Below are 57384 nucleotides of genomic sequence, written 5' to 3'. Positions count from 1 at the left end.
CGAGCGCTTTTACCAGGCTGTCTGCCTTTTCATTGTTGAACACCGCACGGAATGCGGCAAGTTCCGCTGCGTTCATGATCATGATCCCTTTCTTTTTCATCGGGAGGCCGTTTTCACCGAGAGGGTTAATATCGATCGCAAGGGATGCCGGGCGGTTTTTTGTTGCGGGAAGCCGAATGATGGAGACCCCGGCAAGCGTGGTCTGCTTGCGCTCCCAGTCCGCGCCTTCCTCGATAAAGGCCTTGAGGGTTTCTGTTAATTCCATGAAAAGAACTGTTAGCCGATATATTAAAAGACTATCCGTCCACTGCGAAAATAAAAACGGGCACCCGCCATCATCTGCCGGTGCCCTGATAAGTCCTTCCCATCCCCCGGTATAGTCTAAAAAGGTTAAACACAGATATCTTACAAGGAGGAGTCCCCCATGCCACGGATCGCGCTTCACCCGGACCAGCCGTTCTCCCTTGACCAGACGCTCGGGTGCGGGCAGGTCTTCCGCTGGAACCACATGCCGGATGGAAGCTGGACCGGGGTCGTGGAAGGACAGGTTATCCGATGCCGGCAGGAAGGAAGGACGCTCTCCTTTACCGGTGCAGGCGAAACGTTTGTGAGGCACTATTTCTCCCTCGATCTCGATCTTCTGGCCATTCTCGACTCAGTCGATCGCGACCCGTTTATCCATGAGGCGATCGGAGAATGCCAGGGCCTGCGCCTTATACGGCAGCCTCCGTGGGAGTGCCTCTGTTCCTATATCTGCGCAACCAATACAAACATCCCTGCGATCCGGCGCCGGGTTGCAACCATTGCACAGCAGTTCGGCGACGCAATTGAAGATGGGGATACGACATTCTATTCGTTCCCCGATCCGTTACGGATCTCCTGCACCGGAACCGTTTCCTCTCTTGCAGAGTGCAGGCTCGGGTACCGACAGCCATATGTTTTTAAAACCGCCTGCGATACTGCTGCACGAGATTCATGGGCAGAGACTATCGACGCACTGCCGTACGAGGAGGCCCGCCGCGAGCTCATGAAGTTCCCTGGTATAGGCCCCAAGGCAGCAGACTGTGTCCTCCTCTTTGCCTTCCAGAAGTTCGAGGCATTTCCGGTCGATGTCTGGATCCGGCGGCTGATGCGTGAACACTACCTTCCGGCGCTCCCGCAGGATACGGCCCTGACCGGGCGGGAGTATGATGAGATACGCGCCTTTGCCCGGAAGCATTTTGGCATGTACTGCGGGATTGCGCAGGAATATATCTATGCGGCACGGGAAGATTCAAAGACCTGAATCATCCCATATATCTGAAAACCCGGGGCATTATCGCCCGCGTAATTTCCTAAACTCCCTGATACCATGAAATGCATCCCCTTTCACAAAATTCCAAAACCCGTCATTGCGATTGCGGGTGCCACCCTCCTTTTCGGGACGGCAACACCGCTCTTAAAGATCCTTGTCGACGACATGGCACCCCTGGTCCTCATTGCGCTTCTTGCGCTCGGGTCAGGTGCCGGTGTTCTCTGCTGGCGACTGGTGAGCGGTCCCCGCTTAACCACGGGGCAACCCCGTACCAGCCGGAGGGAGCTGTATCTTCTTATGGGGACGGTGATTGTCGGAGGCTTTCTGGCACCGGTCACCCAGTGTTTTGCCCTTACCATCACTCCTGCAGCGACAGCGGCGCTGCTTTTAAACTTCGAGATCGTCGCAACCGTCCTGCTCGCGTTCCGGGTCTTCCATGAACCGGCCGACAAAATGACGGGGCTTGCCCTCATCCTCATCTTTGCCGGCAGCATCCTTCTTGGCTGGAACGGCGAGAGCGTCCTTGGCATTTCCCTGGGGGCGCTCGGGATCATCCTGTCGGGATTTTTCTGGGGCATAGACAACAACTGCATGGCGCATATCACCGCCTACCCCCCGGAGCTGATCGGGCTGTACAAGGTGATCTTTGGCGGGAGTATCGCAACGGTACTCGTGATTGTGCTCGGGGAGCCCCTGCCGGGTGCAGACCTGATCGTCCTTGCCCTCCTCACCGGGTTCTTCTCCTTCGGGTTTGGGCTCATCCTCTTTATCGTGGCCCTCCGGGACATGGGTGCGGCGCGGGCAGGTGCGATCTATTCGGCAGCACCGTTCATCGGCTGCATTGCATCGCTTTTCATCTTTCCCGATCCCCTTGGCGGCCAGTTCTGGCTTGCCATTCCCCTCTTTGCCGCAGGGGCGCTGATCGTTATCCGCGAACAATGGAAACTGGGGTACCCTGTCAGCGCCGGGGATGAAAAGGCAGGAAATCTCCCGGAGAAAACAGGATACAGATAATCCGAACGCGACTTAAAAAACGAGAGAAAAAGTTCGGGCAGGACGGTACTTACGTCCCGATATCCCAGCTGCACTGGTACTTCTTTTGGGCCGCGGAGAGTTCATCGATCGAAAGGCCAAGCGATGCAAGTTTGAGCCGGGCAACCATTTCATCGATCTCCTGGGGCACTTCGTAGACACCGCCTTTGAGGGAGTCGCCATGCTCCGCAATATACCGGGTGCAAAGCGCCTGCAGGGCGAAACTGAGGTCCATGACTTCGATCGGGTGGCCCATGCCCTTGGGGGTGGCAAGGTTCACGAGCCTGCCCTCAGCGAGTACATGGACCGGTTTTCCCTTGAGAATATAGGTGACGATCCCATCGCGCTCGACGGTAGAGTCCGCGTGTTTTGCCAGCCACGCTATATCGATCTCGACGTTGAAGTGGCCGGCATTGGCAAGGATCGCACCGGGTTTAAGTTTCCCGAAATGGTTCTTGCCGATCACGCTGGTATTGCCCGTGGTCGTAACAAAAATGTCGCCGATATCTGCAGCCTGGTCCATGGTCATGACATGGTACCCGTCCATGTGCGCTTCAAGAGCCCGGCGGGGATCGATTTCGGTGACCACGACTTTTGCGCCCAGGCCGTGGGCTTTCTGCGCAAGGCCCCGGCCGCAGTAGCCGTAGCCGGCGATAACAAAGTATTTTCCGGCGATAAGCGTGTTTGTCGTGATCATAATAGAGGAAAGCACACTCTCCCCGGTCCCGTGCACGTTGTCAAAGAACCGTTTCATCGGCGTGTCGTTGACCGCGACCACGGGGAACTCGAGTTTCTTCTCCGACGCCATTGCCCGGAGCCGGTGGATACCGGTCGTTGTCTCCTCGCAACCGCCGATCACCTTCTTTAAGAGCTCGCGGCGCTTGGTGTGCAGGTAGTGGATGAGGTCCATCCCGTCATCGATGGTAATCGAAGGAGCCGCGTCGAGTACCTGTTCGATTGCCGCATAGTACTCCTCGACCGTGCACCCGCGCTTTGCGTAGCAGTGCACGTTCTTTACCTCGTTTAACGCCGCAGCCACATCGTCCTGCGTGGAGAGCGGGTTGCAGCCGGTGATGTAGACCTTTGCGCCGCCCGCGGCAAGCGTCTGGACAAGGTTTGCGGTCTTGGCCTCGACATGGAGGGCCATGCCAATTGTCATACCCCTGAAAGGTTTCTCCTTCTCGAACTGCTTTTTTATCGAGGCAAGCACGGGCATGTACTGTGCCGCCCAGTCGATCTTTAACTTCCCGGTACTCATGAAAACACCTGTGCGGTTCCGGCCTCGCGGCAGGTACCGCGCTATCACGTACCCTGTACATAATGCAACAATGGCACATAAACTTCCCCGCAGAATTCGGATGGCAGACAGGCAGATAGGTAAATAGGGATGAGAGGAGAAACCGGAAGTGACATGGTGCTCACGCGACGGATCATCCCCTGCCTTGACTTAAAGGACGGCCGGGTGGTAAAAGGGACTAACTTCCTTGGGCTCCGGGATGCCGGCGACCCGGTGGAGCTTGCCGGGCGCTACAACGAGCAGGGAGCAGACGAGGTGGTCTTCCTCGATATCACCGCTTCCAAGGAGAAGCGGGGCATCATCATCGACCTCATCCAGCGGGCGGCCGACCAGCTCTTCCTCCCGCTGACCGTTGGAGGCGGGCTGCGGACGCTTGACGATATCCAGCAGATCCTCCGGGCCGGGGCGGACAAGGTGAGCCTGAACACGAGCGCCGTGCATGATCCATCGATCATTACCAAAGGCGCGGAGTCCTTCGGTACGCAGTGCATCGTGGTCGCCATGGACGTGCGCCGGAACTTCACGCCGAACCCCGAAGCCGTGCCGGTCCGGCTCTGCGACGACAGCACCTGCTGGTACGAGGTAGTTATCTATGGCGGGAGCAAGCCGACCGGTATAGATGCGGTGCGCTGGGCAAAAGAGGCAGAGGAACGGGGGGCCGGGGAGATCCTGTTGACCAGCATGGAGACCGACGGAACCAAGAACGGTTTTGATATCGCGATCACCCGGGCGATCTCGGAAGCAGCAAACATCCCGGTAATCGCAAGCGGCGGGGTCGGGACGCTCGACCATTTCTACGACGGGTTTACGAAAGGGAAAGCAGATGCCTGCCTTGCGGCGAGCGTCTTTCACTACGGCGAGTTTACCGTCCGCGATGTAAAAGAGTACCTTAAGGGGAAGGGTATCCCGGTACGGCTCTGAGATCGAGCTCGAACGCCGCCACCGGCTGCTCCAGTTCGAACGCCGTGAGCACGGCGGGATGGATCTCGCCGAACACACCTGCTTTTTTCCCGCCGACTATGATATCCGCCCGCCTTCCCTCGATGAAGGCGGCATCGTCAGATACTTCTGCGCTGTACGTGATTCCGAGCTCGCGGAGCACCGCGTCTGCGTGGGCATAGGCCTCCGAAAAGTCGGCGGCCGCATGGGTGCTGACAAACGCAAGGCTCTGGGTGGTGCGGAGATCGGCAAGCACGTCACCGGTGGCAAAGAGCCGTTGCGGGAGTTCCCGGTGCCGGTTGACCTGCAGCATCTCCAGAAGGAGTGGCACAATGTCGGTCCTGACTACGGTATACTCCTCGCTGATCGGGTGCATGAGGTGGAGTGTCGCCGGGACGCCGGGACGCTGCATCCGGTCGCAGAGCACCCGTTCGTTGGTCAGCGTAAAGGGCATCATCTCCAGGTACCCGAGGCCGGCAAGGATCGCCCGTGCCTGGCCGGCAATCCGGTTTGCCGGGTGCTCCTTTCCGATGGAGAACGTGGGAGGCACCTCGACAGCAAAGTTCTCGTAGCCGTACGCGATCGCAACATCCTCGAAGAGATCCCAGTCATGCATGATATCTGCCCGGTAGCTGGGCACCTGCACCCGGACCCGATCCGGCCCGGCCGGCTCTGCGCCGAACCGCATCTTTTCCAGCAGTTCCGCCATCTGCGGCGCGGTCAGATCGACCCCGATAAGATCGGAGCATTCCCGGACGCTGACCGTGCGCACTGCGGGAGCAAGATCGGGGATGGCTGCGCCATTGATCTCCACGCTTTCGATGGTCGCACCAGCCTCGGCCAGGGCGGTGCAGATGATGTTTGCCGCAACATTGACCGCACGCTGGTCGGTGCCGGTCACATCGAGGAGGATGTTCTTTGTCGCCGTTGTCACCCGCGTGCGCTCGCCGTTGATGATCGGCGGGAACGAGCAGACATGATCTTCATCATCAACGATCATGGGGAAGAGCGGGAAGTCTTTTACGATCTTTGCATAGTCCCTGCCCTTGGGGTGCTGTTCGAGGATCTCGTCGAGGGTGAGCTCTTTGGTGAAATCGAGCGGGACAAACTTCCTCGCCCTTGGGGAGGCAACGTAATGGAACGGCGGGGTGACCGTATCGAGGTCGTGGATGCCGATGGCAACCTTGCTCCGTCCCCGTCCCACTGCCCAGTGCAGGGCTTCCTGGAGCGCCATGACCGAGAGGATGGACTCGTCGTCGAAGGAAACGTTCCGGATGACCGCGGAGGCGAGGCAGGGCCGGATCGCCGCGAGCTTCAAATCTATAGTGAAACGGATCCCCGAGGGTTTCACCGTATAGCGCGGCAGGCCGGTCTCGATTCCTAAAAATCCCCGCATGGCCCGGGCCGCACCCTCGACCGAGAAGAGGTCAGGGCGATTGGGGAAGAACTCAACGTCCGCGTGGTCCTCCTCAAGGCGTTCGACCTCGGACCCGATCATAGGGAGGCGTTTGAGGATCGTTTCCCTGTCGGTGCCGGTGAGCCGTTCGAGGTACCTGTAGGAGAGGCTGATGATTGCCATGTTACGTCTTCCTCCCCGCTGCGGCAGGGGCATGCACGGAGCTGTTTCGTATCCATTCAAGATCACTCTGGTACAGCTGCCGCAGGTCCTTCAAGCCCAGCCGGAGCATGGCAACCCGGCTCACGCCAAGGCCCCACGCGAGCACGGGGCATTTCACACCCCACGGGTCGGTTACCTCCTGCCGGAAGACACCTGCCCCGCCCATCTCCACCCAGCCAAGGCCGTCCACCCAGATCTCGGGCTCGACCGAAGGCTCCGTATACGGGAAGAACCCGGGCCGGAACCGGACATCGGAAAAGCCCATCCGCTGGTAGAACTCTTTTAAAAAGCCCAGCAGGTGGCGGAAGCTAACCTCCTTATCCATGACGATCCCTTCGAGCTGCTCGAATTCAGGTGTGTGGGTGGGGTCGATCGCTTCGCGCCGATAGACCCTCCCGATACAGAATGCCTTGACCGGCGGTTCCGGGTGGGTGGCAAGGTACTGGATCGAGAGGCTGGTCGTGTGCGTGCGGAGCACGCACTGCTTTGCCTTTTCGGGGTTCCACTTTCCGCCCCAGCCGGTGGACGAGGTATTTCCGCCGTGCTCGTGCATGTCCCTGAGGCACTCCCACCCTTCCGGCAGCGGCGCCTCCTCTTTGAGATAAAACGTGTCCTGCATCTCCCGGGCCGGGTGGTCCTGCGGCTGGAAGAGGGCATCGAAGTTCCAGAACGCGCTCTGGACGATCTCCCCGTGCATCTCGGTAAAGCCCATCTCCAGAAGGATCTGGCGCATCTCGTCGATGAGCCGCTGGTACGGGTGGGACTTGCCGGGGTACACGGTCTTTGGCAGTTTTTTGACATCGTACCGGCGCAGGTTTGCGGTCTTCCATGCGCCGGAGATGATTTGATCCCGGGTGAGCGTGCCGATCTCTTCCCTGATGTCAAGGCCCTGATTTACAAGAGCGATTCCCTCAGGAGTGATAGAAATAGCATATCGGACGGTTTCAGATTCGACAAGGATCCCGCGTTTGATAAATTCTTTTGTCTTTGGATCATTATCTGAAGGATTTTTTAGCGAGGCTTCGTCTCTCTCAATAGATCCAGAATGCCCTTTGTCCTTGCCAGAATTGTAGTCGTCTCCTCGAACGACACCCTCACATAATTGGATAGTACCGTTCTCTGTGACTTTGACAAGTCCATTCTTCCTGAGCTGCCCAAACCCTATTTTAAAAGCAGGATCTTCCTGGAATTCGGCAATTTTGGAATCGGGCTTACTTTTGATTTTTTTATAGAGTTGGGCCTCTGGAAGACCATTCTTTAGATATTTTCTCCCTTCTTCTGTATACTCAAACGATTTTTTAGTGATTCTGTTAACCTTCGCAAGCCCCTTGTCCTCGGAGAGGTGCCCCCACTGCACAACTGCTTCTGGTGTCGCATTCAGGAGAGAGGCGAGGTGTTCTGCATCGGCCTTTTTCTCCTCTGCCAGCGCAGCAAGCAGCCGTTTCTCATTCAAGGTCAGTTCCGCCATTGCCTCTCACACCTCGATCGTCTCAGCCGCCACGTCCATCTTCTCCCGGAAATCCTTCAAAAAGGCAACAACCCGGTCGGCAGTCTCCTTCTTGCACTGCCCACAGGTGATCTCGCCCGACCGGCACTTCCGGTGAAGTTCCGCCAGTTTTGCATCATCGGTGATCATGTGGAACATGTTGAGCAGGTAGAGCGTGCACTTCTCCGGTTCGCCGCCAAGCCGCCGCTGCTCCTCAAGCGTCATCCTGCCACCGGTCAGGGCGCTCATCACCTTCTTTCTGACCGTTGCTTCGGGCTCAAAAAATGAGATAAAACTCTCCGGAACGCTTGATGACATCTTTCCGCCGGTCAGGCCGGGCAGGAACACATGGTAGGTGGATGATGGTGTGTAAAACGCATATCCCCCGCAGGCCCGCTCGATCTCGCGTACCTTTACACTCACGTCGGTGCATGCCGCATCTTTGATGTCCACGTGGCCCTCGTATTTCTTCGCGTGCGGAAACGCCTTTTTCACCGCATCGAGCGCCGCATCGGGAGCGTTCTTCGAGCGCACGCTGATGTACCCTTCGCGCTCCTCCACCGTGAACATCCGGAACTTGTGGGCGATCCCCCGGGTGAGGCGTATATGCGGGTCCTGGTCGATTCCCACCGGCACGAGCGTCGGAGCCGGTTCACGCTCGACCTGCGGGTACAGGATGTCTGCCACCTGCGTGATCACGCTGTCCGCGTGGGCAAGATCCGTCTCCGGGGTAAAGCCGTAGATCGCGGTAAGTTCGGAGAAGTTCACCTTGGTTGCCGCTTCAAAGGCAAGATCCTTGAGCCGCTCGTTTCTGCTCTGGAAATAGGTCTGCCCTTCAAAACCCAACGCATACAGGCAGGATAGGTATTCCTTGCCGTATTCCCGGCACTTCTCCCAAGAAAGGCCCCGGACTGCGTAGGCTTCACGGTCAGCGATGGTCACATACCCATTGGCACCCTGTTGCACGTGCCAGACGATTTCCCGCATCAGCATCAGGTGCCCGAGGTGCGGGTGGCCGCTGGGCATGAAGCCGGTGAGGAGATGAAACGGCGTATGGTTCCGGATCGCGCGGGCGATTGGGAGGTAGTCGCGCTGGCCGACCACGATACCCCGGCGCATGAAGTACGGGATCTCGGGCAGCTCATGGAGCACCGGTGCAATCGGGTCGATGCCAAACTCGGCAAACATCTTCTCGACATCGAGGGAGGGTGAACTTGACCAGGGATTGATGTGCGGTTCTGTCATGATGGGAACGCTCAACCGTAATGTTATAATTTAATCCGCGCGAATTCGACGAACTGGATACCGGTAGTATGTACACAGCCAAATAACATCTTCTTTTTGACACTGTGCGCCATCCTGACCGAGCGCGAGATCACGCTCATGGGCATGACTGCCTCTTTTTCTATCGCATGCACGAGCATGTCAGAGTGCACGTTCTTGCCGCAATAGACCCGGTAGTGGTGGCCGAATTTGTACCCGGTCCGGGGAACAAAATCATGCCGGCGCAGCTCGGTATAGACCTTGTCTTTTGCGGCAAGCTCCTGGTCACTCTCCTTTGCGAAGGTGAAATATTCAGCGGGAGTAAACGATTTGCCATCTTTTGTGGCGAGTACAGATTCCTCACCCATCAGGTACAGGAGTTCAACCGGTGATATCATCAGCCGCTCCTCGTCAAGCCGTTTTCCGAAACCCGCCTTTTCCAGATCTGATGGCGGAGACACCCGGACCATTGCGGACTTCCCGACGAGCACCGCTTCACAGGGTGCAATCGTAAATGGCGGTGCGCAGGCATCGGCAAGTTTCTGGAGCTTGATCTCGTAGTAGGTCAGTTCCTCCTCGTCGTCGACAACCGCGAGGACGTACTGCTTGCGCATGTTCCTTGCGGTGATCACTTCCTCGATCAGCTTGGCAAAACGCACCGGGTCGCGTTCCGAGAGAACTCGGACAAGGTAAAGCGACTCCCCGGTCCCCGGCTTCTCGCCACGCCGGAACACCCGGAAATCATGGGGACCGGTCTGGACGACATACCCGCGTTCGCGCAGGTCGCGGTACACAAGAAAACTGCGCAGGAAGTTTCGCTGGTCGGCGTACTCGGCAAGGAGCGTGTCAAACGTATAACCGGGAACCTCAATCTTCTGGCGGTGGAGCAGGTAGAGGGCTTCCTGCGGTGCAAGCCGTATCCCTTCGCCCTCGGGGCGCCCGTACCCGCTCTGGTCGTACAATGTCCGCCCGTCCCTGCCTGTCAGCACCGAGGTGCCGTCAAATATCGCCTTCACTGCCGGATCTATTGTTGTCGAAGTGTTATAAGAGCGCGGGAAAGCGGGACCTGATCCTGCGCGCGTCCCTGCAGCGCCTGATCGAAATCCTTATGAATTGCAAAATTCCGGAACAATGCCTATTAAAAGGTAAAAATCGAACCTGTATAGTCAGATCGTATCTCATAAGTATGCTTATTTGCACGTCCCCGTGATTGATTTTCATTCCGGGAATATTTGGGTAATACTATAAGGTACATCGCGATCACCCACACCGGAATCATTTCAGCAGCCAATGCTTATGTGGCGGAAAAATGAAGGTGCATCAGACAAGCGACCACGGATGCCGACGCAGGAGTGTACTCAACCTCGCGGGTTTTCTCGCAAGGTCAGCCGTAAACGGCCCCGGCATCCGGGCCGTTGTCTGGGTGCAGGGGTGCCCAATCCACTGTAAAGGGTGTTTCAACCCGGCGTTCTGGTCATTTTCTCCGGCCACTATGGTTTCTTCAGACGAGATCATCGGCCGGATCCTTGCCATCAAAGATATCGACGGGGTCACGTTCTCCGGAGGAGAGCCCTTTTTCCAGGCAGAAGCACTTGCATCGGTGGGAGAGCAGGTCCGGAAAGCGGGGCGTACGATCGTGACATATACGGGATACACGTACGAACAGCTCATTTCCGGTATTAATCCTGCCTGGAACCGGCTTTTCGGGGTAACAGACCTCCTCATCGCCGGCCCGTATATCAGGACACTTGCCTGCGACGACCCGTACATCGGGTCGTCGAACCAGCAGCTCATTTCCCTGACCGGAAGAGTCCGAACGGATGCCCCGCACGGACAGGCACACGGTGAGATCATCGAATTTTCCATTGCTCCCGGAGGCATGGTCACGACTACCGGTTTTCCCCGGGAACACACGGTCCGGCAGATCGCCGCCCGCTGCCGGGGGGAGTGAGACCCTGTCGCATTTCAGCCGTATAAGGACAACATTCCGGCACCGGGAGGCGCTGATCCGGTGCATGCAGGAGCTTGGCTATACGGTCGAGACCGATACGACCATCAGGGGATACCACGGTCAGCACAACGTGGATATTGCCGTGAAAAAATCCGGGGAATACGGCCTCGGCTTTGTGAAGAATCCTGAAGGCACGTACGACATGGTAGGGGACTGGTGGGGCATTTCGGGAAAAGGCGAGAAGCAGATCGCCGAAAAACTACAACAACAGGCAGAGAGCATCCAGAAAGAATACGCAAAAAAAATGGTACTTGAACAGACTGCCGCGGACGGTTTTGACCTTGTCTCGGAGACCGAAGAGAACGACGGAACCGTGCGGATTGTTGTCAGGAGGTGGAAGTAAGTGATGCAACGTTCCGAACCCGATTTCTCCCGCAGGTTGAATGTCTCACTGAGAGCACGTGTCACCCTCATTGTCGTGATCACCCCGGAGGAAGAGCGGGTGGTGGAGCAGATTAAGGTCGTCTGTGAGAGATGGGACCCCCCCCGACAATGCATTGCGTGGGACAGCGTGGAAGGTTTTTCGGTCATCGTCGGCAACAAGAATTTCCTGAACCAGTCGCGCGACCCGCTCACGGCGCTCGACGACCTCGTCAAGACCGGGGAAGATGCTGTCATTGTCCTCAAGGATTTCCACGAGTACTGGAACAACCCACCGGTGAAACGACGGATCCGCAACTTCTCCCAGGCGTTCCGGTACAACCGGCGCACGATCGTGATCGTCACCCCGACACCCCGGGTGCCGGACGAGATCCGCGACGAGGCAGTAATCGTGCATTTCCCCCCGCCGACTGCAGCCGAGCTTTCGGCCGACCTCGACACCCTGCTTGCCACAAGCGGCATCGCCTGTTCGCTTTCCCCCGGTGGCCGGGAAAAGATCATCCAGGCCGCACTTGGCATGACCCTCAACCAGGCACGCCGGGCATTCTCGAAAGCCATCGTGACCCATGGCACGCTCGATGACCGTGACATCGATGGGATCATCGCGGACAAAAAAGACATCCTGAGCTCTTCGGATGCGCTGGAGTTTTACAGTTATACCGAGGCCCCGGAGAATGTCGGGGGCCTCGCAGTCCTCAAGGACTGGCTCTCCCTGCGCGAGCGGGCGTTCACCAAGGACGCACGCGACTTCGGCCTGCCGGCCCCAAAAGGTATCGCGCTGATCGGCATCCCGGGCACGGGAAAGAGCCTCACGGCCAAGATGATCGCCGACCTCTGGCACCTTCCCCTGCTCAGGCTCGATGTAGGGGCACTCTTTGGCAGCCTCGTGGGAGAATCCGAGGAGAGGACGCGCCGCGCGCTTTCGCTTGCCGAGACGATCAGCCCGTGCATCCTCTGGGTGGATGAGATCGAGAAGGCATTTGCGTTCGGCAGCGGGGATGCCGGCACGAGCCAGCGGGTCTTTGCACACCTCCTCACCTGGATGCAGGACAAGACCGCTCCCTGTTTTGTGGTGGCGACCGCAAACAACATCGCCGCCCTCCCGCCGGAACTGCTGCGGAAGGGCCGTTTCGACGAGATCTTTTTCCTCGACCTGCCCACAGTTGAAGAACGGCGCGAGATCTTCGCCGTGCACTTCAAGAAGCGCAAGTGCATCCCAATAGAGTTTGACCTCGATACTCTTGCACAGAAGAGCGAGGGCTACGTGGGCGCCGAGATCGAACAGACGATCATCGATGCGATGTACCGGGCGTTCAGCGAGAACATGCGCCGGGTCACGACCGCTGACATCCTTTTCTGCATGAAGACGCAGGTCCCTCTCTCAGTTTCGCAGCGGGAGACGGTGGCGGCACTCCGGGCCTGGCTTGCAGAGGGGCGGGCGCAGTCCGCTTCAAGGGCAGCCACGCCAATTTCGGGGAACGGGAGATCGATTGTGCTGGAGACCTTTGACACCGGAAGCCAGTGAGCCTCCATGAAGATCCCCCCCACCGTTCCGGTCATCGGCCCCCTGTTCTACCGGCGTTCGGTCGGGGAGGTTGCCGGCGCGGTGAAAAATGGGGATCTGCAGGCAGTCCGCAGACTGATCGCTGTTGCCAGAGCGGACCCGGATATATCTGCACGGGAAATTGCCTGTGACGCCCTGGGCTCCCTTTCATCGCAGGACGCAATCGATGTGTTCTGCCATGAGGTGCTGATCCATGAAAACCCGGCACTTGAAAAAATTGCCACGAGTGGGGGATATGCTCCTTCGGAGCCGGAATTCGCGGCGCTCTTTTTGTATGTCACCGGGCAGGAAGAGGCATTATGCCGGTTTGATCCTGATCCCCATCATCCTGTCCTCGCCCGCGGGTACACGGCAGCACCAGATAGGATCAAAACCCGGGCGCTTCGCAGTTCCTCTGATACCCAAAGGGGCCGGCATCTTGCACATGCGCTGATCGGGACAGACCCGGCACGTGGGGCCGGCAGATGGTCATATGGCGAGTGGGAAGTGGTTATCAACGGTCTGATTCACGAAAGAGCATGGGACGCGCTATGGCTGCTGGTCGTTTCTGCACCCCCGTCACTTGCGGTCACGGCCCTGAACGCCATGAAGCTGGCCGGCTGGAGAGCGGGGGGGGACGGAATGCAGGTCTTTGAGGGTCTGGTCCGCGGGCTGCCGGAAGCATGGGCTCACCCGGCACCTGAAAAACCCCTTATTTCCATGGGGATCCAGGACAGCCAGTGCCTGATACTGGCATTCTCCCGCGACTGCACATATCTGGCCGCCGGTTACAGCGACGGGAGGATTGAAATCTGGCAGGCCCCAACAGCCCGTCTCATCATCTCTCTCGCAACAAATGCCGGATCCATCGGCTTCCTTGCATTCGCATCGGACAACTCGTACCTCATCCTGGGAGGGAAGAACGGGACGCTTACCTGCTCTGGCATTCCTTCGGGAAACACGGTCTGGTCGTACGCGGACAAAGACCACCCGGTTTCCTGTATTGCGATGTCTGGAAACGGGGAGGAGATCATTACCGGGGATAATCACGGAAGGACGATCCGCATCGGGTGCCGGACAGGTAAAACCCTGCTTGAGGTCCAAGGGCACCCATCCCGGGTCACTGCCATTTCACCGGCCCCTGACGGAACGAGCATCGTTTTTGGCCACGCCGACGGAACCATCTGCTCGCGGGACAACGGGATTGGGGCGGAACTCTGGGCCGTACCTGGTACCGGTGATGCAGTCAGGGCTCTTGAATACACGGGTCAGGAAGATCAGCTGTTCGTGGTCTACGAACATTCACTTCCGGTTCTCAGGGACGGGAGCACCGGGGTGCCCGTGCGGACATACGCCAGGTTCTCTGGTCATCCTGCATGCAATGCGATATCGGCTGAAAACCATATGTCCGCAATCGGCAGCGACGATCGCATACTCCGGCTCTGGAAGTGGCAGGAGAAGAACCCGACCGCAGAAGTTCCATTCTACAGCCGCCTTCCGACATGCTGTGCCTTTACACCCGACGGCACCATGACTGCTGTCGGGTGCAACGAGGGCACAGTATACTTTTTCAGTGTTCCCGAAGGGCGACGGATAAAAGAATTCCGGGGATACAGACAAATGGTTACTTCCTGTGCTATCTCTCAGGACGGCAAGACCCTTGCTACGGCAGGAGGAGACGGCGCGGTCACCCTCCGAAGAATTCCCTCAGGAGAACTCCTCCGGACACTCTCGAGTCCCGCCGGGGCGGTAACCGCCCTTGCCCTCGCCTACGGTTCAGGTGGCACCGGGATAGTGGCCGGGACAGCTGATGGCAGGATCCGCATCTTTTCCGCGGGAGATGGCATGCTTATCAGCACCATCGATATGTACACTCCATCGGTCAGGGCCCTTGCGGTCAGCCCTGACGGGGCATACCTTGCCTGTGCCGGAAAAGATGCGAGCCTCCGCATCTGGGACCTTGCAAAGGGTGGCCTTGTTGCCACGTGTGAAAATCTTACGACAACTGTACGGTGCCTTGCCTTCCTGCCGGAAACAGCCGCATTTATCTCCTGCGGCTGGGACGGGGTGGTGAGATGCTGGGAGGTGCCGGGCGGGAAACTGTCAGGGACACTGGCCGGGCATTCGAGCATCATCACCTGCTGCTGCATTGACCCAAAAGGACGCCTTCTTGTCACCGGCAGTAACGACACGACCGTGCGGATCTGGCAGCTGGACAACGAGAAGAAGTGTATTGTTCTTGAGGATGCAAAGCATGAGGTGAGCGCCTGCGCGATCTCCCCGGATGGCACCCTCCTTGCCGCGGCAGGCACGGACCCCGTGATCCGGCTGTACCATCTGCCGGAGGGGACTGCTGCCGGGACGATCCCGCAGATCCCGGGGAGACCAACGGCTCTTGTGTTCACCGATGACGGACTCGCACTCACGGCGGGATACGATCATGGCACTCTCGCGTTCTATGCTCTCCACGGGCACTCCCTGATCCGGACCCTGCCCGCCCATGCAGGCGCAGTCACCGGGATCGTTGCCATAAAGGGTGAAGACCGCATCGTTACCAGCGGTACCGACGGGATGATCCGCATCTTCCGTGTCCCCTTCATGCGGCCCCTGTCACGAACCACCCTCGCAGACCTTGCGCTCGCACGGGAACAGGAGCAGGCCGCCGGTACAGGTGCCATGGCGGAACAGTGGAGGATCCTCTGCCACTTGCTGTCCATCCGGTTCCAGAACGAGATCGAACTCTGCCCGACATACCGTGATGCCGGGATGTACGATATTCAGGTTGTCGGATGATTCCTGTGGACAGGTACGCGCAATCCCTCCAGCCGAATGTTCGCCTCGGGATAGACTTCGGGACCGGAACGCTTGTCATCGGTATCGCGGGACAGGATGGCGGCGGGTTCCGTACCCTCGCGTTCCCCGGCTGGTCGCAGGAAATGCCCGGCACGGGAGCCGGCGGACCGGTCCACACGGTACCGGTGTTGATCCATTACGATCAGGACGGGAATTGGACCATTGGCGACGAAGTGATGCGGGCGGGTGATTCCAATCATCTTAAAACGGCGCGATGGATCCGGAAATACCTGCTGGAGGAAAGCCCGGTGCGGATCCCAACCGGTATGGATCGCCGGATCACGTTTCGCGATGCAGCAACGGATTTCCTCGCCACTGTCCTTGCCCGTGCGACACGGGAGTGCCCCGGGTGCTCTTCGGTTGTCTTTGCCATTCCCCGGGATGTTCCGGAGTGGTATGCCGGATGGCTTGGGGTCATTGCCCATGCCGCAGGCATCAGTTCCTGGTACACGATCGCGGAACCTGCCGCCGTTATCGCCGGGTACGGGCTGGCCCCGGAGATGGGACAGGTGTATCTCATCATCCGCTGGGACGAAACAGACTTTTCGGTGTCCTTTGTCCTGTCTGAAGAAGCATCGGATCATGGCCCTGACGGGGGATTGCGGGTAATTGGCACGGCATGCGATGATACCGGGTATAAGGCTGTCGATGCCTGGATTGCTCATGACGTGCTCGCCCGGAACCACATGAATTACATGGGTGCAAAAGCGCAGAGGATATACGAGGGGATTACCGGAAGGATCGGGGAGCTGTACGGACAGCTGGCAGCAGCGGACGAGGCCATGATCGGAATCGATGATCCGCTTTCCGGAACAACCGTCCCGGTCAGGGTATCCCGTGATGATGTCGACCGGATCCTGATGGAGCACGGGTTCCCGTCAGTTTTGGACCGTACAATTGGCCGTGCACGGGCGACTGCCAGCTCCCGCGGGTGCAGAGGGGTGCAGCCCATCGCCATCCTGATGACCGGCCGGGGGTGTGTGATACCTGCCGTCCGGGAGCTTATAAAAAATCAGTTTGCAGGGGTGCCGGTCCTGTCCGATCACCCGGTCGATGGTGTTGCCCGCGGTGCTGCAATATATCTGCCTCAGGTGAACCGGCCTGACCGGATCAAAAACGACTATGCGCTCCGGTACTGGGACCCTAAAAGCCGGGAGCACCGGTACCGGTTCCTCGTGCGCAGCGGGGCGAGATACCCCAGTGCCGGCCAGGTCGCCCGCATCACCATCAGCGCCGCATATGATGGCCAGACCCGTCTCGGAATTCCCCTGTACGAGATCAACACTTCGCCAGATGCACACGCGCCTGCTCTTGAACTGGTCTCGGACACTGCCGGAGGGGTTCGTCTCGCCGGACCTCAAGAAGATGCCGGTGCCGAAAACAGGCCGCTTCCCGCAAACGAGCGGACACCCACGCTGCTTATCGCTGACCCGCCGGCGCTGAAAGGCGAGCCGCGGTTCGAACTGACGTTTGTGCTCGATCGGGAAAAACAACTGCGTGTCACGGCACGCGATCTTGTGACCGGCACGCTCACAAAAAAGGATGCACTGGTACACAGGCTGACCTGATAACAGGAGGAAAAATATGGAAATGCAGGAAATTGAAATAACGATCGATAAGGAAGGCAGAATACAGGTTAAAGTAACCGGAGCGCACGGTGCCGACTGCCTTGCGATAACCAAAAACCTCGAGGATTCCGCAGGAGTTGTAGAGGAGCGGACGTATTCACCGGCGTATTACGAACAACCGGTGAGTGAAGAGCATTCTATCCGAATCCGGCGATACTAAAAAAATTACCGGGCAAGGTCCCGCACGGCCTGGATGTTGCCCCGGTCATCCCTCCGGTCATCCACCGGCGTTTCGCAGATCAGCGGCAGGCGGGCAAATGCCGGGTGGTGGAGGATACGCCGGAAGCCGTCCTCCCCGATAAACCCTATGCCGATATGCTCGTGACGGTCAAGGCCGCTCCCGAGATCTCCCTTGGTGTCGTTGGCATGAACCACCTTCAACCGATTGATACCAACGGTCTCATCCAGTTGTGCAAGCGTGGCGGCAAGGCCGGCCCCGGTGCGCAGCTCATAACCGGCAGCAAACGCATGGCATGTATCGAAGCAGATACCAATACGGCCGGGTTTTTCTATTCCATCGATGATTGCGCGTATGTGCTCGAAACTGCTGCCCACACTGTTCTTCTCCCCTGCAGTGTTTTCAAGCAGCAGCATCACATTGTTATCGGACGCTTCGAGCGCCATGTTCACCGCTTTTATCACCCGGGCCCTGCCCCCCGCGATCCCGTCCCCGAGGTGATGGCCGAGGTGGGTGACAAGATAGGGTATGCCAAGCCGCCCGCACCGGTCAAGCTCTGTCTGGAGAGTCTGGACAGACTTCTCCCAGATCTCGGATCTGGGGGACGCAAGATTGGGAAGATAGGGCATGTGGTCGACCGGAAGAAGGCCGGTCGTTGCGATTTTCTGCCGGAAAAGGGTGCAGTCAGCATCGGCCAGGGGCTTGAAACCCCACCCCCGGGGATTGCGGGAAAACATCTGGAAGACGTCGCAGCCGGCATCCCTGGCCCGGTCGACTGCGAGATCGAGAGAACCGGCGATCGAGACATGCACGCCAACTCTTACCTCTGCCATGGGCGGCCACCATCCAGTACGGAAATCATCTGTATCAGATCAGCATTGCGGCGCACCGGTACATGGAAGTTGTGATCGTGCCGGGCGAGACAAAAAGGTTAGTTCCTGCGCCGGTGTGCAACAAGGACTGCTATACCGAGGCCGAGGATACAGAGAGCTGAAAACGGCAGGGCGGATTTCTGGGTCGTTGTGACGGGAGCAGATGTTGTCGTGAGCGCATATGACGGTGTGGCCCCGGTCGCTGCCGCGTTACTGCCAATCGGGGGGACCACATGGACGATATAATCGGAGACAGGCTGGACCCCACCGATAAGACCGGAGTAACCGGGGCACGAATCCGATAAGGCTTCACCGTTTACAAAGGTGACATTAACACTCGATGCATCGTTCCTGCCGTTAAAAAAGAGCGACTCCCCGGGAGCGAGGACCTGTTGCGCGACAATCATTTTGCCACTGGTAATGGTCGCATTCGAATACGTGGCCATGCAGGATGTCCCGGTGCAGGCAGAACAGTTCGGGATGGTCATCGCAGATACTGCATAATCCCCGATAAGTGCGGTGGGAAGGCTCCCGATATCACCGATTTCATCGGTCGCATACTCTGCGCTGGCGCCAGAACCGTACAGTTTTGCAAGCGCGATCCAGGTGCCGCCGGTCCCGCCAAGGCTCACCGCGACGGCCTGATCATGTTGGGCAAACACGGAAAACGCAGCTGGATCGGGAACGGTGCCGGTGAGCGTAGAGGTGTTCAGCGGCGTCCACGAACAGACCGGAGCAGATGTGCCTGACCCGTAATCGCAGCCGTACTGCTGAGGATCTGACAGGGTCAGGGTATTATTCGCAAGCGATACATCTGACACGGTACCTTTGATGGTTGCCTGAAGGACAACCGCACCGGCCGGGATCGCACAGGCAAAAAGGAAGAGGAGGGCAGCACACAGGCAAAGAGAGAGAACGTTTTTCATAATTCACGCATCCGATCCATGAATTGTACTGCCTTCATTGACCCGGCTCCATAAAAATCCTGCACCTCCTTTGTGCCGCATAACCGGTACCTGCACCTTGATGAGCAAAGAATGCCAATCTCCGGGTATGCAGGTCACCTTCCTTGGGACAAACGGCTGGTACGATTCCCCTACGGGAAACACGGTCTCGGCGCTGATCTCTTCACGGGATTATGATATCATCCTTGACGCGGGAAACGGTATCGCAAAGGCCGACCGCTACATCTCGCAGGATAAACCGGTCTTTCTGTTCATCAGCCATTTCCACCTCGATCATACCGAAGGGCTCCACACGCTGGTGAAGTTCAGGTTCAGGAAGGGCCTCTCCATCTGCGGACAGGTTGGCACCACGGCGGATCTTGCAGGCCTTGTCCGGGAGCCCTATACGGTGCCGCTTGAACAAGTCCCCTTCGCGGTAACCGTAACCGAACTTGCGGACGGGCTTCACGAGCTGCCGTTCAGGGTCACGTGCCTGCCGCTCGTCCATCCCGTTCCCTGCCGTGGCTTCCGTTTCGAGCTTGATGGGAAGGTGATCACCTACTGCACGGATACAGGATTCTGCGACAACGCGATCACGCTCGCACACGGCGCCGACCTCCTTATCACCGAGTGCGGCTTAAAGCCCGGGCAGAAGAGCCCCGGCTGGCCGCACCTCAACCCGGAGGAAGCGATCCGCATCGCAAAGGCCGCAAAGGCAAAGCGCCTCGCGCTGATGCATTTCGGGGCGGAGGTGTACAAGACCATTGAAGAGCGCCGGGCGTTGAAGGCGCAATTTGAAAAAGAGTTCCCGGGGCTCATCGTGTCAGAGGACGGGATGACGGTAGAGGTGTGAGGTATATTCCTGAACTTAAGATCCCCTAAAAAGATTATTTCTTCAGTTTCTTCATGACCCATGCCATGTTCTCGCCCAGCACTTTCATGGTGTTGAGCCCTTCATCGTCTTTTTCCACGTCGCCCGGTGCGAGCCCGATCCCCACGTTCCAGTAGGATGAGCCCGGGACCACCATCTGGTTGATGAAGAAGAAGTGATTAATCGTATCGAACGTGTGAATCGCACCACCCCTGCGGACTGCCACGACCGCAGCCCCGACTTTGTGCCGGAACATGCTGTCATTACCCATGGCAACAAAACCCGACCGTTCGATCAGGGCTTTCATTTCAGCGCTCACATCAGAGAAATAGGTTGGCGAGGCAAGGATTATCCCGTCCGCCTCATCCATCTTTGCGATACACTCGTTCGCAAAATCGTCAATCACGCACCGGCGGTCCAGATTCTCCCTGCATTTCATGCATGCGGTGCATCCCTGCACTTTCTTTCCCGAGAGTTGTACAAGTTCGGTCCTGATCCCCGCTTTTTCGAGTTCCTTAAACACTGCCCGAACAAGGATCGCAGTATTCCCGTCCTTGCGCGCGCTGCCGTTGAATGCGATGACTTTCATGGTCTTTTTCTCCGGTAATAATTCACTATGGCATCACCACGTACATAATTATGTCAGATCCCGGGGACATCGGGATTAAGGGCTTATCCAATGGGACAGGAATATGGTACGAGGTGAGGAGGAGGGCCTCGTTGTGCCGGTTACTGGGGTATTATCTTATGAGCACGCGCGCCAAATAGTCGTGCGATATGAACTCAAGGTTGCAGTTTTCCGATCTCTCGCTCTCAAAAGAGATCGCGAAAGCCATCGAAACTATGGGCTTTGAAGAGCCCACCCCCATCCAGGCGCTCGCCATTCCCCTGATACAGGCCGGCCGGGACGTGACCGCACAGGCACAGACCGGCACCGGCAAGACCTCAGCATTTGGCATCCCCGTCATCGAAAACATCGACGCATCGCAGCGGGTCGTTCAGGCCATCGTCCTGTGCCCGACCCGGGAGCTCGCCATCCAGATCGCCGAGGAATTTTCCCAGCTTCTCTCCCACCTCCCAAAAATTTCCGTCCTCCCGGTCTATGGCGGCCAACCTATCGAACGCCAGCTTAAGGCCCTCGCACACGGGGTCCACATCGTGATCGGCACTCCAGGGCGCGTGATGGACCACCTCAAGCGCCGCACCCTCTCGCTTGACAATGTCTCAATGGTGGTACTCGACGAGGCCGACCAGATGCTCGATATGGGCTTCCGGGACGATATCGAACGTATCCTGAAACGCGTGCCCCAGAAGAGACAGACGCTTCTCTTCTCCGCAACGATGCCCCAGCCGATCATAGAGATTTCAAAGCGGTTCCAGAACAAGCCCGAGTTTGTCCGGGTCGAGTACCAGGAACTCACCGTTCCCGCCATCGAGCAGTCCTATATCGAGGTGAAGGACCGGGACAAGCTCGAGTCTCTCTGCCGGGTGATTGATGTTATCGACCCTCAGCTTGCCATCATCTTCTGCAACACAAAACGGGGTGCAGAAGACCTCGCCGGCCGTGTGCGGGCACGGGGCTATCGTGCCGAGGAACTTCATGGCGACATGAAACAGTCCCAGCGTGACCGGGTCATGGGAGGATTCCGGAAAGGCTCCATTGATATCCTGATCGCAACTGACGTGGCGGCACGCGGGATAGACGTGGAGGATGTGGATATGGTGATCAACTACGATGTCCCTCAGGATGTCGAGTACTATGTCCACCGGATCGGCAGGACAGGACGGGCAGGGAAGAGCGGGCGGGCCATCACCCTTGTCACCCCCAGGGACTTCACCAAAATCCGCGAGATCCAGAAATACATAAAAGTCCAGATCCCAAGAAAACCCCTCCCGACCGCAAACGACGTGGTCGAGTCAAAGACCAAGACAATTCTCGAAGAGGTGCGCGAATCGATCAAGCAGGGCGGCATCGAACCGTACGCCCGTATGGTCGAGCAGGAGAGTGAAGGGGATCTCACCACGCTCGAGATTGCCGCCGCCCTCCTGAAAATGCGCATGGAGCAGGGCACGGACGCCCATAAGGAACGCGCTGTGCCAACAGATTTCGGCGACACCGGGGCTGAGGCCGGCATGGTAAGGTTCTTTTTAGGACTTGGCCGCGACCATAACGTTGCCCCAAAGGACATTGTGGGTGCCATTGCCGGTGAGACAGGCATCCCCGGAAAATCCATAGGTGCGATACGTATCCTCGATACCTACTCTTTTGTCGAAGTCCCCCGTGACTGTGCAGAAGAGGTCTACACGATCATGAAGGAGCGCACGATCCGGGGCCAGCCCACCGGGATCGAACCGGCGCAGGGCAGGCGGGAGTAAGACCGCCTGCCACACACAATCCTCAATATCTCGCAGATCGAAATCTCCAGTATGAATATGAAATTTATCTTTGGCGGTATCGCATTCCTGATCCTCCTGCTTCTCGTTGCCGGTTGTACACAACCCGCAGCCCAGCAGGCAACTCCTGCTCCTACGACAGAACCAACTACGGAAGTTCCGGCAACTACGGCGGCCACTGCAGTACCGACTACTTTTGTACCTGCCACGCCGGGCCCCACAGACACACTGCAAAGCAACTGGGCTGTCAGTGTTCAGGTCCAGAGCAACGGCCAGGCGATCAACCCGCAGGTTATTTACACTTTCAATGGCGGCATGGGAATGAATTTAATCCCTGAAATCGACGTCATGCTCACCCGCTCAGATGGTACCGTGGAGATCGGCAACTTTACGCAGCCTATGTCCATCGGCCAGACCGTCAGTCTGCCGGGCACAACAGGTAACAACGACCGGGCTGAAGTCTGGGTAATAACCCCGCAGGGAGACAGGGTCAAGATTGTCGACAAGTATGTCCCCTTCCGGTCCTACAGCTAATCATTTTTTGCAGACGGGATAACGTCAGCAATACTGCTGCATCACGTACCGGGCACCGTTCCACCCAGACTTGAGATCTCCCCGGCCGAGGGCAGGATATTTAACCTCTGCCCTGCACCATGATTCTGCATCAGCCCTTCCGGTTAACCATCCGTGAGGTGTAAGGTTTGCCATGCGACAGATCCTTCCTCCACGGCTTTTTTTATCACCCGCTGGGTCCGGGTAAGTGTGGCACTGCCATGCTTCACATCCATGAACACGATCCTGATGGCGGAGCCTTTCTCATCGGCAACCGCCGAAAGGCCATCGAAAATAATATAATCAACCGGCGACCCGATAAACCGGGCATCGGCAGGAAGGTACCTGAATGAGGGGAGCAGGGGTGCCATCTGTTCGGCAATCTTCCCTTTCAAAGTCGAGCGGGACCGGTTGACCGAATCTTTGCGGATCTCCTCGGCAGCCTCTGCTTTCCACCGCCCGAGTTCCGCCCGGTAGCGCAGATCGATGGCGGTAATCTGCGCTTTCACAAAAGACCAGCCAAGCAAAAACCCGGCCACCAGCCCGATGACGATATATATGAGGATCTCTTCAAACGCCATAAGGAGACATAACGTGCCCGCCTTTTATTCAGATCGGCGGGCAGGGTGAAAATAACCGGTACGACCTTGAAACCGAAATACACTTATTCATGGCAGCTGCACTGCCCCGTAGAGTCCGATCCCGGTCCTCGCGGACAATGGAGGTGCAGTTCGTGCACTCCCTGTGCCGCTCTTGAGCAGGTGCTCATACATCACCGCAGTTACTCCTCGCTTCCGCGATTTTTTACAGGAGACAGCAGGCTCTGTTTGCCTTACGCCGGATTCATCGCCGTTATACAGGGGTCATCCACAGGGGCATGAACCACAATTCTTTTTTCCCGCATGGTAGACTTAGGAAGGTATAGTTATGCAGAAACCTCAAGGCCGCAAATACCAGGTAGTCGAGGAGGCAGAGATCGACCTCGTCCTCAAATGCAGGGACAGTCACGAATTTTACGAGCAGTACCTCAGGGTATTCCCGGATACAAAGAAAGGCCTCGACAGTATCAGCAAGGTCTGGAAACGTCGGAGCGAATTTGCAAAGAAGCGGCAGCTGACCCTTCCGCAGGCAGAAACAGGTTCAGCAGCCTCGCGCGAGATCCAGGCACTGATCACCGATCAGACAAAGATCATGAGTGATATGGCAGCACTCACCCGGGAGAACCTTGAGGTGAGCCGGAAGATTCTTTCCGCACTTGCGCACCAGAACAGGATCCTCTCGGGGCATCATGAAGAGATCCCGAAAGATCCCGAGCATCCTGCCTCGCTCCAAAAACCACCGGTGCAGAAGAAGGCTCCTGAAAAGCCGACTCCTATCATGGTCGGTTCATGAGGGCGCCCCGATTTTATTTTTTAATGGCTCCCGCGCATATCTTTTTTACTCCAATAATCCGGACAAAAATCGTTAATTTTTTGTTTTTTTAAGAAATTCCTTGTGGAGAGTCGGTAGATTTATACTAAAAAACCCGGATTTTTACTCAAATTTTGTGCGCTGTATGGCCGTACGCCCCTCCGGGAACCCTATTCATATATATAGATTCAAGCAAAACTTTTTGTATATGCCAAGAGGACGACCCAAAGGCTCACGGAATCTGAGCGCATATGAACGAGGAAAAGTCAAACGAATGCGTGAGATTATGTCCCAGAAAGGGATTACGGATTTTGACCGGCTGCGCGATCAGCAGATCCTCAATAATATTTATGTCAGTACTGATGGCGAAATTTTTGTGAAATACGGGCTTGGCAAAAATTCCAGTGCAGAAATAAAGGCACCAACGAACGAGGCAGGTAAAAAAATCCTCGCAAAACTGGAAAAAAACATCGCTCTGCTCCGTACCGTAATCTGAAATTGCGGGAAAAAATTTTTACCGGAAAAATTTTCGGTGCCGGGAAATATTTTATTCACGCGAGACCTGTCCTATTTCCATAAAGGTCTTTATTCGGGTTCTGCCGTCTTCTTTATTCCTCTCCCAGAGAGCTGCAGAATTCCGGGATAATGAGGCCCCGAATGAGGAATATAATAGAAGGAGCCACATTTTTATAGCTGTTTCTGGATGAATATGAACGCATACTCATTGCCCCGTGTTACTCTCAAGAAAAAATCTGACAGGATTTGATCCCGGGGGAGGGTTGTTCCGGTTTTATGCGACCGGGTAATCAGCACTTGAATCAAAGCCTGCAACGGTAAAAGGAGAAGGCTGGCACAACAACAATATTCCCCGCCACCCTACCCATTCGTACACACTGGTGGTTATCATTTCCCTCATCCCAATCCCGTACCGCATCGCCGCCCTCACCCGGGAAAAGCACGCCCTTTTTGATTATCCCACAGACCGTCTCGCAGGTATTATAAAGGACGTCGGGTTCCGGTGCACGGCCTGCTCGAAGTGCTGTACCCGGGCATTCAACGGCCATGTCTTCCTGCTCGACCGGGACGTGGCTGCAGTACGGGCGATCGAACCCGATACTCTCGAACCGGCCCCAGATCCCGAGTTCTGCGACCAGAATGGCATATTTTATGTCTCCGGCTATGCACTGAAGGTAAAAAACGATGCCGAGGGGTCGTGCTGGTTTCTTGAAAACGGCAGGTGCCGGATCTATGACCGGCGGTTTGCCATCTGCCGTATCTATCCCTATATGCTCCACCGCGAACCCGATGCTGAGGGAAATGTGGACTGGCGGCAGATATCCGGCCTTGACCGTCATGGGGAGTACAACGTGGAGATCACGAATGATGAGTGCCTTGCCATTGCCCGTGAAACGATGGAATATGAGCATGCGTTCCTTGCTCACCAGATTGCATTTCTGGAATGCGTGCATGACTGGTTTACCCGGCACCGGCTCCGGCACGTCCAGAAAATCTACGATGACCGTATGCGGAAATACAGGAAGGGAGAACCGATCAGCGTCATGGTTTATACCGATGGGCATTTCGAAAAATACATTCTCAAACCGAAGAAATCCCTCTCGTAGGTAAAACTTGTTTACAGGTTACGCCAATATCCCCTGCCGGTTAAACACCGGTGCGTCGTCGACACTTATGCAGAGGCACGGAAACGCTGTAAGGGGGATCACCTCTCCACTGCGCGGAGCACCATGAGGGTGATGTCGTCGTGCTGCGGCCGGTCACCCGCAAAGGCGGTAATTGCAGAAAGAATTTTTGCCAGGATCTCATCGGCGGTAAAGGCGCGGTTCTCCGTGATCACGGAAAGAAGCCTCTGTTCGCCAAACTCTTCTTCGTGGTCATTGATTGCTTCGGTTACCCCGTCGGTATAGAGTACGAGTACGTCACCGGGCCGCAGATCGACACGGACTGACTGGAGATCGACTTCATCGGTCACCCCAAGAGCGATGCCTTTTGCCTTGAGAAGAACGACATCCGACGAGGTGCCCTTCAGGAGCAGAGGCGGGTTGTGCCCCGCGTTCACGTAGTCAAGCGTCATCGCCCCCGAATCGAGAATCGCATAGAAGAGGGTGACAAACATGCTTGTCTTTGAGTCCTCGCAGATCAACTGGTTTGCATGTCCGATTGCTGCAGCCGGATCTGCATTTGCAAGGGTGCTCGCCCGGATCAGCGTGCGCGAGAGTGCCATAAAGAGCGCTGCCGGTACTCCCTTGCCGGAGACGTCAGCGATCACAAGCCCCCAATGATCTTTCCCGAGAGGTATGAAATCGTAGAAATCGCCACCCACCTCCAGCGCGGGAACATTTTTTGCAGCAATCTCGACACCGGGTATTCTTGGCGTAGTATCGGGAAGGAAGCTCTGCTGTATTCCTTTTGCAATTTCGAGTTCCCTTGCATACCGCTCTTTCTCGGCGGTCGTCCGCTGGAGTTCGTCGATGTGATCCTTGAGATCGGCGGCCATGGTATTAAAGGAATGTGCAAGGTCCTCAAATTCGTCGCCGGTGGAGATCTGCACCCGGTACCCGAGATCGCCCGCCCCGATCGCCTCAGAGCCGCGCCTGAGCTCGGCAACAGGGCGGGTGATTACCTGTGCAAAGAGGAAAGAGAGCACGGTCACCAGAATGAAAAGCAGAATAAAAAGGGCAATAAAGAGGCTTTTTGCCGTATCCATTTCCTGGTTCAAATGCATCCCGGTCTCACCGGTGGCATTTACGATCTGAGCCCGGGTATTCTCGGCCGGCGCGATCACCTCATCAACCGGCACGACAATGCCAACACTCCAGTTGACACTTTTCAGGGGTGCATAGGCGACATATTTTTCGCCGTCGCCAAACGGCACCCGGGCAGTCCCGCTTTTTCCGGCAACCATATCCCGGGCGACGGCTGCAAGAGCAGAATTGTTGCTTAACAGGAGGTTCTCCGTCTCAAAAGACTCGTCCCATCCCTTCTCACCAGAGGTGATACCGGGGCGCGCAACCACGTTGCCCTGGTTGTCGATGAGGAACGCGTACCCCTGGTCCCCGATCTGCGTGCTGATGATCTGGGTATTGATGGTCGAAAGGGTGACATCGGCAGCGGCAACCCAGGTCATATTGTTACTGCCCCCCGGGACCGGCCGGGAACAGGTAACCATGAGCCCCTTGCCGGATGCATCAATATACGGAGCGGACCACGACAGGGTGCCGGCCCTGGTAGCGCGGACGTACCAGTCCCGGCTGCGGGGGTCGTACGAAGACGATATCCCCGTAACCCAGGGATAAACGTACAGGATTCCGCTTCCCGTGCCAACATATACCTGTGTGATACGGGGATCAGACTGGAGCATCGGGCGCATTACATCATCCAGGGAGGAAAGGGAGAAAAGTTCGTCCTGAACATCAATTTGGGTGACTCCGGGTGCGAGGATGTATACTGATGACGCGTTTGGATCAGGAGGGCGTTCAGACTGAGAGTAGAGCGGGCGCGGGGACACAGCGCCGGATCGGGCCTGCACCGAAGCCGCATACCCGGCAAGCGTATCCATCTCACTATCCACCTGGAGAAAGACCACGTTGCTGATATCCGCCTGGTCGGTTGCAAGCTGTAAGAGGGAGGCTTCGGCATTTGCCTCAAGGGCGGTCGTACTTTCAGAAACCGCACGGTCGCCCAGCTGGCCGCTGCTGGTAAGGGCATATGCACCCATGTCGCTCATGGTCGAGAACGCCGCGTACCCGACGATACCAAGCGCCACCATGGATAACGACAGAAAGACAATGAGGATCTTGGCCCTGACCGTCATCTTCCGCCATGGACCCGGAGTGCTCATCATCACCGTTTATGTAAAGATAGAGGGAAAATGGTTGTTATTACCAAGTTCCGGACAAAACACTCTATTTTTTTGAGATTCTGCCATGAATGAAAGGATGATTGTTACGCTATATCACAAATGCCGGTAGTGTGGTAGTCAACCGAATAAACACGAAGAAAAAAGTAAATTATCTGTTCAGATGTTGCCCGGGCCAAAGTTCTGCCGGTTTACGGGGGTGAATGCACCTTCGACAAGACCGGGGGCAAAGATGCCCGGTGCCGAGCCGGTCTTTGCATAGGTGTACAATGCCACCGTGAAGATTCCCTGCATGGCAGAGGCGAGAATTGCCAGGATTGCTACAAGGACGATTAAGAGTGAGAATGCGACGAGAATGAGCGTACCGTTACTGGTAAAGAGGGTGCCAATGGCAAGGAGCAGCCCGACGGCACCGATCGCGGTAAAGATAAGGGTGATCGAGATCGTTCCGACAACGCTCTCTCCCCAGGTCTTCTTAAAGAGCTCCAGCGATTCTTTCATCGCGGAAAAGACGTTCTTATCCTCAAACGCAAGCACCGGCACGACAAACAGGGTAATCAGGCTCCAGACCCCACCGACAACCGCAGCGGCAATCTGGCCCAGGAACCCGGCCCGGTCCTCTATCATGTGCAGGATAAGGCCGACTGTCGCAGCAATAATTGCCCAGGCAACGATGGACCCGATATGGCGGCTGGCAGCAGAGAGCCCTTCCCCGACGGTCATATCCTTTCCATTCAGCTTTGCATGTACGCAGCTGATAAGTCCCACGTTAAAGAAGATCACGACAAAGTAGCTGACCAGATAGAACAGGAACAAGAGAACAATGCCGGTCACACTGTTTGTGGTAAACAAGTCCATACCATTAAGGGGTAAGACAAAGGTCGCAATCACAAGCAGGGTGACGATACCGGACATGATGGGGAATGCAAGGAGTTTTTTGTCATCCATCAGGATCCGCCAGCTCGCCTTTACCAGCCCGAAACTACGCATAATCCGTTCGAACATAGTTCTGTGTTGGCATTCCCAGGGGATGAATGTTTTTTTGGCCCTGATTGGCCGAATGGGTTCACCGGCGAAAGAAGATGCACAAAAAAACCGGTAATAATCCCAGAGCGGTCATTGCGCGCAGGAGTAACAAATGACGTGCCCGGAAAAACGGAGGCCAAGGACTCTTTTTGCCACAGCACCGGGAAAAAATTCCTGACCCGGCCCACATTACCGTCCAAATGTTTCCCGTACGAAGGTACCTGCACGGGCAACCGCATCACGGGCTTCGGGCACCTGCCTGCCAAAGATCTGCCAGAAGTGGAACATCCCCTCCCAGATCTCAAACCTGACCTGCACCCCTGCCCATTTTGCCTTCTTTGCAAATGCAGAAATATCATCATACATGAGTTCGCCTGATCCTGCCTGGATATAGAGACGGGGGAGACCTGAAAGGTTTGCATGAACCGGTGAGGCGAACGGATCGTCGGGTTCTCTCCCGGTGAGATACCGGGTACGGATAGCAATAAGACGGGTCGCGCTGAGCCAGTCGCTGGCCCGGTTTGAAATAACCGATTCCCCGCCAAAGGCCAGGTCTACTATTGGCGACATGCAGATGGCTGCCGGGGGCATCAGCAGGTGCTGATCGCGAAGCGAAAGCAGGAGGTCAAGGACGAGCGTACCCCCCGCGGATATGCCAACCGGAATTATCCGGTGCGGCGGGTAGCCATGACTGGCAAGGTAACGGTACGCGGCAACTGTATCCTCCACCGGTGCCGGGAAGGGATGTTCCGGCGCCAACCGGTAATCAACCGAGAAGACCCGGGACTGCGAGGCCCGTGCGAGCTCTGCACAGAATCCCAGGTGGTCCGCGGTTGACCCGACAGAGAAATCACCCCCGTGGAAAAAGAGGAGGGTCCGATCCGGTACCGCCTCGGGTACCGAGCACCACACTCCCCGCAGGTCATCCCGGATCGCTACCGGTTCGACTTCCGGGCGTTCATCGGCCTGGAATTCTGCAAGAAATTCCGAGAACTCCTGCCGGGCCGCCCCGGCCGGCTTCTGCAGGTCGGGGACATAGGATTTGAGAATATCCAGGAAATCCTGCGGCGTTTCACGGATCATGATGTGTGGTTATGGTGCGTGAGGGTGATAAAGTCTGGGGCTGACACCGGTTCTCCGTGCTGGTCCGGGGCGGGCACAAAGACCCGGTACATTCCTTTGGGCACCTGCATCTCAAAACGTGCACCCTTTCCCGCCCGGCCGGTTTCACGGATCGTAATGCCCGTAATGGAAAGGATCTCGCGGGCCAGGAAGAGACTGTGGCTATGGCCGGATGACTTCCCGAATCCTTTCTCGAATATCCGTTCCTTGTGCTCCTGCGCGATGCCGACCCCATTATCCTCGATAATGATCACAAGACCGTCGGATATTTTCTCTGCACTGCACCGGATTTCCGTAAGTATTGTGCCGTATCGGCAGGCATTATCAACCAGCGTATAAAAGACCCGTTCTATGAGCGGAATGCTAAAGATCTCCCATCCGGCCTGACGCGAAGATACTATTTCAGGTGGCACGTCCAGCTGGCTGCAGACCCTGCGAAACAGCCTGCCTACATTATACCAGCCCGGGGCCGAAGTCCCGAGATTGCGGTAGACCCGGGTAAATTCCACCTGTGCTGATATAGCGGCAACAGTTTCGTTGATCTTTTCGGTATACATCGAAAAATAGGGTTCGGCCGGGCAGTTCCGGAAGAGATTGAGATATCCCGTGAGTACAGTCAGTTTGTTTCTGATGTCGTGGCGGGTAAGATCGGTAAGCAGGTTGAGTTTGCGGGTTGCCTCCGCGAGGGCCTGCTCCACCTTTTTTTGTTCGGTCATATCCCGTGCAACCGCATAGATCTGTTTTCTGCCTGACATGAATGCACGCCATTCGAGCCACCTGCAGGATCCATCCGGAAGCAGGACACGGTTGATAAACGATACTGCCTTTCCTCCCCGGCCCTTATGCTGAAAGATGGTGCGGGTGGCTGCAAGATCATCAGGGTGCACAATCTCAAAAAGTGAACGGGCTTCCCGTTCACGGATCCGGCAGCCAAGCAGGACTTCCCCGGCCGGGTTGAGCCTTAAAAACCTGCCTGCGGCATCAATGATGCAAAGAAGATCGGGACCGGTTGTGAAAAACCGGTCGAGCTCCCCGGACTTCTCCTTGAGGGTTTCCTGAATAGCCCGGAGATCCGATATGTCATGATATATCCCGATCCGGATCTGCGTATCACCGACCATAAGCATCTTTGTGCTCACAACCACCGGGATACGGTTCCGGTCCCGGTCAACGACGACTCCCTCAAAGACCGCCGAATCTTCCCGGTTGTGCTGCCGGAACAGTTCGGTATCAAACAATTCTTCACCCCCCGGGTGGAGGGCGGATTCCCGCATCGACAGGATCTCAGGGAGCGTCCGGTTCACCAGCGCGAGGGCTTTCTGGTTTGCATCCAAGATCATGCCTGTCTGAACGTCAATAACAAAGATCGCATCGCCGGCCTGTTCCAGCAGGGAGCCGTACCCGGGTACGCAGGCAGGATGTGTTGCCTCATGCGGATTTTCGCAGGTAACATCCCGCGCAATCCCATAGAACCCGGAAAAAGTCCCATCCCGGGAAAAAACCGGGTTACCGGTGATCTCAAGTTCCACTTCGCGGCCGTTGCGGTGCATCGCGCACAGCAACAGAGAATGGAAGGCTTCTTTTTTTGCCAAGGCTTCGGTGAGCCCGGACATGGCCCGAACTACATCACAAGGCGCCAGAAAATCCGTAAATGTTTTTCCCACCAGTTCAACCGGACTGTACCCGAGGATATCCTGCACCTGCGCGCTTGAGCTGGTGAACCTGCCATTAGGAGTACTTTCCCAGATCCAGTTTTCGGTCTCCTCTGATAGCATCTGGTACCGCTGCCGTATCTCGCATATGGCGTAATCGCTCTTTTTGAGCTCTTCAAACTGCTGACGCAGCCCATCTTCAGTCAGCATCAGCTGGCTGAATGCTTTTTTCAGTTCACCTTCGGAACGCCGCCGTTCGCTGACATCACGGACGAACGCAAATATCAGGGATTCCGAACCCAGTTCGTTGTAGTTGAGAACCAGTTCAACCGAAAGAAAAGAACCATCTTTTTTTATGAGAACCTCATCTATCGTGGCACATTTCCGGCCGGCCTCCAACCTGCTCCATCTCTTGGCAAAAGAGAAACGGGATAGCCCGGGCCTGATATCCGTGACAGAGAGACGGGAGAATTCCTGCGGGCTGTAACCGAGCATCGTGCAGATGGCATCGTTGTAATAGGTAATATCACCGTTCGCCCGCATCCAGATGATGCCTTCAGAGGCATGATCGACAGAAAATTTCATCAGCCGTAGTTCATTTTCGGCTTTTCTCCGCCGCACGATCTGCCTGATCAGGTGAGAAAGCTCCTTGAACTGGGCGCGTGGATCGCCTCCTTTCTGGACATAGGAATCCGCACCGCTGTTAATTGCCTCGATGACGACTTCTTCGCGCCCCCGGCCGGTGAACAGGATAAACGGCATTTCGGGGAGCTGCAGGCGTACCGTGCGGAGAAACGCGATACCGTCAATGTCGGGCATCTGGTAGTCAGATATGATGGCATCAAACTTCCCCGATGCCAGGAGGGCGAGCGCTTCGCCCGCCGAAGCTACGGTAATGACTGAAATGTCACCTTCCTGCTCAAGAAAACGCCGGCACAGATCAAGCAGTGCCGGCTCGTCATCGACATAGAGCAGGGAAATCATTAACGATTGTTCTCACCTGATCCCATTTAATATTATATCCTCATGCACGCAAATTTCAGGTTTTTTTCGTGAATTTCAATGGATAGCCCCCGGATTTTTATAAAACAAGGAATATGGCCATCACCCGGACCGGTTTGTTAAAAAGAGAGAGAAAAAAATACACGTACCGGCATACATTTCAACTGGGACGACGAGATCTCTGAACCAATGCTGATGCCGGGCACCCAGGATCCAATGGGAGCGCATTTTCATAGTATTTTTGCCCATATATCCACCCACAAATGATCCCTCATATGAATACCTATCCACCCGGCTGCATTCCGGCACCTCCTATGGATCAGTTCAATTATGCTCTCCAGACTGTCGGTGATCAATCCATGCATATGGTGATCGCATTCAAGGGACTGCTCGATGAGGAGCGTCTTCGTACGGCCACTGCGACGGTGCTCACCGCAGTGCCGGTACTTGGCTCACGGTTTGTCGAATGCGGCGCACCGTACTGGGAGCACCTGAACGGGACTGGCCATGATGCGCTTGTCCTGATCCATCACTCCGCAGATCCCTGCCGGGATCTCCCCGCGGTTCTTGCTCTACCCGTAAACCCGGCTACCGGCCCGCAGCTCTGCATCCACCTGATTCGGACCAGTGGCAATGATACCCTCTGTATAACGGTGCATCATGCGGCAATGGATGCACGAGGGTTACTTGCCTGTACCCGATTTCTCGCAGAGTGCTACCGGAGTTCTGGCTACAGCACTGTCCCTCAGGCAGAAACAATGGATCGTTCCCTGGCGGCGGTGCTTTCACCGTTCCCGGAGTCTGCACGCATCTGCGATTGGCCTGCACCGGAAGATCCTCCGGCAGGGTGGGCGTTCCCCGTTGGATCCGGGGGTGGCGGCACACGCGACTTTGCCCTGCGGACGCTTCCGGCATCCAGCCTCGACGCGGTAAAACGCGCTGGTAACCTCCAGGAAGCAACGGTAAACGACGTCCTGCTTGCGGCATATTTCCTGGCACTCTGCAGGACGATCGGGCCGCCACCGGGCCGCCCGGTGCCAATTATGGTATCCATTGATCTCAGAAGATATCTCAATGATCCCCTGTCCCTCTCGCAAAAAGATATGATCTGCAACCAGTCAGTCGCTTTCGCGATCCATATGAAACCCGGCTCGCAGTCACTGGAAGAAATGATCGCGTGTGCACGCGATGCCATGCAGGAACATATGGCCAACAACCCGGGCATTGCATCTGCTGTTGATCTGCAATCATTTGGGTATACAGGGTTCACACGCATCTGCGAACGGGTGCAGAAAATGAAAACAACAAATGATACCCGTCACGCCAACCCCCCGTTCCTCGGAAACATCGGTATTATCCCGGAAGAGGTCGTGGCATTCTCGCAGGATATTCCTGTGATACATGCATTCGTTGCCGGGATCGTCATCGATCCCCCGGGTATTGCGCTGGGGGTAACCACATTCAGGGACCAGCTCACGCTCACAATCGGCTATGGAAGTCCTGCGATTTCCCGTGAGACAATGGAACAGTTCATGGACACGCTGGTCAGTTACCTCCCCGGCGCATAGGTTGGCCGGGACGGAAGCGCCACTACCAGGGAGGGGGGGGATCACTGATGATCTTCCCTTGACATTTCGACGGCAATCCCGTCCCAGAACCGGGTCAGGACAGACCAGATTTTATTGCGCAATGCAGGTATCTGTTCTTCTGTCATCTCCCGCTGATGAACCGGAGTATCCTGAGGCTCATAGAGCGCCCGGTTTACCTCGATCTGGATCCACGGAATGCCTTTACGCCAGTAATGGGCGTTCGAGATAAATCCCCCGGAAAACGGTGTGTTGATTGCAACATCGCCGGTCCCGCCAAACTCTTCCCTGAACGCATCTCCAAGACGGGTAATCCAGTCCGCCGGGCACGTTGCGAGGCTTCCGGGCTTTGCCCGGCCGTTTTCGTCGCCATAGTTTCCCAGGCAGATCAGGGGGCGGGGTTTTCCGGCATCATTCTGTTCTGCCGATCCATAGGGCAGCATCGAATGGCAGTCAAAGGCTATTTCCACGGGATACCGGTCGATGAGCTCGTCGATGCGCTGGTGATAGGGAAAATACCATTTCATCATCAGGCGGTGGATGAGGGGCAGGTCTGGTAGTTGCCCGGGCAGGTATACCTGCCGGCCATCAACGGTCCGTACCTTGATCACGCCATCCGGGTCTCTGGGCGGGAGTGGCAGCGGCGGGCGGTTGAGATCGATGACCATCCGGGATACGGGTGTATCGATCGTTGCTTCAACGGACCCGCCAAAATCAAACAATGTACGGGTCGCGGGATCGCAGTACCAGTCGATCTCCTGTTCTAAAAGAGCGAACCGGCCGGCAACCTCGGCGGGGATCTCAACGCCACCGTGAGGGATAGATATGAGGAAGGGATATTTCATCGTAAACGCATTCCGGTAAAAGAACCTGTGTCGGGCATTTTTGTTAATGTTTGGATGGGGGATCACCAGTGCGCAGATACCGTTCCGCAAACGTTATCATCGTCCATCCCTGCACATAACGGCAGATGCCCACGTACCTCCTGATCGAAAGGGGGGGCTTCTCATCACGAATTCCCCCTTATCACTTTCACCGGCACTCCCCGTCACAGCCACTACGAGCAGAGGAAGGTTCACCCGTCCCGGTTGATATGATCAGTTCTTCTTTGTTATGTTTATTTAACGCAAAATTATTTATAGGATTTATAGGATATAATCGCCCAAATCTGGAAATACACATGGATATGTTTAATCTTTGGCCGATCCCGCATTAAATCACTATTAAAAAGAAACGGCAATCTGGGTTTTATAAATAAAATAAGGCGATATTTGTCATTTTCTCCAGTGGAAATAAAGGGGTATAAAAGGATGATCAATTTGCCGGATTGACATAATATTGGTTATACAAATATAAATTGAAAAAATACCCCCGTAGGAAATAAATCAGACCGTATGTGCCGGGGGCGCATCGGGCTTTCAATTATCCTCAGCTTGTTTTGCGCCGGGAATGCCATGAACCTGCGGAGCTCACCACCGGATTAGACAAACAAGACTGCTCTTGCAGGTAAAGATCATAAAAATGCCGGATCGCACCTTGAGGTTTCAGAAGAATACCAGATCCGTCGACTCCGCATGTTCGCGAGGCCGGTCCGGTTTTCTCCTTATAGAGCATCTATCGATTCAAGAGGGCAATTCGGTATCCTAAATAGCTGAGTGTTTATAGTACAAAATGTAAAGCATTATTTACAAAAAGATGCAAAGAGGACACATGCCCCCACAAGCAGGTTCATATCTCTTCATTCCGCTGTTTTTAGGTATCTTAGGGTATGTGCCATCAAGCATAGGAAGTTAATATTATGGTTTGTCTCATCAGGGAGCACAGGATCAAGGATGAAATAACTGGTGATGCACCGTGACCCGAAAAGTGATCCTTTTTATCGGGTGCATGGTTCTGCTCTTTTTTGCAGGTATTTGCTTACCTGCGTCGGCGGCCCCGACATTTACCAGCGTCTCACCAACATCTGGCATAACAGCCGGGGGCACCGCGGTAATCATCACCGGCAGCGGCTTTACCAATGCGACTGCGGTAACCTTTGGAGGCGCAGCAGCCACCAGTTTCACCGTGGTTAGCGACACTTCAATCACCGCAACCACCCCGGCCGGCGCAGCCGGATCTGCGAACATCATTATTACCGCACCCGCTGGCACTGCAACCGGTACATACACTTATACAGCTTCGGCTCCGACATTCACCAGCATCTCACCGACATCCGGTACGACTGCCGGGGGCACCGCGGTGACCATCATCGGGACAGGCTTCACCGGGGCGACCGCAGTAACCTTTGGCAGCACCGTGGCAACAAGTCTCACTGTTGTCAGTGATACAGAAATCACTACAATCACCCCGGCCGGCACAGCCGGATCTGCCAGCATCGTTATTACCACTCCCGCCGGCACAGCAACCGGCACATACACTTATACAGCAGTGACCGCCACGAACGCCCCGGCCCCGGCATTCACCAGCATCTCACCGGCGTCAGGCACGTTTGCCGGCGGCACCGCGGTAACCATCACCGGGACAGGCTTTACCGGGGCGACTGCCGTAACCATTGGTGGCAACGCAGCTACCAGTCTTACCGTTGTCAGCGATACATCAATCACCGTAACCACCCCGGCACATGCATCAGCCGGAACCGCTGATGTTATCATCGTCACACCCGGCGGCTCGGTCACCGGGTCAGGGGCATTCACCTATACAGCCCCGGCCCCGGCATTCACCAGCATCTCACCGGTATCCGGCACAACAGCCGGTGGCACTGCGGTAACCATCACCGGGACAGGCTTTACCGGGGCGACTGCCGTAACCATTGGTGGCACCGCAGCAACCAGTCTCACCATTGTCAGCGACACTTCTATAACCGCAACCACCCCGGCCGGCACAGCCGGATCTGCCAGCATCGTTATTACTGCACCTGGCGGCACAGCAACCGGGACGGGAGCATTCACATATACGGCAACGACCACAATTCCAACAGTGACGAGTGTCTCACCGACATACGGACCGGTTTCCACCAGCACCGCAATAACCATCACCGGGACAGGCTTTACCGGGGCGACTGCCGTAACCATTGGAGGCAATGCAGCTACCAGTCTTACCGTTGTCAGCGATACAGAAATCACCGCAACCACCCCGGCCAGTTCAACCATTGGGCAAGTTGACGTCCTCGTTACGACTGCCAGCGGCACATCCTCGTCAGTAACCGGCGACAAATACAACTTTGCAGCGGCAGCCACGACCGTCCCGTTGCCTATCTTTTCCGCTTCACCGACATCTGGAGCCGAACCACTCGAGGTAACGTTCACGGATGAATCGACCGGGTCCCCGGGATCATGGAGCTGGGACTTCGGGGATGGCAATACCAGCACCCTGGAAAATCCCACGAATACCTACGTGACCGACGGGACGTACTCGGTGATGCTGACAGAAACGAACTCGCTTGGCACCAACACAACAACCGAGACCGGGTATATCGTAGTCGGGGCTGCGGCACCGGTAGCGAGTTTTTCCGCGACTCCCACTGAGGGGTCGGCCCCGCTGACAGTCCAGTTCAGTGATACATCGACCAATACTCCAATATCGTGGGTCTGGAATTTTGGCGATGGCAGTTCAAGTTCGGTTCAGGATCCGGTTCACACCTACTCGACGCCTGGAGATTATACAGTTACCCTGATTGCCACAAATGCAGCAGGAAGCAATGTCGCAACAGAGACCGATCTTGTATCAGTAACTGCGGCACAGGCCGTGACACCGCTGGCACCTACTTACGCGGTCACTGCCGCAGCCACAACCGGGTCCTCGGTAGATTCCTGGCTTGCGCAACAAAACGCTGAAGTGGCCACGGCATCTCCAACGAAAAAATCACCCGGATATGATGTGATCTCTGCACTCATCGGCTGCGGAGTGGTTGCGGTTGCCGGTATTGCCCTGCGCAGGCATTAAACGGCCCCTCATTTTTAAATGGCCATTACCGGAAACAATCTCATCGATCATTTTCATTCCCAAAGACACGACCCGGACGACTTCCGGAAAAACATCTTTTACCCCGGGGCTGATGCAAAAGTACCGCTATTACTCCAGAGGTGGGGACAAGTGATACGTCATACCTGCAGGCCACGTAAAGGGACGGGAGAATTCCTTTAGCCGGATCCGATCTTAACATCCCCAGCCGGTAAAGGTGGCTGGCGACAATTTCTGTATCGTTATGTCATTTCCCAAAATGCCTCAACAAAGATATACGGTTGATCGTTGATATGATGAGTACACAAACAGGAGACACCAGATGAGCGACGACACCATGTTTGACCAGCAGCCACTGGGGCCCGTTACCTTCGCAGAAAACCCCGAACCCCGGTGCCCCTGCCTCCTGCTGCTGGACACTTCAGGTTCCATGGCGGGAAAGCCAATCGCAGAACTCAACGCCGGCCTGCGATCCTTTTATGAGGAACTCCAGGGAGATTCGCTCGCCGTAAAACGGGTAGAGGTGGCGCTGGTCTCCTTTGGCCCGGTCAGGGTCATTTCTGAGTTCAACACCGCGGATTTTTTCCTCGATCCCACGCTGGAGGCCGAAGGCGACACTCCGCTTGGCGAAGCGATTCTCCAGGGTATCGACCTGGTCAGGAAACGTAAAGAAGAGTACCGGGCAAACGGGATCTCCTTTTACCGGCCATGGATATTCTTAATCACCGACGGTTCTCCGACAGATGAGTGGCAGCGTGCAGCGGCCGCGGTCCGGGAAGGAGAGAGTTCGAAGTCCTTTGCCTTCTTTGCCGTTGGTGTCCAGAACGCCGACATGTCTGTCCTCCGGCAGATCACGGTCCGTCAGCCCCTCAAGCTCCAGGGCCTCAGGTTCCGCGAATTCTTCCAGTGGCTCTCCAATTCCATGAAATCTGCATCCCGGAGCAATCCGGGAGACAGGATCCTGCTCTCTCCACCGTCAGGGTGGAGCGAGATATGACCTGGAAACACCTCTCTTTGTCCGTCACGGGAAAATCGCACAGCGATCGGAACGAGCGGGGACAGGATTACTACCGCACAGGTGTGGTCCGGTTTGGGGACCGGGATTTTTTTGTGGGACTTGCTGCAGACGGGGCGGGCAGCACGACGAATGGGGGTGTGGGGGCGGAGATTGCATGCGAAAAAATGTACCTCCTGATCCTTTCCATGATCCGGCAGGGAGAACACATTTCTTCTGTCACGGACGATGATGTCAGGGCCTGGATCTCCGCATCCCGGGAGGCAATCTCTGCACGGGCAGGAGAAGATGGACAGCGGATAAAAGACTACGCCTGTACCCTGCTCGGCGTTGTTGCCGCAAACGATCATGCGCTCTGTTTCCAAATCGGTGATGGCTGTATTGTAACCGGCGACGGTACCGGGTACCATACTACATTCTGGCCGGAACAGGGCGAGTACGCAAACACAACCTATTTTGTTTCCGACGATACGTTTCTGGAGCATTTGAAGATCGAACACCGCGGGGCCGCGCCGGACGAGATCGCACTCTTTACCGACGGCCTCCAGAGTCTGGTACTCTCGTTTTCCACCCGGACCGTGCATGATGGGTTCTTCCGGCCGCTGTTTGCAGCACTGAGGAAAAATACTGAGATTGGATCTGCCAGCCTTACCACGCACCTGACTGCGCTGCTCTCCCGGGACGATGTGAATGCCCGAAGCGATGATGACAAGACCCTGATCCTTGCCGTGAATGTCCCCGTGAGCTGAAAAACCGTGAGTCAGGTGTCGCGCCACAATATTGTCGACAGCAGGGGCAACCATGTTATTCTTGGAAAGCGGGTAGGGAGCGGCGGCGAAGGGGATGTCTACGAGATTGCACCCCATCGCATGGATGTGCTGGCCAAGATTTACCACAAGCCATTGAACGGGGAGCGGCAGGAAAAACTCCGGCTGATGGTGAGCGGATGCAATGATGATCTCAAGGAGTTTGCCGCATGGCCGCTCGATCTGCTTCACGATGGCAAAAATGGTCCTGTCTGCGGTTTTGTCATGCCGAGGATCACCGATTGCGAACCGATCCACAAGGTATACGGCCCCTCTCACCGGAAAGAATCCTTCCCGAACGCAGACTGGAAATTCCTTGTACGAACCGCCAAGAACCTCGCTGCTGCATTCTATATCATCCACAAGTACGGGTACGTGATCGGGGATGTGAACGAGGGGAACATTCTTGTAACGAAAAAGGCATGTGTGCGGCTGATCGACTGCGACTCCTTCCAGGTGCAGACACGTGATACGATCTACCACTGCGAAGTGGGGGTTGCCCAGTTCACGCCGCCCGAACTCCAGAAGTCAAAAGATTTTAAGATGCTGCGCACCCGGAATCACGACAATTTCGGGCTTGCGATCCTGATCTTCCTGCTGCTCTTTATGGGCAGGCACCCGTTCTCCGGGGTCTATAAGGGAACCGACGACATGCCCATCGAACGGGCGATCGCCGAATTCCGGTTTGCATTCGGCAGGAGTGCAGCCCTCAAGGCAATGTCGCCCCCGCCAAACTCTGTCGGACTCCCTATAGTACCCGGAGAAGTTTCCAGCCTGTTTGAGCAGGCGTTCACCGAATCGGGCCTCCATTCCGGGGGGCGTCCAAGCGCAAATGACTGGTGGAATATGCTTGACGCACTGGAAAAACGGCTCAAAAAATGCGCCACCGAATCCATGCATACCTATTACTCCGGACTTGCCACCTGCCCGTGGTGCAGCCTCGAAAACAGCTCCGGCATCCTGCTTTTTTTAAGTTCGGACACTATTTCCAGGATCGATGTTACCGCAGAATGGCAGAAGGTTCTGGCAATTAAGTCACCGGGAGCCCTTCCCGAGATCAGCCCGCGGAAGTACCGGTGCCTCCCGGTGCCACTCTCCCCGGAGATCGCACGGGCGCTCAGGTTCAGGAAGGTGCGACAGGTTGTTGCGGCCCTGCTTCTGGTCATAAGTATGATTCTTATGGTGGGGTTGCGGTCCGGAACGTATAGTACCACAGACCTTGCAGGGCTTGCCCCGGCAGGTATTGCAGGTCTTCTCCTGATCTACCCGGGACGGGACTCGGCGGAGAAAAAACGCCGGAAAAAAGAGTTCGAAGACGCCCGGTACAGCTGGCGGCTCTGGGAGAAAAAATGGAAGGCTGATGCCGGCGATGCGGAGTTTGCCGCCCAGCTGGGGGTGCTTACATCTCTCAAAAGCCGGTACGAGGCGATCGAGCAGGAATACAAGAACGGGCTTGTCACCCTCCAGCACACATCACGCGAGCGCCAGAAGAAAAAATTCCTGGAGAACTGTTTTATCGAAACCTGCACCTCCCCCAGGCTTAGCGAGAACCGTAAGGCCGCGCTCCGGTCATTTGGCATCGAGACCGCGGCAGATATTGCCCCACATAAGATCATGAGTATTCCGGGCTTTGATTCCACACTCGCGAACGAGCTGATGAACTGGCGGAATCTGCAGGAAAAGAAATTTGTCTATGACGATGAAAACCGCGTCTCCGCATCCGATATCCAAAGCCTGATCCATACGTTCCAGCCAAAAATCCGGCCGGTAGAGCGCGAGATTTTATCCGGTATCGAAAAACTGCATGCAATCCAGCAGAAAATCTTCAGGAACCGCGCCAGGTTTCAGCCCGTTGCTGAGAAGAGTGCGCGGGATCTCGCCCAGGCTCATGCCAATTTATCGGTCTTTACACTGACCGGAAAATTCTTTTGAATCTGTGCAAGACTAAAGGAGATCTATACTAAAGCAGGCACCTTTTCACACTATGGATCGGTAATGCAGGCCGGATTATACTCCAGCTCTTCCCAGCCTCCAGCACCCGGATGTTGAGATACTGATAAAATACCCTTGGTACAATAAGTACGAACTATGAAGTATACGCCACGGCACATAAAAAAATTCCTCGAAGAAGGAAAGATCGATCCTGACCTCTGGCAGATTCATTTTCCCCATCTTCTCCCGTCCCATGTTCCCGACTGCAGCGAATGCGAGGACAAAAAGAATGATCTCTGCCAGGGCGGGAAAAACCCGGTAGACTGCTTCCTTGGCATCCACGCCGATGAGGAAGCCGGAACGCAGGCTGGTACCGATCGGAAAACCCACAAGGAAAAATCCCGGAAGTTCTTCCCGGACGCCAAAGGAAAAAAAGCGAAAGTCCCGGCAGGGGCAAATATCAGCTTCGACCAGTCGAAGATGTAACCGGATATTTCCATACTATCCATCTCTCGTCCTTTTCTCACCGTTCACTCTTGCAGGCCCTTCCCGGCCGGATTTTTTAACGTTCCCGGATTCCGGATCCGCAAAAAACGATATCGCGCCGGTGAAGAGTCCGGGAGTCCGATTTTTGCTGTGCTCTTGTGCAAAATTAAAAAAGCCCGCGTATTAAGGCCAAATCAAAATCAAAATATTTAAATACAATAATGCAATACTATCACATGTCGACCAAAGGAGGTGAAGAAATGTTTGACTGGACCTGGTTTCTGAACCTGATAATTGCGATCCTCCAGACCGTTGTGCAGCATCTGCCGTACGCATAAACGACAGGTTGCCCCCATCCTCCGGAAAAACTACCTGTTTTTCTTCGGACAGGAATTCAAACTGCGTGGTAAGAAAAGTTTTGGGGATGTATAAGCGCTTTTTTCCCGTTTTTTCGTCTATGTCCCGGACGATCCGGTCCGGCACTATTCATTGAATTTCTTATAGAGTCGGTTTGCCACGAACTGGAAGATCAGGATAAAGATCAGCAGCGCCGCAATATCCAGCATCGGCGAATAGAGCGATACACCGGTATATGCATAGGAAATCATGTCGTTCCCATACGTAAGTGGGGAGAGAAGGGCGATTTCCTGTCCGATCTGTGGTATCTCCGATATCGGAATAAAGACACCGGAGATGAAAATGAGCGGCAGCCGGACCGTGTTGAGCATCGACATCACTTCCCCGACATTCTCGGTGGGGTAAGCGGCAAAGAGAGTTCCAAGCGTCGCAAAGCAGAACGCGGTCAGCACCATAGCAATCAAGAGTACCGGAGCATGTTCAATCGGCGTGGCAAACAGGATAATGCCCAGCGCAAGAGGAAGGCATGCAATGCCGAGACTATAGAGAAAACCGCTCACGCTCTCACCAAAAACCAGTGAATGAAGCGAGATTGGTGCCGCGAGCAGCCGGTCGAACGTCTTCACCCGCCGCTCGATGGGAATCGAGACCGGCTCGATCGAAGATGCCGAGAAAAGCAGCGTGATCGCGATGAGGCCCGGGATCAGGGTACCGGGAGGAGCATTTTTTCCAACGGCAAACGCGAGAAACATAAAAAGCGGGAAGAGAATCCCCGATACGATGATGTTTGGCTTGATATAGTAGGTGATCATGTCCTTGCGTGAAATCGCCCATGCGGCAGAAAGCTCGTGGGCGATCTGCGTAAACCACTGTGGCGACTCCCCTGCTCCCTCTTCAGTCGATGGCATGGACCATCCCTCCTGTTCTCTGCAGGCCGGTTAGCCGGATGAATACATCTTCCAGGCTGGGGCCAAGAGTGGAAATGCTGATCACCCGGAGATTTTTTGTGCGTGCATATTCCATCACCGACTCGATGACTGTTGCCGGATCTTCCGTATAGAGCCGGAACTTATCGCCTTCCTTTACGGCAGCATTGACCATCGAAAGACCGCGAACCTCTTCGAATTGTCCGGAAGACGCGTGGTCAAACGAGACAACGATCGACTGTGCGCTCTGGATCGTCTTCTTGAGCCGCTCCGGTGCATCGATGGCGGCGAGATGCCCCTTGTTGACGATTGCCACCCGGTCGCACATCAGGTTTGCTTCCTCGATATTATGGGTCGTCAAGAAAACGGTGACCCCTTCGCGGGTAAGACCCGTGATCACATCGCGGATAATGAGGTTGCTCTGGACATCAAGGCCGGAGGTCGGTTCGTCAAGGAAAATAAGGCGCGGGCTGTTGACAAGCCCCATGGCAAGGGTCAGCCGCCGTTTCATACCCTTGGAAAAACCATGCGCCTTGTCATTACGCCGCTCATACAGGTCGAAAGTGGCGAGCAGTTCTGCCGCTTTTTTCTCCCGTTCGTTTCGGCCCACGTGGTAGAGTTCTGCGGAAAAGATCATGTTCTGCCATGCGGTCAGGTCGTCATAGACATTTGAGGTTTCGGAAACAATTCCCATGGACTGCCGCGCAGCAATCGTGTCGCGTCCAATATCGTGGCCGAAGATGGTCGCTGTCCCCGAGGTGGGATACGATATTCCGGTCAGGATCCTGATCGTGGTAGTCTTACCCGCACCATTCGGGCCCAGAAAACCAAACGTCTCACCGATATCTACCGAGAAATTCACATCGTCCAACGCGGTCAGGGTACCGAACCTCTTGGTCAGGTGCGAAACCTCTATTGCGTACATATGATCCCGGTTACGAGCGGGGGACGCTTAAAGATCGTGGTATATGAGCGTCAGGAAAAATCGCACAGGTATGCGATCAACGTTTCATTTTTTTGGATCTGTCGGGATCTCCTTTCTTTGCAATCTTTCCGGGCCGTGGCCGATCCTCATGGGTTCCGTGATCCTGGTTCAGGGCCTTGTTTTCCGGCCCGTTATGGGGATGGTGCCGGGGTGCAAGCTCAGCCTTTTTCTGCGGGTGGTGCGGGGGGTGAACGGCAGGGCCTGCCCTGGGATGGTGCTCGCGCAGTTCGGTATGGCGAATCTCATCCGGGCTGGCGGGGACGTTTTCATGGGCATCCTGACCATGCTTCTGGTGGTCATGGGGCGTGGGTGCCGGTTCGCGTCTTGGTGACATAGCCAAGGGTTCATCGCAGCGAATAATAAAGTCATGCTTATAACCTATGTCAGACTACGCCGGGCCGGGATCCCCCCTTGGTAAAGGGTACCCTTTTACCGGCGACCGAAATTCTTCTTATTCTTACCCGCCCTAATGTTCACCGGATATCTTCCTTATCCTGTTTGCGAAAAGAGAAACGGGCCGGTGCCGCGGGAAAACAGGGTACCGGTAACCGTATCCCGCTGCACCCATGTCCCCGGAACAGAACACGGAACAGAACCCTGCGGAAATCAGCCCCGGTGTCCATCCAGCTGACCGCATCCAGAAATTCTTTATCCGGCCGTTCTTTCTTACGCTGACGATTGGCATCCCGTTCTGCATCTTCAAGGGACTCTTTGGCCTGGTTGCCATCAGTGTCGGAACACCGTCCAATCCCTTTCTTGCAGGTTTTGGATGGCTTGTCGTTGCATGGGCGGTCACCGATTTTGCCATGAACACCGTGCGTGCCGCAGGAGATCTTCTGCATATCCCCACGCGGCTGGAGTACTGCACGCTTGCCGAGCTCGGAAGGCTCATGAACCGCCCGATGGTCTTTCTTGCGGCAGATACGCTGCTTTCATTTTCGATCATCTGTCTCATGCTCTGGTCAGGCTGGATCGTGCTGCTGACGCAACCGGAGGCGTACCTGTGGTACGCGGCGACCACACTTAACCTGATCAGCATCTCTCTTGTTTCGCTCTACAACGAGGCAAAGAGAGCGGCCTGAGCATAGCCTGCGAAAAATACCTGTGCCGGGCCCGGGCTTCTTCCCTGCGCTCTCACGAGGGAACCCGGATGCCCCTTTGTTATCCTGAATCGATCAGCCGTGACACAGGAAATGCACGACCCGGTCTACGACTTCGGGGGCCCGGGGCAGGTGTATATGGCAGTACTGCCGGGCATCTGTTTCGAGTGCAACAGGATCGGCAGGCAGTATCTCAAGAGCCGCCCCGGGCAGGACAGAATCCGCGTGCGGCACAATGCCATCGCCGGCATAGGTCATGTGCCACCGGCCTTCCGGTTGCAACTCGCAGGTCATTCCCTCAAAGCAGGGGAAGAACGAGGAGGACCGGGTCATGTTCTCTGCACAGAGGACCCGGTAGGTGATGTCGGGGCGGATGCCGGCGGCCCGGAGAGCCGCCATGACCGGACTCCCCGGCCGGCACGCCTGGACGATGACATCGGCTGCCGGATCGAAATTTTGGGGGACGAAGGTGCCACTGAGCCTGGCAGTAATTTCCGGCCCGATCACCGGGTCGCAGAAGAGCTCGGCAAGGGCAGAACCGTTGTTGGGCGGGCCGATCGCGATGAGCTGGCGCACCCGCTCGTGCCGGGTGGTGCCATCCATCACTTCAAGCAGGTAACGGGCGATGCAGGAACCGATAGAATGGCACACCATATCGATGCTGCCTGAATATCCCTGCTCCTCCCGCTGCGTGGCGATAAAGTCCCGCAGGGTTCCTGCAATCACTTCCATGGATGCCCCGTCAAGGCGCGTATAATCGAAGCTCCAGAAGGATATACCCTCCTCATTCAGTCGCGGTACGAGCCTGTTCCAGATGCCGGGATGGCTCTTCCAGCCGTGAACGAGAACGACGGGGATGGGTTTTTGGGGCATTATCCAGAAAATATGGGTGGCGGGGGAGCATAGTGTTTGTGTGATGGGGGGGTTCTTCCATCAGGCCATGGGATGAGGAATCAGCGGGGTTTCGGCTCCTTTGCAGAAAAATTACCCGCATGACCCTGAGGGGGTACCCTTTCTGCATTATCCCCGCCCAATGATCTGATCGGCGAGTCATACCCGTGTCCGGCGATCTTTTTCAGCCGGATTGCACCCCATCACCAGTCAACCCGGAAAGGGACCATCTCACCCTAAAGGGGTTCCCAACCGGATCCGACAGGATCATCCCGTGTAATGAACATGCACCGGGGCAACGGAAACGTGGGGCTATAACGGCGAATCTTCCCCAAGAGACTCCCGGCTCCGCATCTGGTAGAGCGCCATCGGGTCCATTTCTTTATATTCATCGGGGGTCGTGCGCATGATGACACTGGCGATCCCGCTGTTGACGATCATCTTGGAGCACAAAAAACACGGCCAGATCTGCGTGAGTTCGCCGGTGGCAACATCGAACCCTGCAAGGTAGAGCGTGCAGCCCCGGGCCAGCTTGCCCGCCTGGAGCATCGCGTTCATCTCCGCATGCACGCTCCTGCACCGTTCATAATGGGAGCCCGAGGGGATGTTATGGTCTTTTCTCCAGCAGCGGTTGAGTTCCGTGCAGTCCATCTGCTTGCGCGGCGCGCCCGTGTAGCCGGTGGACACGATCGTATTGTATTCATCCACGATGATGGCGCCGAAGTTGCGCCGCAGGCAGGTGCCCTGGTTGGCACACCGTTGTGCGAGGTCGAGGAAGTACTGGTGCCTGTTGGTCCGCATGTAAGGAACATATGGAAAATCCCGTTATTAAAGGGCAAGGGTTTCGCCTGAGGCGCCTGCCTTAACGCATCTGAAATCCTTTTGCGGGCCGAATCCGTATACCGGATGCATGGAAACCGAAACGCCTGTTTATACCGGGAGACGGGTGCCGTGTCCCTGCGATACTCATCCGCCCGGAGCACCCTATGGGGGCGGCGGTCATCGTGCACGGGTACGGGGGGAACAAGGAAGAGCAGCTGGAACTGGGCTGGCGGGTAGCAGAAGCCGGGCTTCTCGCGTGTGTCATCGACCTCCGTGGCCATGGGGAGCATCCCTTTTTGCTCGATGAGCATGCCGGTTCCGATATAGAGGCAGCGATCCGGTATTGCCGGTCGTCCGGGAACGTCACGATCATCGGCCATTCTCTCGGCGGGCGGCTGGCACTGTTAAGCGATGCTGATTTCTGTATCGCGATATCCCCCTCTCTTGGCCGGACGTACGGGGCAGGGACCCAGGAGATGCTCAGGGCCCTGCGGAGTTACCGGGTGCGACCGTCGGATCCTGCAACCCTGCTCGCGATACAGGAGCGCCTTCCGGTCCGGGACCCGGGCCGGAACAAGGGAAATACGCTGATCCTCTTTGCCGAACGGGATGCTCCCGAAATTCATGAAGGCTGCTTGGCACTCATCCGTTCGGGAACCTGCACTATCGAGATACCCATGGCGTTGCACAGCGATATCTTTGTACTGGAGCCGACATTTGCAGCTGTCCGCGACCAGATCAGGGAATGGTACGGCAGCGGAACCTGATCCCGGGCACACGTGCTCATCCCGGAAAAATCTCCTCATAAATTCCCCTGGCTTTTCAGGGAAATGCCGTCAGGGAAACATCCTTTCAGGCAATAACGTGAAGGACCCGGGCTGCGATGTACAGCATTCCGGCGATATGAAGGATAAGAAATATTGGCACGAGCCGGAATTTGATCTTCTGCGTTTTGTGCCGGAGCAGGCGCATCGCCCCGTACGCACCAAACGGCCCGATCAGCGCAGCCAAAAGGAGGGTAGGCTCGGAAATCCTCCACACACCGGTGCCGGCTCTTTTCTTGTCAATCGCATACAGAAGAAAAGCAGCGATGTTGGCGAGTGCATAGAGTACGATGACACTCAGGGTATCTGAAAATGAGATCATGCCTGTATCCTGTTTATTGTATCTGGATTTAGGTTTAATAGAGGAAAGGCGCCCGCACGCGCAAAAGAGAGCGTGGCTTCCTGCATACTGCGGGGGTATGAAACACCGCGATACGCACACGAGGGTATACACGGCATCGATAACGCGGTGCTGATAAAGAGTAGCCGTTCACAAGCGGTAAGAATACTAAATTTTTTGCTCTGTAAAAAACCTAAATGAAATTAGTAAGAACGCTCTTTTAGGTCTCCGGTTGGCCTCCGCCCCCCCGTTGTGGCATTCTCCGCTTCGCGATAGTGCTGTATTACCTGTACTTATGTCTGCACCCCGACACAGGTAATACGGAGGCATCGCATACGCCCCCGCCCCCATCGGGGGCAGGGCTGGCGTAAGGGGAGCGCATAATTTTTAAAATAGGTTTTCTACAGTACCAAATTTTCACTTTCTCCCCGCACACGCTGCCTCTTTAATATCCGGGCACCGAACAATCCATAGCGTATGATTCTCGGCAAAGGGGCGTACCTCAGGCAGCTGACTGCGGCAACGATGCAGATGAAGTCGGTGGTGGTGGGAAAAGAGATGAACGGCAGTTCCCCGCCCTCGGTCTTCATCGGCAGCTGGAACTATCCGGATGTGTACGCCGGGCCGATGATCGCACCCATGCACGGGGATACAGGAGTTATGGACCGGCCCGAGGAGTGGATTCGTGGTCACCGGACCCAGGAAGAGATCATCGGCTACCGGATGAACCTTGTCCGGGGCAAGCGCATGACGAACGCCTGCGACCTCGACAACCGGTTCGTGGAGAAACTCCAGGAAATCGTACTGGCTGAAGGCTCAGTTGAAAGCGAGGCTGCGTTTGACAGCGTGCCGTCCGGCCTCTCGTTTTCGGAGGAGCATACCCCATTCGGGCCGAGCGCTCCGCTCGAACGTTTCGAGATCGAGACCCGGCACTGGGATCATGCTCTTGAAAAGGTCTTTTACGACTCTGACCTGACCGCCCGCAACGCAGTACTCGATCTGCACCGGACCGGTCTCGCGTTCTCAAGTATCCAGAAGGCATTTTCGGCCGGGACGATGGGGCGGGGGGCGAACCGTCGCCTTGTACCCACCCGGTGGTCGATTACAGCCTGCGACACCATGATCGGGGACCGGCTCCTGTCTGAGGTAAAAAAGTGCCCGGTGATAGATACCCTGAGGCTCCATGAGTTTTCCAGCCTGCACAACCGGTACGCGGTGCTCCTGTTGCCGACCGCATGGCAGTACGAGTGGACAGAGGCATTCCTGCACGTGCTCGGAAATGAGGAGTATGTTTTTTCCGATTACGAGGGCCACAAAAAGAAAGCAGGGTACTCTCCCCTTGGCGGCTGCTATTACTCCTGCAAGATGGCGGTGCTCGAAGCGCTTGCACAGGAGCATCGGCAGGCCGGTGCCATTATCCTGCGCGAGGCGCTGCCCGGTTACGTACCCATGGGCGTTTTCAACGTTCGTGAGAATGTCAGGAGCGCGATGCGGGAACGGCCGACAGAGTTCGAGGATCTCAAATCGGCACTGAACCATATCTCGGAACGCTTCACCCTGCCCGTGCAGCGGTTTATTACCGAGACCACGCTGCTCAGGGACAGCCTCCGGCAGCGCCAGTGTACCCTGAGTGATTTTGCCGTGCCTCACAATACGCGGGGGAAAGCGACCGGTGCTGTACAGACGGCCTGACCCTGCCGGAGGATTCGGGGATGGGCATGCGTGAAAGGGAGGATCGGTGAGCCCCCCTATGGGATCCCAAAGTTCCCGGATCATCCTGCATGCCGACATGGACTGCTTCTATGCAGCCGTCGAGATGCACGATCACCCCGATATTGCCAAAAAACCGGTTGTAGTCGGCGCCGACCCGCAGGCGGGATCGGGGCGGGGCGTTGTCTCCACCTGTTCGTACGAGGCCAGGGCGTTCGGCGTGAAATCCGCAATGCCCATCTCGCAGGCGTACCGGCTCTGCCCTGATGCAGTTTATCTCCGGCCCGACATGGCCCGGTACGCAGAAGTGTCCGGGGAGATCATGGGGATATTCCGGGCGACCGGTTTCCGGGTCCAGCAGGTCAGCATTGATGAGGCATTTCTCGATATCACCCCGGTCGGGAGTTTTAATGCGGCACGGGACCTTGCGGTACAGCTGAAGCAGGAGATCCGGGACCGGGTCGGGATCACCTGCTCGCTCGGTATTGCCCCGTCAAAGATCGTGGCAAAGATCGCCTCGGATTATAAAAAACCTGACGGCCTGACGGTCGTTGAGCCCGATAATGTGCCGGCCTTCCTTCGCCCGCTCCCGGTCCGGAAGATCCCGGGGATCGGGGGAAAGACCGGAGCACACCTCGAAGCCCTCGCGATTACCACCATCGGCGACCTTGCCACCTGCGATATCCAGCGCCTCATCGGGGCATTCGGCCGTTCTGCGGCCCTGCTGCACGAAGCGGCGCTCGGGCAGGACGAGAGCGAAGTCGTGGAGCGTGACGGGGTAAAATCCATATCGAAAGAGACGACCTTTGCCCGGGATACGAACGATCCTGACGAGATCGCCGCCACCGTGGAGCTGCTTGTCCGCGAGGTGGCACAGTCGCTTACCGACGAAGGCCTGCATTTTAAGACCGTTACCGTCCGGGTCAGGTACGAAGGGTTCGTCTCAAAAACAAAGGCAAAGTCCCTGCTCCACCACCACAACGACGAAGCAACGCTCCGGTCCTCTGCCGGGGAACTGCTCCGCAGCCTCTGCGACGGGCAGAAGATCCGGCGCCTCGGCCTTAAGGTCTCGGGGCTCTGGAAGCAGGACACCGGGCAGCAGACCCTGTTTTAACGGAAATCTGCCCGGGCATCCCTGCGCCAAAAAAAAGAGGGTGACATTTTAGGGAGTTTTCAAGGCTCCCGGGGAGGATCTGCCGGTTGTTCCGGGACACCCTGAGTCGTTCCTGCTCCATAGGGAATGAGCCCGAGGACAATGAGCGAGAACCCGGCTGCAACGAACGGCCCGAGAATTGTGAGATAGGGATTCCCGGCAAAGAAGGTCTCCCGTATCGGGTAGGCCATAAACGAGATTGCAAAGAGCAGCGTCCCGGCGAGGGCTGCCGGATGATCGGAGAGAGAGTGGTTGAGCCCTGTGATGATGAGCGACCCGCAGGCAAAGAAATAGAGCAGGATCGTCAGGCCCTGATCCGTAATGCCCCCGGTGACAAGGATTGCGAGCGGCACCACCAGCATCAGAAACAACAGCGCCAGCAGGAGCGGACCTTTCACCTGCTTTCTCGGGTAGATCCGGTTATACGCCGAGGAAAGGAGCAGGATCGATGCGATAAAACCCATGTCGATCAGGCTCGGGAACGTAAAGGTACCGACCCCGAAAAAGACCGCAGCATACCAGGCGACGTTGGCAATTCCCCAGAGAGCAAATGCCCCGGCCGCCCAGAGCAGGCCCGGTCCGCCTCCGTGCCGCAGGGAGTAATAGCTGAACACGACGGCCCCGGAGAACGCCGCGAGGATCTGGAGGTAGTTGCTCAAGGAAAGGAACTGGCCTGAGGGAACGATGACAAGTGCGAGAGAGAGGGCGACGGCTATCCCGAGAAAACCCCCGAAGAGCCCGGAAATGACAGAGATTGTGGAATCCCTGTCGGGCGTTTCCTGTGCTGACATATAATCCTGATAGGATGCATAACGGGAAAAACATACGGTGATTTATGAAAAAAGCGTCCTGTGCAGGTATCCGGCCAAAAAAAACACCGGAAGGGATGGTCCGGGAGATGATGGATATGTTAATTATTTGCAACGACGTTTATATATGCGGAGTTGTTGGTATAACCGATAATAACCATAAGAAAGGGAACAACGAGTTCGATCCCAATGCAGTCAATCCTGACGGGACGCCGCTTGTCCGGGTCAGGCTGCCCAAGAAATGGAATAATGAGATGTTCGGTTCTGCCGACCTGATGATGGGGGCAAATCATATACGGGTGCGGTGTTTTGACGGGGTCACCCGGATGGGGCGGATCAAGGGGAAGATAAAAAAGCGCGTCTGGATCCGCGAAGGGGATACCCTGATTATTGTTCCCTGGAGTTTCCAGGATGACAAGTGCGATATCATCTACCGCTATCTGCCGCCACAGGTAGACTGGCTGCGGAAGAACCGGTACTTATAACCTGCCCTTTTTTCAGGATTTTCCTGTTGGAACCATACAGAAGTACTTAAACCGGGACAGCATGTTAAGTAACACAGTTTTTTGACTGTATGTGAAAACTATGTATGGATCATCCAATTTTGGCGGTCGCGGTCCCAGAGACTCCGGCCCACGTGAAATGACAAAGGTTACCTGTTCCGATTGTGGAAAAGAGTGCGAAGTACCGTTTAAGCCAACCGAGGGACGGCCCGTGTATTGTCAGGATTGCCTGCCAAAACACCGCAAGCCCCGGTTCTAATTACATAACCGTATAATTTTTCTTTTTTTTTAGAGACGTTCTGTTTCGTTTCACACCCATCAAGTGGTGTATATTTCGTGTTTCCCCTGATGCATACCGGGTGGTCAGGCCCCGTTTTTCAGAACGGCAAATCGGCATACCCGGGGGCAGGGCCTGAAAAAAGTGAGCAGGGATCTTGGGATTCCAAAAAGCAGTTCCGTCCCTCCTTAAAGAAAAAACCGGGCAGGACTTTTTCCTGCCCTCCCGGTCTTATTCCTTTGTCAGTGTATCGAACGCTATCTCGTAGGGTGTCGGGCTGTTCCGGTATATCATCTCGATCTCATTGTCGGAAACGATCTGGCCGGTCGAGTACCCGTTGTCTTTCTCTACTTCCTGGAAGGTCCTGCCGTCGCGGTCAATGGCTGCAGCGAAGGGGACGGACGACGTTGTGCCGTTTAAGGAGAAGACAAGAGTCCCGGAGAAGATCCGGTCCTGCTGCCTGGTAACCACCATCGTTATGGTACCGTTCTGGTAGTTCGAGTACCCGATGCCCTCGGTATACCCGTTGGCCGTGCCGGTCCAGTTGCCGATCATGTTCGGGATGGCGGACAGGGTTGCGGCCGATGCAGGTGTTGCGGTCGGGGCGGTACCTGATGAGGTTGTCGTGCACCCGCAGGCGAACACGATGAGGACGAACAGGATAACCATCAGTACAGTCTTCATGGGGGGAGAGGTAGTGGGGAACCCCTATAAATGTGATTGCTTTTCCCGTCACCGTTCCCTTTTCCTGCACGCCGCAAGGCACGTTTCAGACATCGGCAGGTTCAGGATCCATCACCCCGGCGGATGTCCGGGTATACATCCGGGATGATACCGGTAAAATATGCAGCTGAGGAAGATCTTTTTTACGCTCCCGCACTTTCACCCTCCCCATGCCCAAAGGGTATCTTACTCCCTGCCGTTCCGGTATGCATGGCTGAAGTGAAGTACTGGTGCAGCGACCAGACCAGAACAGACGGGTACCTCATACCCGGCCAAGGTTCGGCACTATTGCGGTGCAGGAGAGAAGAGTGCGCGAAATGGGATTCGGACCTGAACTGTCCTGCCCTGAGCCTGAGCGTAAGGTTTGGCGGCAGGAGCGAGGTGTGTTATTCGAACAAGTGAAGGGGGGATGTTGATACTTTTTTTTACCTCGGTAAACGGGTCGATCTTTTTTTCAAATCTTCAGCTGATAAGTCACACTTTTCCCGGAACCTTTAGCTCGCAACCCGTTCTTTTTTTGAAATTCTCAGCAACTGAGCCAGCCTTTTTCCGGAATTACCAGAAATCGATCCAATCTTTTTTGGAAATTCTCAGCCACTATGCCAGCTTTTTTCCGGAATTCTCAGGAATCGATCCAACCTTTTTTTGAAAGTCTCAGCTGCTGAGCCAGCCTTTTTCCGGAATTCCCAGGAATTGATCCGATCTTTTTTTGAAAGTCTCAAAGATTCCGGGCCGGATATTTTCCGTACAGGTAATGGCAAGACTTGCTCTCCCGTCGAAGATTGTGATGAATATTCGCGGGTTTCGATTATGAGGACAGGTAAACAATGCCACCCTTTTTTTGAAAATTCTCAGCCACTAAGCCAGCTTTTTTCCGGAATTCTCAGAAATCGATCCGATCTTTTTTTGAAAGTCTCAGCTGCTGTGCCGGTGTTTTTCCGGAATTCCCCGCTCATGACCCGTTCCCCTCCATACTCCCAGGCATTCCTTTTTGCCGCACCTCCATTATCCCCTCCGAAATCCAGGCCCGTATAACAGAGATCCTGACCTGTCACGCCGCGTCCCGCATATCCGGGCAGGAACCCCCGGTTTCCGGCCGTAATCCGGGCGCTTAACAACCCCCGTTTCCCCCGGGAACCATTGAGCTAACCGCGGGGTTCCACTCATCTTATATACAAAAATTATTGAACGAAGAATTATACAATGACCCTGAATTTCTGCACGAAGGTAAGACGAAAGCTCCGGAAGCTTGGGTACGCACGAAAGGCTGCGGCCCGGATCGCCCGGTGCTGCCAGTTCCTGATGGTCTTTGCCTGCGGACTTCTGGGCATGTATAGTATCGCCTCCCCCGAACTGTACGGGGCATGTGCCGGCGCCGGGACAGTACCTGCGGACCCCCGGGCCGGGCTGATTTTGTCCGCTGATTCCGCTTTGCGTCGTTGACCGCCGGTTCACGCCCGCTGGCATCCTGAAATCACCGTAAAGAGGGAACCTGTAAGATCCCTGCACTCCGAGCCGGAGCCGGAGATCGCCAGGCTCCCGCTGCCATCACCCTGAACCGGCGTTGTACAGCCCCAATGTGACGAGCGGATGCGTTCACCCGCCGGGAACCGTTGTCGAACAAAAACCAGGAAAACAAGAGAACAGGAGAAGATGAAAAAATGACCGAGATTGAATCGGAAACAGGAGCCGTGGCCGAACCCGGCCAGATTGCATCCGGTGCCTCGTACAGCAACCGGATTATGCCCCGCGAAGCAGCGCCTGCACATGCAAGCGTTGTCGCGGGTGAACCAACCATTACCCTCCGGACGAGCGATGGAGGTGAATTAACATTCGGGCCGGAGGTCTATACCCGGTGCAACGCGGTCATCTTTGACGCGATGCACATCCTCAAATGCCTCAGTTACCTGCCGGTGCTGGTGCGCAAGTCAAAGATCCCCCTGGACCTCATCGGGATCCGGCCTGACGGGGCACTCGTGATCGAAGTCGTCCGCTCCCGCACACCCCTGCCGGATGCACGGACCGTCGTTGCCCGGTGCAGGAAGGAGATCGATTATCTCCGCGAAATAAAGCCCTCGTCGCAGTTCCGGAAGATGCTCTGGGTGTATTCGCCGCAGTGCCGGTGGAGGTTCTACGATGTGTACCCGGGAGGGATCTGGCTGGCGAAGGATATGATGGAGGGGGATGGGCGGAAGTAATTCTCTATTTTTTGAGGTTAAATCTCGAAGTTGAATTCATATCACAAAGTCATAATCGGCTAATTACAATTTTCTACAAACCTAATAATTTTGGAATAAATAGGAGCAGAGCTGATATTATGATATCAATGAAAACCGCTTTTCTAACGGGCCACTCAGATGTTGATAATAACTTTTGATGTAACAATAACAAATGCTGAATTCTATTTGAAAGAAATGGATTATTTGATTCATACACATTGATTTCAGCCAATATTCCGTCGATCTTTGATAATTCGCTATCTTTTCGTTTTTTAATACGAAAATGAAATACAAGAAAAATAGCTATGGCGAATAAGATATATCCAATAAAAATTCCGAAAAAAGTGATAATTTGATGAAATTGCCCTCCATTGGCAATTTCGGTTGCAATTTCCTGTGTAGATTTAGAAATAACCTCATTAGCCAGAAATGTAACGTTTGTCCAAGTGTTATTTGTTATTCCTAATGGGTCCTTCGCAGACTCAATAATTAGAATAATTTTGCTAAAGTTAATCTCATTTATCACTACAAGTATCGGGAGTATTCCAATCGAAAAACTCGCTAGATATATGCAATCAATGATAATTTTTCTGCTCTGTAGAAATCCTAAATAAAAACGAGTTGTACCGACGACCGAAAGATCTAAGGTACAGCGTCTCCTTACTATGATGTGTCGTCATGTAAGGAGACAATTAAGAGATTGGCAAGCCGGAAT

Annotated in this window: 54 protein-coding genes (1 of these 54 only partly in view); 31 read left to right on the top strand and 23 right to left on the bottom strand. The window is 55.8% G+C overall.

Annotated elements, in window-relative coordinates:
• A protein-coding gene (locus tag ACLQMU_RS11490; protein WP_422149208.1) for a hypothetical protein crosses the window boundary here: on the bottom strand, positions 1-265 show its 5' portion. The gene continues 65 nt to the left of window position 1, outside the view; only the first 265 of its 330 coding nucleotides appear in the window; its start codon is at positions 263-265; its stop codon lies beyond the left edge, outside the window.
• A 159-nt stretch (positions 266-424) separates the two neighbouring features.
• Here ACLQMU_RS11490 and ACLQMU_RS11485 point away from each other — a divergent pair, with 159 nt between their 5' ends.
• Positions 425-1285, top strand: a complete 861-nt coding sequence (locus tag ACLQMU_RS11485) for a DNA-3-methyladenine glycosylase family protein (protein ID WP_424039617.1) — start codon at positions 425-427, stop codon at positions 1283-1285.
• 66 nt (positions 1286-1351) lie between these two features.
• Positions 1352-2308 (top strand): DMT family transporter, encoded by a 957-nt coding sequence (locus ACLQMU_RS11480; protein ID WP_424039618.1) that lies wholly within the window; start codon positions 1352-1354, stop codon positions 2306-2308.
• A gap of 49 nt (positions 2309-2357) precedes the next feature.
• Here the strand turns inward: ACLQMU_RS11480 and ACLQMU_RS11475 are convergent, their stop codons facing one another.
• Positions 2358-3584: an adenosylhomocysteinase gene (locus ACLQMU_RS11475; protein WP_424039620.1), complete on the bottom strand. Its 1227-nt coding sequence runs from the start codon at positions 3582-3584 to the stop codon at positions 2358-2360.
• A 153-nt stretch (positions 3585-3737) separates the two neighbouring features.
• On the opposite strand from ACLQMU_RS11475, the gene hisF reads away from it, so the two are divergent.
• Positions 3738-4544, top strand: a complete 807-nt coding sequence (gene hisF / locus ACLQMU_RS11470) for an imidazole glycerol phosphate synthase subunit HisF (RefSeq protein ID WP_422149212.1) — start codon at positions 3738-3740, stop codon at positions 4542-4544.
• On the opposite strand, the gene pheT is transcribed toward hisF, so the two are convergent.
• From pheT to endA, 4 genes are read right to left on the bottom strand one after another with little or no spacing between them, the layout of a single operon-like run.
• The gene (pheT, locus tag ACLQMU_RS11465; protein ID WP_424039621.1) at positions 4513-6141 is read right to left on the bottom strand and encodes a phenylalanine--tRNA ligase subunit beta; all 1629 of its coding nucleotides are present in this window, start codon (positions 6139-6141) and stop codon (positions 4513-4515) included. The two genes, hisF and pheT, sit on opposite strands and share 32 nt — an antisense overlap.
• Position 6142: 1 nt before the next feature.
• Positions 6143-7648, bottom strand: coding sequence for a phenylalanine--tRNA ligase subunit alpha (pheS, locus tag ACLQMU_RS11460; RefSeq protein ID WP_443673710.1), 1506 nt, complete (start codon positions 7646-7648; stop codon positions 6143-6145).
• A 6-nt stretch (positions 7649-7654) separates the two neighbouring features.
• Positions 7655-8911: a tryptophan--tRNA ligase gene (locus tag ACLQMU_RS11455; RefSeq protein WP_422148736.1), complete on the bottom strand. Its 1257-nt coding sequence runs from the start codon at positions 8909-8911 to the stop codon at positions 7655-7657.
• Positions 8912-8934: 23 nt separating this feature from the next.
• Positions 8935-9945, bottom strand: coding sequence for a tRNA-intron lyase (gene endA, locus ACLQMU_RS11450; RefSeq protein ID WP_422148735.1), 1011 nt, complete (start codon positions 9943-9945; stop codon positions 8935-8937).
• Between the two features lie 293 nt (positions 9946-10238).
• Here endA and ACLQMU_RS11445 point away from each other — a divergent pair, with 293 nt between their 5' ends.
• The 6 genes from ACLQMU_RS11445 (at position 10239) to ACLQMU_RS11420 (ending at position 17505) form a co-directional block, all read left to right on the top strand.
• Entirely contained in the window at positions 10239-10880 is a 642-nt protein-coding gene (locus ACLQMU_RS11445; RefSeq protein WP_422148734.1) for a 4Fe-4S single cluster domain-containing protein, read from the top strand.
• A gap of 64 nt (positions 10881-10944) precedes the next feature.
• Positions 10945-11283, top strand: a complete 339-nt coding sequence (locus ACLQMU_RS11440) for a DUF1257 domain-containing protein (RefSeq protein ID WP_422148733.1) — start codon at positions 10945-10947, stop codon at positions 11281-11283.
• Positions 11284-11286: 3 nt separating this feature from the next.
• Positions 11287-12846, top strand: a complete 1560-nt coding sequence (locus ACLQMU_RS11435; protein WP_424039028.1) for an AAA family ATPase — start codon at positions 11287-11289, stop codon at positions 12844-12846.
• A 6-nt stretch (positions 12847-12852) separates the two neighbouring features.
• On the top strand, positions 12853-15657 hold the full coding sequence (locus tag ACLQMU_RS11430; RefSeq protein WP_422148731.1) for an outer membrane protein assembly factor BamB family protein: 2805 nt from the start codon (positions 12853-12855) through the stop codon (positions 15655-15657).
• A complete protein-coding gene (locus ACLQMU_RS11425; protein WP_424039026.1) occupies positions 15654-17285 on the top strand; it encodes a hypothetical protein in 1632 nt (543 codons plus the stop codon). Before ACLQMU_RS11430 ends, ACLQMU_RS11425 begins: the two co-directional genes overlap by 4 nt.
• 16 nt (positions 17286-17301) lie before the next feature.
• Positions 17302-17505: a DUF2997 domain-containing protein gene (locus ACLQMU_RS11420; RefSeq protein WP_422148920.1), complete on the top strand. Its 204-nt coding sequence runs from the start codon at positions 17302-17304 to the stop codon at positions 17503-17505.
• A gap of 5 nt (positions 17506-17510) precedes the next feature.
• On the opposite strand, the gene ACLQMU_RS11415 is transcribed toward ACLQMU_RS11420, so the two are convergent.
• Together ACLQMU_RS11415 and ACLQMU_RS11410 are read right to left on the bottom strand one after the other, a co-directional pair.
• Positions 17511-18356 (bottom strand): deoxyribonuclease IV, encoded by an 846-nt coding sequence (locus ACLQMU_RS11415; RefSeq protein ID WP_422148919.1) that lies wholly within the window; start codon positions 18354-18356, stop codon positions 17511-17513.
• Positions 18357-18454: 98 nt separating this feature from the next.
• Complete coding sequence (locus ACLQMU_RS11410; RefSeq protein WP_424039023.1) at positions 18455-19321, bottom strand: hypothetical protein; 867 nt, start codon at positions 19319-19321, stop codon at positions 18455-18457.
• Between the two features lie 127 nt (positions 19322-19448).
• Between ACLQMU_RS11410 and ACLQMU_RS11405 the strand changes: the two genes are divergently transcribed.
• The gene (locus tag ACLQMU_RS11405) at positions 19449-20192 is read left to right on the top strand and encodes a ribonuclease Z (RefSeq protein WP_443673709.1); all 744 of its coding nucleotides are present in this window, start codon (positions 19449-19451) and stop codon (positions 20190-20192) included.
• Positions 20193-20226: 34 nt separating this feature from the next.
• Here ACLQMU_RS11405 and ACLQMU_RS11400 read toward each other — a convergent pair whose 3' ends face one another.
• Positions 20227-20799, bottom strand: coding sequence for a flavodoxin family protein (locus ACLQMU_RS11400; RefSeq protein WP_422148916.1), 573 nt, complete (start codon positions 20797-20799; stop codon positions 20227-20229).
• A gap of 188 nt (positions 20800-20987) precedes the next feature.
• Here ACLQMU_RS11400 and ACLQMU_RS11395 point away from each other — a divergent pair, with 188 nt between their 5' ends.
• Positions 20988-22586: a DEAD/DEAH box helicase gene (locus ACLQMU_RS11395; protein WP_422148915.1), complete on the top strand. Its 1599-nt coding sequence runs from the start codon at positions 20988-20990 to the stop codon at positions 22584-22586.
• Between the two features lie 51 nt (positions 22587-22637).
• The gene (locus tag ACLQMU_RS11390; RefSeq protein ID WP_422148914.1) at positions 22638-23138 is read left to right on the top strand and encodes a hypothetical protein; all 501 of its coding nucleotides are present in this window, start codon (positions 22638-22640) and stop codon (positions 23136-23138) included.
• A 143-nt stretch (positions 23139-23281) separates the two neighbouring features.
• Here ACLQMU_RS11390 and ACLQMU_RS11385 read toward each other — a convergent pair whose 3' ends face one another.
• Positions 23282-23737 carry a Holliday junction resolvase-like protein gene (locus tag ACLQMU_RS11385; RefSeq protein ID WP_422148913.1) on the bottom strand — a complete coding sequence of 152 codons (456 nt, stop codon included), beginning with the start codon at positions 23735-23737 and terminating at the stop codon, positions 23282-23284.
• A gap of 346 nt (positions 23738-24083) precedes the next feature.
• Here ACLQMU_RS11385 and ACLQMU_RS11380 point away from each other — a divergent pair, with 346 nt between their 5' ends.
• The 3 genes from ACLQMU_RS11380 to ACLQMU_RS11370 all read left to right on the top strand — a co-directional run bounded on the left by ACLQMU_RS11380 (position 24084) and on the right by ACLQMU_RS11370 (position 26188).
• On the top strand, positions 24084-24548 hold the full coding sequence (locus ACLQMU_RS11380; RefSeq protein ID WP_422148912.1) for a hypothetical protein: 465 nt from the start codon (positions 24084-24086) through the stop codon (positions 24546-24548).
• 292 nt (positions 24549-24840) lie between these two features.
• Entirely contained in the window at positions 24841-25062 is a 222-nt protein-coding gene (locus ACLQMU_RS11375) for a hypothetical protein (RefSeq protein ID WP_424039019.1), read from the top strand.
• A gap of 400 nt (positions 25063-25462) precedes the next feature.
• Entirely contained in the window at positions 25463-26188 is a 726-nt protein-coding gene (locus ACLQMU_RS11370; RefSeq protein WP_422148937.1) for a YkgJ family cysteine cluster protein, read from the top strand.
• A gap of 98 nt (positions 26189-26286) precedes the next feature.
• Here ACLQMU_RS11370 and ACLQMU_RS11365 read toward each other — a convergent pair whose 3' ends face one another.
• The 4 genes from ACLQMU_RS11365 to ACLQMU_RS11350 form a co-directional block, all read right to left on the bottom strand.
• A complete protein-coding gene (locus ACLQMU_RS11365) occupies positions 26287-28428 on the bottom strand; it encodes a SpoIIE family protein phosphatase (RefSeq protein ID WP_422148936.1) in 2142 nt (713 codons plus the stop codon).
• 174 nt (positions 28429-28602) lie between these two features.
• The gene (locus ACLQMU_RS11360) at positions 28603-29448 is read right to left on the bottom strand and encodes a DUF6159 family protein (protein WP_422148935.1); all 846 of its coding nucleotides are present in this window, start codon (positions 29446-29448) and stop codon (positions 28603-28605) included.
• Positions 29449-29658: 210 nt separating this feature from the next.
• A complete protein-coding gene (locus tag ACLQMU_RS11355) occupies positions 29659-30552 on the bottom strand; it encodes an alpha/beta hydrolase (protein WP_422148934.1) in 894 nt (297 codons plus the stop codon).
• Complete coding sequence (locus ACLQMU_RS11350) at positions 30549-33227, bottom strand: PAS domain S-box protein (protein WP_443673708.1); 2679 nt, start codon at positions 33225-33227, stop codon at positions 30549-30551. The genes ACLQMU_RS11355 and ACLQMU_RS11350 overlap by 4 nt, the downstream gene beginning before the upstream one ends.
• Positions 33228-33559: 332 nt before the next feature.
• Here ACLQMU_RS11350 and ACLQMU_RS11345 point away from each other — a divergent pair, with 332 nt between their 5' ends.
• Positions 33560-34813 (top strand): hypothetical protein, encoded by a 1254-nt coding sequence (locus ACLQMU_RS11345; protein WP_422148932.1) that lies wholly within the window; start codon positions 33560-33562, stop codon positions 34811-34813.
• A gap of 41 nt (positions 34814-34854) precedes the next feature.
• Here the strand turns inward: ACLQMU_RS11345 and ACLQMU_RS11340 are convergent, their stop codons facing one another.
• A complete protein-coding gene (locus tag ACLQMU_RS11340; RefSeq protein ID WP_422148931.1) occupies positions 34855-35676 on the bottom strand; it encodes an N-formylglutamate amidohydrolase in 822 nt (273 codons plus the stop codon).
• A 1009-nt stretch (positions 35677-36685) separates the two neighbouring features.
• Here ACLQMU_RS11340 and ACLQMU_RS11335 point away from each other — a divergent pair.
• From ACLQMU_RS11335 to ACLQMU_RS11315, 5 genes are all read left to right on the top strand, one after another.
• Positions 36686-38773 carry a beta strand repeat-containing protein gene (locus ACLQMU_RS11335; RefSeq protein ID WP_422148930.1) on the top strand — a complete coding sequence of 696 codons (2088 nt, stop codon included), beginning with the start codon at positions 36686-36688 and terminating at the stop codon, positions 38771-38773.
• Between the two features lie 340 nt (positions 38774-39113).
• Positions 39114-39788, top strand: coding sequence for a vWA domain-containing protein (locus ACLQMU_RS11330; RefSeq protein ID WP_422148929.1), 675 nt, complete (start codon positions 39114-39116; stop codon positions 39786-39788).
• Positions 39785-40555 carry a PP2C family serine/threonine-protein phosphatase gene (locus ACLQMU_RS11325; protein WP_422148928.1) on the top strand — a complete coding sequence of 257 codons (771 nt, stop codon included), beginning with the start codon at positions 39785-39787 and terminating at the stop codon, positions 40553-40555. The genes ACLQMU_RS11330 and ACLQMU_RS11325 overlap by 4 nt, the downstream gene beginning before the upstream one ends.
• A 6-nt stretch (positions 40556-40561) precedes the next feature.
• The gene (locus ACLQMU_RS11320; protein ID WP_422148927.1) at positions 40562-42544 is read left to right on the top strand and encodes a helix-hairpin-helix domain-containing protein; all 1983 of its coding nucleotides are present in this window, start codon (positions 40562-40564) and stop codon (positions 42542-42544) included.
• A gap of 156 nt (positions 42545-42700) precedes the next feature.
• The gene (locus ACLQMU_RS11315) at positions 42701-43030 is read left to right on the top strand and encodes a hypothetical protein (RefSeq protein ID WP_422148926.1); all 330 of its coding nucleotides are present in this window, start codon (positions 42701-42703) and stop codon (positions 43028-43030) included.
• Positions 43031-43512: 482 nt separating this feature from the next.
• On the opposite strand, the gene ACLQMU_RS11310 is transcribed toward ACLQMU_RS11315, so the two are convergent.
• Together ACLQMU_RS11310 and ACLQMU_RS11305 are read right to left on the bottom strand one after the other, a co-directional pair.
• A complete protein-coding gene (locus ACLQMU_RS11310; RefSeq protein WP_424039240.1) occupies positions 43513-44295 on the bottom strand; it encodes an ABC transporter permease in 783 nt (260 codons plus the stop codon).
• Positions 44282-45238, bottom strand: a complete 957-nt coding sequence (locus tag ACLQMU_RS11305) for an ATP-binding cassette domain-containing protein (protein WP_422149239.1) — start codon at positions 45236-45238, stop codon at positions 44282-44284. Before ACLQMU_RS11305 ends, ACLQMU_RS11310 begins: the two co-directional genes overlap by 14 nt.
• Before the next feature lie 70 nt (positions 45239-45308).
• On the opposite strand from ACLQMU_RS11305, the gene ACLQMU_RS11300 reads away from it, so the two are divergent.
• Entirely contained in the window at positions 45309-45629 is a 321-nt protein-coding gene (locus ACLQMU_RS11300) for a hypothetical protein (protein ID WP_424039238.1), read from the top strand.
• Between the two features lie 235 nt (positions 45630-45864).
• Positions 45865-46380 (top strand): hypothetical protein, encoded by a 516-nt coding sequence (locus ACLQMU_RS11295; RefSeq protein WP_422149241.1) that lies wholly within the window; start codon positions 45865-45867, stop codon positions 46378-46380.
• Between the two features lie 93 nt (positions 46381-46473).
• On the opposite strand, the gene ACLQMU_RS11290 is transcribed toward ACLQMU_RS11295, so the two are convergent.
• Positions 46474-47271: an esterase/lipase family protein gene (locus ACLQMU_RS11290; RefSeq protein WP_424039236.1), complete on the bottom strand. Its 798-nt coding sequence runs from the start codon at positions 47269-47271 to the stop codon at positions 46474-46476.
• Positions 47272-47601: 330 nt separating this feature from the next.
• The gene (locus ACLQMU_RS11285; protein WP_422149864.1) at positions 47602-48090 is read right to left on the bottom strand and encodes a deoxycytidylate deaminase; all 489 of its coding nucleotides are present in this window, start codon (positions 48088-48090) and stop codon (positions 47602-47604) included.
• A gap of 185 nt (positions 48091-48275) precedes the next feature.
• Here ACLQMU_RS11285 and ACLQMU_RS11280 point away from each other — a divergent pair, with 185 nt between their 5' ends.
• A complete protein-coding gene (locus ACLQMU_RS11280; RefSeq protein ID WP_422149863.1) occupies positions 48276-48878 on the top strand; it encodes an alpha/beta hydrolase in 603 nt (200 codons plus the stop codon).
• An 85-nt stretch (positions 48879-48963) separates the two neighbouring features.
• Here the strand turns inward: ACLQMU_RS11280 and ACLQMU_RS11275 are convergent, their stop codons facing one another.
• Positions 48964-49257, bottom strand: a complete 294-nt coding sequence (locus ACLQMU_RS11275; protein ID WP_422149862.1) for a DUF1294 domain-containing protein — start codon at positions 49255-49257, stop codon at positions 48964-48966.
• A 495-nt stretch (positions 49258-49752) separates the two neighbouring features.
• Here ACLQMU_RS11275 and ACLQMU_RS11270 point away from each other — a divergent pair, with 495 nt between their 5' ends.
• Positions 49753-50967, top strand: coding sequence for a hypothetical protein (locus ACLQMU_RS11270; protein ID WP_422149861.1), 1215 nt, complete (start codon positions 49753-49755; stop codon positions 50965-50967).
• 58 nt (positions 50968-51025) lie between these two features.
• The gene (gene dinB / locus ACLQMU_RS11265) at positions 51026-52099 is read left to right on the top strand and encodes a DNA polymerase IV (RefSeq protein ID WP_424040528.1); all 1074 of its coding nucleotides are present in this window, start codon (positions 51026-51028) and stop codon (positions 52097-52099) included.
• A 59-nt stretch (positions 52100-52158) separates the two neighbouring features.
• Here dinB and ACLQMU_RS11260 read toward each other — a convergent pair whose 3' ends face one another.
• A complete protein-coding gene (locus tag ACLQMU_RS11260) occupies positions 52159-52929 on the bottom strand; it encodes a hypothetical protein (RefSeq protein WP_422149859.1) in 771 nt (256 codons plus the stop codon).
• A gap of 110 nt (positions 52930-53039) precedes the next feature.
• Between ACLQMU_RS11260 and eif1A the strand changes: the two genes are divergently transcribed.
• Together eif1A and ACLQMU_RS11250 are read left to right on the top strand one after the other, a co-directional pair.
• A complete protein-coding gene (eif1A, locus tag ACLQMU_RS11255; protein ID WP_424040530.1) occupies positions 53040-53432 on the top strand; it encodes a translation initiation factor eIF-1A in 393 nt (130 codons plus the stop codon).
• A 100-nt stretch (positions 53433-53532) separates the two neighbouring features.
• On the top strand, positions 53533-53709 hold the full coding sequence (locus tag ACLQMU_RS11250; RefSeq protein WP_422149858.1) for a CxxC-x17-CxxC domain-containing protein: 177 nt from the start codon (positions 53533-53535) through the stop codon (positions 53707-53709).
• Between the two features lie 249 nt (positions 53710-53958).
• Here the strand turns inward: ACLQMU_RS11250 and ACLQMU_RS11245 are convergent, their stop codons facing one another.
• Entirely contained in the window at positions 53959-54411 is a 453-nt protein-coding gene (locus ACLQMU_RS11245) for a hypothetical protein (protein WP_422149857.1), read from the bottom strand.
• A gap of 249 nt (positions 54412-54660) precedes the next feature.
• Here ACLQMU_RS11245 and ACLQMU_RS11240 point away from each other — a divergent pair, with 249 nt between their 5' ends.
• The 3 genes from ACLQMU_RS11240 to ACLQMU_RS11230 all read left to right on the top strand — a co-directional run bounded on the left by ACLQMU_RS11240 (position 54661) and on the right by ACLQMU_RS11230 (position 56648).
• Positions 54661-54852 (top strand): hypothetical protein, encoded by a 192-nt coding sequence (locus tag ACLQMU_RS11240; protein ID WP_424040525.1) that lies wholly within the window; start codon positions 54661-54663, stop codon positions 54850-54852.
• 801 nt (positions 54853-55653) lie between these two features.
• Complete coding sequence (locus ACLQMU_RS11235) at positions 55654-55893, top strand: hypothetical protein (RefSeq protein WP_422148689.1); 240 nt, start codon at positions 55654-55656, stop codon at positions 55891-55893.
• A 218-nt stretch (positions 55894-56111) separates the two neighbouring features.
• On the top strand, positions 56112-56648 hold the full coding sequence (locus ACLQMU_RS11230) for a hypothetical protein (RefSeq protein ID WP_424040523.1): 537 nt from the start codon (positions 56112-56114) through the stop codon (positions 56646-56648).
• Between the two features lie 73 nt (positions 56649-56721).
• On the opposite strand, the gene ACLQMU_RS11225 is transcribed toward ACLQMU_RS11230, so the two are convergent.
• Positions 56722-57195, bottom strand: coding sequence for a hypothetical protein (locus ACLQMU_RS11225; RefSeq protein ID WP_424040521.1), 474 nt, complete (start codon positions 57193-57195; stop codon positions 56722-56724).
• Between the last annotated feature and the right edge of the window lie 189 nt (positions 57196-57384).

This window comes from Methanoregula sp. (assembly GCF_052325125.1).
In the GTDB taxonomy this organism is placed as follows: domain Archaea; phylum Halobacteriota; class Methanomicrobia; order Methanomicrobiales; family Methanospirillaceae; genus Methanoregula.
Note: the sequence above shows the minus strand (reverse complement) of the source record. Positions and strands in the feature narration are given on the sequence as shown.

Coding starts and splice junctions, on each gene's coding strand:
- ACLQMU_RS11425 (WP_424039026.1), top strand. CDS start 15,654: ATGATTCCTGTGGACAGGTACGCGCAATCCCTCCAGCCGAATGTTCGC.
- pheS (WP_443673710.1), bottom strand. CDS start 7,648: ATGGCGGAACTGACCTTGAATGAGAAACGGCTGCTTGCTGCGCTGGCA.
- ACLQMU_RS11305 (WP_422149239.1), bottom strand. CDS start 45,238: ATGTACGCAATAGAGGTTTCGCACCTGACCAAGAGGTTCGGTACCCTG.
- ACLQMU_RS11230 (WP_424040523.1), top strand. CDS start 56,112: ATGACCGAGATTGAATCGGAAACAGGAGCCGTGGCCGAACCCGGCCAG.
- pheT (WP_424039621.1), bottom strand. CDS start 6,141: ATGGCAATCATCAGCCTCTCCTACAGGTACCTCGAACGGCTCACCGGC.
- ACLQMU_RS11245 (WP_422149857.1), bottom strand. CDS start 54,411: ATGAAGACTGTACTGATGGTTATCCTGTTCGTCCTCATCGTGTTCGCC.
- ACLQMU_RS11445 (WP_422148734.1), top strand. CDS start 10,239: ATGAAGGTGCATCAGACAAGCGACCACGGATGCCGACGCAGGAGTGTA.
- ACLQMU_RS11415 (WP_422148919.1), bottom strand. CDS start 18,356: ATGGCAGAGGTAAGAGTTGGCGTGCATGTCTCGATCGCCGGTTCTCTC.
- ACLQMU_RS11280 (WP_422149863.1), top strand. CDS start 48,276: ATGGGGGCGGCGGTCATCGTGCACGGGTACGGGGGGAACAAGGAAGAG.
- ACLQMU_RS11410 (WP_424039023.1), bottom strand. CDS start 19,321: ATGAAAAACGTTCTCTCTCTTTGCCTGTGTGCTGCCCTCCTCTTCCTT.
- ACLQMU_RS11315 (WP_422148926.1), top strand. CDS start 42,701: ATGAAGTATACGCCACGGCACATAAAAAAATTCCTCGAAGAAGGAAAG.
- ACLQMU_RS11340 (WP_422148931.1), bottom strand. CDS start 35,676: ATGAAATATCCCTTCCTCATATCTATCCCTCACGGTGGCGTTGAGATC.
- ACLQMU_RS11350 (WP_443673708.1), bottom strand. CDS start 33,227: ATGATTTCCCTGCTCTATGTCGATGACGAGCCGGCACTGCTTGATCTG.
- ACLQMU_RS11480 (WP_424039618.1), top strand. CDS start 1,352: ATGAAATGCATCCCCTTTCACAAAATTCCAAAACCCGTCATTGCGATT.
- ACLQMU_RS11270 (WP_422149861.1), top strand. CDS start 49,753: ATGATTCTCGGCAAAGGGGCGTACCTCAGGCAGCTGACTGCGGCAACG.
- ACLQMU_RS11250 (WP_422149858.1), top strand. CDS start 53,533: ATGTATGGATCATCCAATTTTGGCGGTCGCGGTCCCAGAGACTCCGGC.
- ACLQMU_RS11290 (WP_424039236.1), bottom strand. CDS start 47,271: ATGCCCCAAAAACCCATCCCCGTCGTTCTCGTTCACGGCTGGAAGAGC.
- ACLQMU_RS11300 (WP_424039238.1), top strand. CDS start 45,309: ATGCGATCAACGTTTCATTTTTTTGGATCTGTCGGGATCTCCTTTCTT.
- hisF (WP_422149212.1), top strand. CDS start 3,738: ATGGTGCTCACGCGACGGATCATCCCCTGCCTTGACTTAAAGGACGGC.
- ACLQMU_RS11275 (WP_422149862.1), bottom strand. CDS start 49,257: ATGATCTCATTTTCAGATACCCTGAGTGTCATCGTACTCTATGCACTC.
- ACLQMU_RS11240 (WP_424040525.1), top strand. CDS start 54,661: ATGGCTGAAGTGAAGTACTGGTGCAGCGACCAGACCAGAACAGACGGG.
- ACLQMU_RS11435 (WP_424039028.1), top strand. CDS start 11,287: ATGCAACGTTCCGAACCCGATTTCTCCCGCAGGTTGAATGTCTCACTG.
- ACLQMU_RS11295 (WP_422149241.1), top strand. CDS start 45,865: ATGTCCCCGGAACAGAACACGGAACAGAACCCTGCGGAAATCAGCCCC.
- ACLQMU_RS11380 (WP_422148912.1), top strand. CDS start 24,084: ATGCAGAAACCTCAAGGCCGCAAATACCAGGTAGTCGAGGAGGCAGAG.
- ACLQMU_RS11310 (WP_424039240.1), bottom strand. CDS start 44,295: ATGCCATCGACTGAAGAGGGAGCAGGGGAGTCGCCACAGTGGTTTACG.
- dinB (WP_424040528.1), top strand. CDS start 51,026: ATGGGATCCCAAAGTTCCCGGATCATCCTGCATGCCGACATGGACTGC.
- ACLQMU_RS11400 (WP_422148916.1), bottom strand. CDS start 20,799: ATGAAAGTCATCGCATTCAACGGCAGCGCGCGCAAGGACGGGAATACT.
- ACLQMU_RS11440 (WP_422148733.1), top strand. CDS start 10,945: ATGCAGGAGCTTGGCTATACGGTCGAGACCGATACGACCATCAGGGGA.
- ACLQMU_RS11385 (WP_422148913.1), bottom strand. CDS start 23,737: ATGGCGTTTGAAGAGATCCTCATATATATCGTCATCGGGCTGGTGGCC.
- ACLQMU_RS11285 (WP_422149864.1), bottom strand. CDS start 48,090: ATGCGGACCAACAGGCACCAGTACTTCCTCGACCTCGCACAACGGTGT.
- ACLQMU_RS11365 (WP_422148936.1), bottom strand. CDS start 28,428: ATGATGAGCACTCCGGGTCCATGGCGGAAGATGACGGTCAGGGCCAAG.
- ACLQMU_RS11485 (WP_424039617.1), top strand. CDS start 425: ATGCCACGGATCGCGCTTCACCCGGACCAGCCGTTCTCCCTTGACCAG.
- ACLQMU_RS11355 (WP_422148934.1), bottom strand. CDS start 30,552: ATGATCCGTGAAACGCCGCAGGATTTCCTGGATATTCTCAAATCCTAT.
- ACLQMU_RS11345 (WP_422148932.1), top strand. CDS start 33,560: ATGGATCAGTTCAATTATGCTCTCCAGACTGTCGGTGATCAATCCATG.
- ACLQMU_RS11235 (WP_422148689.1), top strand. CDS start 55,654: ATGACCCTGAATTTCTGCACGAAGGTAAGACGAAAGCTCCGGAAGCTT.
- ACLQMU_RS11455 (WP_422148736.1), bottom strand. CDS start 8,911: ATGACAGAACCGCACATCAATCCCTGGTCAAGTTCACCCTCCCTCGAT.
- ACLQMU_RS11395 (WP_422148915.1), top strand. CDS start 20,988: ATGAACTCAAGGTTGCAGTTTTCCGATCTCTCGCTCTCAAAAGAGATC.
- ACLQMU_RS11330 (WP_422148929.1), top strand. CDS start 39,114: ATGAGCGACGACACCATGTTTGACCAGCAGCCACTGGGGCCCGTTACC.
- ACLQMU_RS11390 (WP_422148914.1), top strand. CDS start 22,638: ATGAATATGAAATTTATCTTTGGCGGTATCGCATTCCTGATCCTCCTG.
- ACLQMU_RS11405 (WP_443673709.1), top strand. CDS start 19,449: ATGCAGGTCACCTTCCTTGGGACAAACGGCTGGTACGATTCCCCTACG.
- ACLQMU_RS11260 (WP_422149859.1), bottom strand. CDS start 52,929: ATGTCAGCACAGGAAACGCCCGACAGGGATTCCACAATCTCTGTCATT.
- ACLQMU_RS11430 (WP_422148731.1), top strand. CDS start 12,853: ATGAAGATCCCCCCCACCGTTCCGGTCATCGGCCCCCTGTTCTACCGG.
- ACLQMU_RS11360 (WP_422148935.1), bottom strand. CDS start 29,448: ATGTTCGAACGGATTATGCGTAGTTTCGGGCTGGTAAAGGCGAGCTGG.
- ACLQMU_RS11475 (WP_424039620.1), bottom strand. CDS start 3,584: ATGAGTACCGGGAAGTTAAAGATCGACTGGGCGGCACAGTACATGCCC.
- eif1A (WP_424040530.1), top strand. CDS start 53,040: ATGGATATGTTAATTATTTGCAACGACGTTTATATATGCGGAGTTGTT.
- ACLQMU_RS11375 (WP_424039019.1), top strand. CDS start 24,841: ATGCGTGAGATTATGTCCCAGAAAGGGATTACGGATTTTGACCGGCTG.
- ACLQMU_RS11420 (WP_422148920.1), top strand. CDS start 17,302: ATGGAAATGCAGGAAATTGAAATAACGATCGATAAGGAAGGCAGAATA.
- ACLQMU_RS11325 (WP_422148928.1), top strand. CDS start 39,785: ATGACCTGGAAACACCTCTCTTTGTCCGTCACGGGAAAATCGCACAGC.